This window comes from Butyrivibrio sp. MB2005, assembly GCF_000424285.1.
In the GTDB taxonomy this organism is placed as follows: domain Bacteria; phylum Bacillota; class Clostridia; order Lachnospirales; family Lachnospiraceae; genus Butyrivibrio.
In genome coordinates this window covers 115344-173014 of sequence record NZ_AUJP01000003.1, presented here as the reverse complement: position 1 = coordinate 173014, position 57671 = coordinate 115344, and the positions used below count along the sequence as shown (strand labels likewise).

Here is a 57671-nt window from a genome sequence, read left to right as displayed (position 1 = left end):
ACCATTGTTCCTGTCGTAAACAGTACTGGCCCCTGCACTTCCGTTCTTCAAACACTTAACAACCTCTTCCGAGATAATTATCTTACCGTCACTGATTCCGTAAGTATCCTTACGAATCTGAAGATTATTATCAATGACCATAACACGACCATCGTAGAGATTGGCAATAAGATCAAGCTCTGCGTTGATAACGTCCGAAGTCGTATCGGAAAAATAATTGTAATTGATAAGGTGATTTGCCAGAATCATAAGCTGCGTAGAAACCTCAGACTCTCTGACGCTCACAGCTCTGTTCTCATAGCTTTCGATTATTGCAAAATGAATCACGAGGCATGAAACCAGCCCCGTGAAAAAGACCATTAAAAATATTCTGAACCTAAGACTTTTAAAAGGATTAAATATCATACGTCGTCACAGCTATCCTGATTATGCCTGGAAGAAGTAACCTGATCCCCACTTGGTACGAACGTATCTGGGTTCACTGGGGCTCTTCTCAAGCTTCTCTCTCAGTCTTCTTACATGAACATCAACTGTTCTCTCGTCACCGGGGAAATCCTCACCCCAGATGGCATGTAAAAGCTCACTTCTGTTATAAACCTTGCCCGGAGTTGATACAAGGAATTCGAGAACATCGAACTCTCTGCTGGTAAGATTAATCTCCTTGTCACCAACATAGACTCTTCTGTACTCTTCATTTATTACAAGCTCTCCAAATGTAAGAACACTGGCCTGAGTATCTGCCTTAGTCGTTCTTCTCATTATGGCTTTGATTCTCGCCTTAACTTCAAGGATATTGAAAGGCTTTGTGATGTAATCGTCTGCGCCGTACTCAAGACCAAGGATCTTATCCATATCATCGCCCTTGGCTGTGATCATAACGATCGGAACTGAAGAAAATTCGCGAATCTGCTGACAAACTTCAAAACCGTCCATCTTGGGAAGCATTACATCAAGAAGTACCATGTCGTAAGCATTATTCTTGGCAAGCTCAAGTGCTTCCTCACCATCAAAAGCACTGTCAACCTTCATACCGTCCTGCTCAAGACTGTACTTTATTCCCTTTACAATTGTTTTCTCATCATCAACGACAAGAACCTTTTTAGCCATCTTTTCTTCACTCCATACGCTAAACTGTTATATAATCTTTTATCTTTGCAAAGAACTTATCTTTGATACCTGATACATTCTTGATATCTTCGATAGTTCCAAATTTCCCTTTTTCCTCGCGGTAAGCCAGGATATTCTTAGCTCTCCCGGGGCCTATTCCCGGTATGGTGCAAAGCTCTGTTTCTGATGCGGTATTTATATTCACCTTGCCATCAGAGGACTTTTCACCCTGATCTGATGCTTCGCCCCCGCCACTTATTCCTGCCGTCTGCGGGCCTGCACCATTATCTGATGCTGCATCCTGATTAAGAGCACTGCTCTCTTCAATAGTCGGAATTCTTAGCTTAACTCCGTCCTCAAGGACCTGGGCCTGATTAACAAAAGAACTGTCGGCGTCACCTGAAAACCCGCCTGCTGCCTTAACGGCATCAACAACTCTGCTGCCTGCTGGAAGTTCGTAGACTCCTTCGCATAAAACAGCACCGCAAACATGCACCATAACGCATTTTGCTTCTTCGGGCTCATCTTCATCCGCACTTTCTAAAGCAGATGAATCGTCTGCCTTGTCAGTCTCCTGTTTCTCTCCCTCACTTACTGCTTTTTCATTTGAATCCTCGCTGACCTGAGTCGGCTCAGCTAATATGATTTCCGTGTTTTTCTTACTGCATCCGCTGACTAAAAGAAGAGCGGATAAAATTATCAGTGTACTGATTTTCTTATATCTTTGCATGTTTCCTCCATAATTACGGAGGTCCCCACCACGCTAATTATCATAATAGCTGAAACAAAATCCACTTGCAAGATATATGTAATATTTTTGTAACAATTACAAATAAATGCCCTTTTTACGGGAAGTTTTTGTTAATTATGTCATTCCTCTTCCTGGCCGTCAGTTATGATAACTGTCGCATCCGGAAGCACTTCCTCATGAACCTCTTCTCCGGTTATCTGAAGCTTAATATTTTCGGAAAGTTCACGAAGTGTCTGGTTAACATCCGAGCCATCCCAGATATTGGCAAAAGCAATCTCAAGAAGAACCCAGAAATTGCTGGTCTCCATGAGTTTAGGCATAGGTACTGAATTGCCGTAAACAGATACATAGGATGCCAGTGATCCATTGGAATAATTAACCAGAGAATTAGCTGCAAGCTTGCCGCTCATGGTGTACATGGTCTCTGTATCCTCGCTGCAAAGGAACTTTGCCAAAGCATTGGCCTCTGACATATGCTCTGTAAATCCGTTTATTACAAGACAGTCTGTTACTGACATGGTTCTTGTTGCATACTGCTCGTTCAGCGCAGGCATAGGAGTTACGCCATATTCAAATGAGCATTTACCCTCAGCCTTAGCAGCCTCGATCTTGGCAACTGCGTCTGATGTAGCCACAGTAAATACGGTCTTGCCGTCTATGAAATCCTGCAAAACCTTATCGTATGAAACAGCACCCTCATCAATAGCAAAGAACTGATTAAGCTGTTGGTAGAAGCTCATGCAATTGATGGTATTTTCATTGTAAACATCAATCTGACTGGCATCATCACCTGCTGTGCCGCCAAGATTCAGATAATTACCCACGAAAAAGAAGTTGTAGAAAATATCCGTAACGTCCCACTGAAAGACGGATTCTACAGTGTCCGGGGCATTATATTCATTAGCAAAAACAAGAATATCCTCGATTGTCTTGGGAAGAATATTCTCAAGCTCAGCCTGTACCTGAGCATCATCAAGCTCTATTACCTCATTCTCTGCAGCTTCGGTATCGCCCTCTTCGATGTCACCCTCTGCGGCATCAATCTCAGCCTGGGCAGCCTCGCCCTCAGCAGCATCGATGGCAGCCTGGAGCCTGCTTTTTACTTCATTCTCAAGATAAGTCTTATTATAAAGAAGTGAGCTTGTCTCAAAATAATAGGGATAAGCGATATATTTATCCTTGTAGCTGACAGCATTAAGGGCAGCGGGACTGTATCCGTTAGCCTCATCTGTCAAGAATTCTGAACTCTCAACTTCTGATGCAAGTCCTGCAAGGTATGCTTTCTCAAGAGAATCATGGGTCATTATGAAAACATCGGGGTAATTCTCTTCCTCAATGGATGCCTTGCCAATCTCCTCAAGATATTCAAGTCCTGAAACACACTCCAGCTCAACTCTGGACTTCCTGCTGGAATTATTGAACTCAACGACCTTGTTTGTAAGGTAATCTGTCAGGGCTTCATCCGTGTACCAGAGCCTTAATGTGATCTTGTCGTTGGCACCAAAAATAGGTCTGTCCTCAGTGAGTTTCTGACCTGACTTCGCATAATAAAAAGCTGCAAGCAGCAGCGCTAAAATTAGAACTGCTCCAAGCAGCCTATATCTTATCTTCATATCTACCTCTGTTTTTATAGACAGGGCTCAAGAATCTCCATCATGTCATCAACATCCTTAGTAGTAATGACAAGCGGTGGTATGAATCTAATGATATTGGTTCCTGCATTTATCAAAATAAGCCCGTTATCAAGAGCTTTGTTAATGATCTCGCCTACAGGATGATCAAATTCAAGTCCCTGCAATAGTCCGCTTCCGCGTCTGTCTATGATATCTGAGTGACGTCCCTTTAATTCATCAAGACGCTTTTCGAGGTATACCGAAACCTCTCTCACGTTATCTATTATATTGTTCACCTCGAATAAATCAAGGACTTTGTCTATTGCAGCGCATGCCAGCGGATTACCGCCATAAGTGGTTCCGTGATCGCCGGCAACAAGTGAATTCTGACCAACCTTCTCAGTCATAAGAAAGGCTCCAACAGGTACGCCGCAGCCAAGGGCTTTCGCTGTAGTCATAATGTCAGGCTTTACACCAAACTTCTGCCATGCGTACATGTATCCTGTTCTGCCCATACCGCACTGTATCTCATCAAGAATAAGAAGTATATCCTTTTCATCACAGATAGCCCTTACTTCCTTAAGGAACTGCTCTGTTCCGGGATGAATTCCACCCTCGCCCTGAACTGTTTCCATAATAATAGCACAGGTCTTGTCCGTAATATTGGACATGACACTTTCTATACTGTTGTAGTCCGCAAATTTAATGTTACCGATCATAGGCTCAAATGCCTCGCGGTAATGCGGATTACCTGTTACAGAAAGTGCACCGAAGGTACGTCCGTGGAAGGAATGATTCATAGCGATTATCTCATGATCAGTATTTCCATCTCTTAAGAAGGCATATTTTCTTGCAGCCTTAAGAGCTCCTTCAACTGCTTCAGCTCCGCTGTTTGTGAAAAATACGCGGTCCATCCCGGATACCTTCTTGAGCTTTCTTGCAGCCTCAATTGCCGGCATATTGTAGTAATAGTTTGAAGTATGAATAACCTTATCTATCTGATTTTTAAGAGCATCATTGTATTCCTTATTGCCGTAGCCAAGAGCGAATACGCCTATTCCCGATACGAAATCCAGATAGCTTTTGCCATCCATATCATAGAGATGCACGCCCTCTCCCTTATCGAGGATTATCTGATAACGGTTATATGTATGCAGAAGGTCCTGCTCTGCATTTTCAATGTACTGCTTCATTTTTTCGCTCATGCTATGGTCTCCTCCCCGTCGGGCATAAACATTGTTCCGACACCCTTGTTGGTAAATATCTCAAGCAGTAAGCAGTGAGGAATCCTACCATCAAGAATATGCACTGTATGAACACCCTGTTTTACCGCATCAGTGCAGTTTGCAAGCTTCGGAAGCATTCCTCCTCCGATGTTGCCGCTGGCTATAAGCGCATCTGCCTCAGATGTAGTAAGCCTTGATATGAAGGTTGAAGGATCATTGATATCCCTGTAAACACCCTCTATATCTGTAAGGAATGCAAGCTTGTCTGCGTGTACAGCCTTTGCGATTGCGCAGGCTGCATCATCAGCGTTTATATTGAAGGTCTCAAAGTTTTCATTCATTCCTACAGGTGCCACGATAGGCAGGTAGTCATTATCAAGAAGATCGAAGAGAACCTTGGGATCAACCTCTGTGATCTCTCCAACATATCCGATATCCTTGCCATCGATGAGCTTTTTCTTTGCCTTTAAAAGTCCGGTATCTTTACCGCTTATTCCGATAGCCTTTACGCCTATCTCCTGGACCATTCTTACAAGGCATTTATTAACTCTGTTAAGGACCATCTCTGCTATTTCCATGGTCTCATCATCGGTGACGCGAAGGCCGTTAATGAACTGAGCTTCCTTACCCACTTTGCCGACCCACTTGCTGATAGCCTTGCCGCCGCCGTGAACGATGATGGGCTTAAAGCCTACCAGTTTAAGAAGTGTTACGTCCTTGATGACGTTCTTCTGGAACTCTTCGTTTTCCATGGCACTTCCGCCATACTTTACAACGATGATCTTCCTGTTGAATTTCTGAATATAAGGAAGAGCCTCGATCAGCACTTCCGCTTTTTTCATTACTTCCTGCATATCCTTGTCCACTTTTTTGTCCTCCTCATCTTGCTATTCTCTGCAAGCTTTACTGAACCAAATACCTCGCCGACGCTCTACTTAAAATATGACCGTAACATCAGCTTCTATAGTCTGCATTTATCTTTACATAATCGTAGGTAAGATCGCAGCCCCAGGCTGTAGCCTCTTCGCTTCCCATTTTCATATCAACCTGAGCGATGACCTCTTTTTCCGAAAGGATTCCTGTTGCGTATTCTTCTTCAAAATCAATGGGCTTTCCATCCTTGAAAAGAAGGACGCTTCCCTTGCTGCTCTCAATACTGAGTTCAATTTTTTCGGGATCAAATGCGACACCTGAATAACCAAGTGCGCACAGGATTCTTCCAAAGTTTGCATCATGACCGTAGATCATGGCTTTTGTAAGAGATGAGCAGATTACCGACTTCGCCAGAGTTCTTGCGTTATCCTTAGTGTCTGCATTTTTTACATGTGCTGTGAAAAGTGCGGTGGCGCCTTCGCCGTCACCTGCAAGCATTCTTGCCATCTCATAGCAGATCTTATAAAGCGCTTCTTCAAAGCTGTCGTAGGCTTCACCCTTTTCTGTGATCTCTTCGTTACCTGCTTCGCCGTTAGCAAGTACCATAAGCGAATCATTGGTGGACATATCGCCGTCCACAGAGATCATATTGAAGGTATCAACTACTACCTTTTTCAGAGCCTGCTTCAAAAGCTCATGGGATATAGCCACATCTGTTGTTACAAAAGAAAGCATTGTACACATGTTGGGATGGATCATTCCTGAACCCTTGGCAAGAGCACCGATGGTACAGGTCTTACCGCCAACCTCAAACTCTACAGCCATCTGCTTGTTATGTGTATCTGTGGTCATTATGGCCTTTGCGGCACCGGTTCCTGCTTCTAATGAATCAGAAAGCTTTGGCACCATCTGCTCGATACCCTTTTCAAGCTTACTAATATCCATCTGCATTCCGATGACACCGGTTGATGCCACAAGTACTGAATCCTTGGGGATATCAAGAAGATTAGCTGCGCAGATCGCTGTGTCCTCGCAGATCTTTTTTCCTTCTTCTCCTGTGCAGGCATTTGCTATTCCGGAATTAGCCACGATGGCGTGAACCGGATGAATGTCGTCGCATATCTTTTTATCCCACACAACAGGAGCTGCCTTAACAACATTGCTTGTGAAAACGCCTGCCGCCGTACAGGGTGATTCACTGTAAATAAGCAGCATATCCTCACGTCCGCTGTATTTGATATTTGCCTCGGTGCTGGCTGCCTTAAATCCCTTAGCTGCTGTAACTCCGCCTTCTATAATCTTCATAATCGCCTCCATATTGTATGAAGTAACTATCTGACAAAAGCCAGGTGATTACTTATGTATAAACTCAGTAATATTGTTTTCATTAAGCGCAAAATCGTAGTAGTTCATATCATCTCTAAGTGTCCATCCCATGCGCTGCCAGAATGCATTCCCCACCTTGTTGGTAACAAAGGCATTCAGGGCCACTTTGCAGATTTCCTCTTCCTTAAGCTTTTCGATGCAAAACTCCACCATTTTCTTGCCGATGTGATGTCGTCTGTAATCCTCTCTCACACACACGTGATAGAAGCAGGCTCTTCTGCCGTCATGTCCGCATAGGATAGCTCCTACAATCTGCCCTTCTTCCACATCCACCACACATGTATCGGGATTCCTTTTAAGGAACTTGCTTATTCCTTTGAAGGAATCATCTATAGTGCGGATTCCAAATCCTTCTATTGAATTCCAAAGCTCGAAAACCTGCTCATAGTCTTCGATTTTCATTGTGCGAACCATTTCATAACTCTCCTCAAAAACTAAATACCTCTTGTGAAAAAGCCCCTTCAATTACGGGAAAGCAGGAACCATATCAAGACCCATCTTTTCATCGAGGCCAAACAAAATGTTCATGTTCTGAACTGCCTGACCTGCCGCGCCTTTCACCAGGTTATCGATAGCACCCATCATTATGATTCTGCCTGTGCGCTCATCGATCTTAAAGCCTATATCAACGTAGTTACTGGTCTCTACCCATCTGGTCTCGGGATAAACTCCTTTGGGAAGTACTCTTATGAAAAACTCATCCTTATAGTATTTCTCGTATGCACTTCTTATCTCTTCTTCTGTGGGAAGGCTTCCGTCCGCCTTCTTTATAAGAGATGCATATTCTGTTGCAAGGATTCCTCTGTTCATGGGTGCAAGGTGAGGTGTGAAGTTGATCACTATCTCTTCACCTGCCGCATAACCGAGCTGTTCCTCAATCTCAGGTGTATGTCTGTGGTTTGCTACGCCGTATGGCTTTGCACTTTCATTTACTTCGCAGTAAAGGTTAGCTGTCTTGGCACCTCTTCCTGCTCCTGATACTCCGCTTAATGCATCAACTATCAGTGTGTTAGGGTCAATTAGCTTTTCCTTAACAAGAGGATAAGCTGTAAGAATGGAACAGGTGGTGTAGCATCCGGGATTTGCAACTATTCTTGCATCCTTAATAGTCTCTCTGTTTATCTCACACAATCCGTAAACAGCTTCCTTTATATAAGTAACACCTTTGTGCTCGATGCCGTACCACTTTTCATAAACGGATACGTCCTTAAGTCTGAAATCAGCAGACAGGTCGATGATCTTAACCTTCTTAAGGATCTCTTCATTAACAAGTCCTGCACAAAGTCCCTGGGGTGTTGCTGTGAAAATCACATCTACCTTATCAGCAAGCTCCTCCATGTTGTCATCGAGACATGCATCATCTACTATTTCAAAAAAGTTTCCATATATAGAACTGAATCTTTCATCTATATAACTTCTTGATCCATACCATACAACCTCCGCCATAGGGTGGTTGTACAGAATTCTTGCAATCTCTGCTCCTGCGTAGCCTGTAGCTCCGATTATTCCTACTTTAATCATGATAGTTTCCTCTGCTTCCTTTATAACAGTATGCAAAAAATATTATAAACTTTATGCAGTAGTATAATCAATATTTCGTATTTATGCAAGTAATTTTTATATTTATGCAACCAAAATGCATTTTTGTTTATTTTTATGCATAAAATTATTGCATTATCGATTTTTATGTTGTATATTGTTCTTGTTCATTGATTTTGGATTTGAGAGGAGAAAAGGAAAAATGGCAAAAGAAAAAGTAATACTTGCATATTCCGGCGGACTTGATACAACAGCTATCATTCCGTGGCTGAAAGAGAATTTTGATTACGAAGTTGTTTGTGTTTGCATCGACTGCGGTCAGGAAGAAGAGCTTGACGGTCTTAATGATAGAGCTATTAGCTGCGGTGCCAGCAAGCTGTACATTCTTGATGTTATCGATGAGTTCTGCGATGAGTACGTTGTTCCCTGTGTTCAGGCTCATGCCGTTTATGAGAACAAGTATCTGCTTGGTACATCCATGGCCCGTCCTCTCATTGCTAAAAAGCTCGTTGAGATTGCCCGCAAGGAAGGCGCAGTAGCTATCTGCCACGGTGCAACAGGTAAGGGTAACGACCAGATCCGTTTCGAGCTTGGAATCAAGGCACTTGCACCTGACATCAAGATCATAGCAGCATGGAGAAATGACAAGTGGACAATGGATTCCCGTGAATCAGAGATTGAATACTGTAAACAGCATGGAATCAATCTTCCATTCTCAGCTGACAGCAGCTACAGCCGTGACCGTAACCTCTGGCACATCTCTCATGAGGGTCTTGAGCTTGAGGATCCCGGACAGGCTCCCAACTACAAGCACCTTCTGGTTCTTGGCGTAACACCTGAGGACGCACCTGATACACCTACTCACGTAACCATGACATTCGAAGGCGGCGTTCCTAAGTCAGTTAATGGAAAAGAGATGAAGGTTTCTGATATTATCCGCACACTTAATAAGCTTGGCGGCGAGAACGGAATCGGAATCGTAGATATCGTAGAGAACCGCGTAGTTGGTATGAAGTCCCGTGGTGTTTATGAGACTCCCGGCGGAACTATCCTCTATGAGGCACACCAGCAGCTTGAAGAGCTCATTCTTGATCGTGACACATACACCATGAAGAAGGATATGGGCAACAAGTTTGCTGACCTTGTATATGAAGGAAAATGGTTCACACCTCTTCGCGAAGCAGAGCAGGCATTCATCGAGTCCACTCAGAAGTATGTGACAGGTGAAGTAAAGTTCGCTCTTTACAAGGGTAACATCATCAAGGAAGGCACAACATCACCCTACTCACTCTACAATGAGTCCATCGCATCCTTTAAGACCGGTGACCTTTATGACCACCACGACGCAGAGGGCTTCATCAATCTCTTTGGTCTCTCATGCAAGGTTCGCGCTATGAAGATGCAGGAAGTAGAAGGCAAGAAGTAATTTACAAGACAGTTTTCCATAAAAACATTCAAAACATCAAAAACCCGCGGCCAAAAGCCGCGGGTAAATTTTTGTCTTTAGTATAATTAACAGGTTACAACGATACCACCATCTCCTGCGTAGGTTGTTGCAACACCTGCACCATCCACAATGATCGCTCTCTTGAAATTAACCTTTGAAAGGATGAGATCCTTTACCACCTCTGCCCTCTCATAGCAGTTAATGTGAGTTATCATAAGAGTTTTTTTCTCAGGATCAACGATTCTCCGAGCAGCAAGCTCAGCCATCTTAATAAGAGCCTTACGCATGCCTATCCCCTGTCCCCACTGAGCGATTGTTCCCTCAATGGCGTAGCATACAGGCTTTATGTTGAGAGTAGTTGCGACGATAGCCTTCATTCCGGTAAGGCGGCCGTTTTTGCGAAGGGTATCCAGGGAATCAAGGACAAAATAGGTATCCATATGATCTCTGTACTCTTCAACCTTCTCAACGACTTCTTCGAAAGGAAGTCCTGCATCAGCGCATTCCATGATCTTAAGCATTACATTGGTCTGACCACAGCAGGCTGAAAGAGAATCGAATACATGAATATTCTTCTCGCCCACATCCTCAAGATATATACTTCTGCCAAGAATAGCACTGTTGTAACTACCGCTAAGCTTGGATGAAAGTGTAACAACATAAACATCATCAGCATCGCACTCATAAGCTCTTTTATATCTGTCGGGCGAGGGACATGCTGACTTAGCACATGTATCGCTTTCTGCAACTCTTTTTATATAATCAAGCTGATCAAAATTCTCATCATCAAGAACTGTATAATCACCAATTTGAAGAATCAGAGGTATTACCTCGATTCTGGGATCCTTTTTTAATTCTTCAGTCAAATCTGTGCAACTGTCTACTACTAACTTATAACTCATGCCTAATCCATTCCTCTTGTAATAAAAAGTGCTTCTAAATGCAGCGTTCATACATAGTTTTGCGTACTACATATTCTAGCATGAAAAACAGCGTGCGTAAACAAAATTAAGCATTATCCGGCGCGTAGAACTTTGCCTTATCACCACTGACTATCCTGAACATTTCTCCAAGGCAGGTTACTCCATCTGCCTGGCCCAAATTCTGTATTTCATTAAAGTCTTCATCAATAAGTTTTGCTTCGCCGTCAGTTATGATCAGGGCCTGTCCATTGGAAAACTCGGTTGCATCGTCATATTCATTTACCATTTTTCCATCATGGTCTATATATCCCCATTTATCGCCATCACCGATCAGCCAATATTTTTCTGCAGATAATTGGATGCAATCGTATGTGCATACTGCAGAAGAAGGGTCATAGCATCCAGGATTTGTAAAATCAACCAGGTAATCTTTTCCGCCCAGCATCACTACCGCTTTCTGGCCATAATTGATCAGATTATTTCCATCATAGTAATATTCACGAAACCAAGTTCCCTCTGCGCCGCGTCCACCATATCCTTCAACCTCAAAATCAGTAATCTTGCTAAGACCGGTATCATAAACACACATGTCATCTGTTGATGGCGGATACATTACTACAAAATATCCATCGACTATAGATGTCAGTGGACAACCTGAAAATCTTGGCGAAGATCCGCTATGTGCAATTGCTTTCCATTCTCCCTGCGAATCACCGGTATCATATTCTCCACTATCAACAATACTTGGTCCCTCGTAGATATTTCCAATCCAGCTGACATTTCCTTCTGAATCAAGGTATCCTACCCTATCATACATATAATCATCATTGGCCTCGTTTTGAAATACAGTTATCTTCCCATCCGGGGCTGCACCATAAATAAAGCTGCAGGTCTCATTAGTTCTGATTGTAGACAAAACCTCATTACCACTGTAATCAAAATACTTCACATTGGTAGTATAATAATAATCGTCATCACTTACGTTTATTGGTTCTACAATCCCGTACAATGATCCTGAAGCAACTGCACTTTCACATTCTCCGGAATACAATGAATTGCCCTGAGAATCAAATATGTCAAATACAGGCGTACCATTATAGTTAGTTACATAACCGTTCTCGTCATAAATTAAATTATTAAATATGACTGTGCCGACAAGATTTGGCGCTGCATACAGGCTCCCAAACTGACAGGGAACAAGCTGATCACCCTCGTAATTTATTGCTCCCCACATTCCGTCCTTCCTGACAGGGATCACTCCACCATTTGCAATGCCGTATGACTCGTACCCGGAAAGATCCACGATTTCCTTAAGTGTATAAGAATTTTCAGCATTTCCCTGCCCTGTTTCTTCACTACTGTCTTCTGATAATTCTTTATTTGCAGTAGCTTCACCAGCTATATCAGCCCCAGCTTCATTTGTTTGTAATTCTGCTCCATCATTTGATTCTTCCTTATCACTATCCATAGCCAAATCGGAGCCATTGTCTATGTTTTCCTCTAGAACAGTCTCCTGCCCGCTTGAAACATCCTTTGCAGAACTGTTTCCAAATATAATCGACGCTCCTATAACTCCGGAGACTCCCACTGCTGCTGTGCCAATTATAAGCGGCAGCTTACCTATCGCTTTTTTTCCTGCTACTGCTCCACCTTGTTTAATGGCATCTGTTACGCCATCTGCGCTGTTATCAAAGCTCTTACCACCTGCATTTCTGCATAAATTCTTAAGCGCTTCTGACATCGGAGCAACCTGGCAGGCCTTTGCATCTCTTGTAAAAAGCAGCAGCATGAACGGAGCAAGAGCGTATAGTCTTGTTCCCTTCTTATCCATATCCATTACCGCTTTCTTAATATTCGCTTTAGCTCTGCTAAGATGCGATTTTACCGTATTAAGAGGCATACCGAATTCAGCTGCAATATCCTCCTGCTTCATCTCATTAAAATAAAACGAAACCACGCAAAGTCTCTGGGCATCATTCAGATCGTCTATTATTTCCCTGATAAGACGCACACTTTCCTCGTCATCCAAAAGATTCTCAGGAATAAAAGCATCATCATCCTTAATGTTCTCAAAAAAGTCCGTGATATTGCCTTCATCATCTGTGGTTTCATCTACCAGAACATCTCTCTTCTTTTTTAGAGCCGCAAAGCATTTTCTGTTAACTATTGTAGCTGCCCAACTAAGAAAGCTCTCCGGCTCCTTAATTGAGGGAAGTCCCTTATAAATCTCTATAAAAGCATCCTGGACAACATCCTGGGCATCATCTTCGTCCTTAAGAATATGAATGGCACAGGTAAACAAATATCCATATGTCTTCTCATAGATTTTTTCAAAAAGCACACTGTCTCTCTTTTCGATAAAATCAGATATAATTTCCGTTAATTCAGTCGGTGTTTTCAATTGTCTCTCCTGCGAATTTACAAAAACTATTATTTTACTTTGACCGTTTTTACATTGGACCATTTGCCATGTACGGTCTTCCCGTTTATTTTAGCTGTCTGTCTTACACGGAACTGATACTTTATGTTTTTAGCAAGCTTCTTTACCTTTAATGAGGATGCTTTTTTCGCAGTAACTTTATCCCATTTTCCGGCACCCTTTACTCGATATTGGATTTCGAATTTTGCCCCGCTCACATAGCTGTTCTTTCTAAGCTTTAATTTTACTGATTTTTTTGAAGTCTTTGCTGACTGTATATAAGGCTTTGATGCAAGTACTTTCTTTGTGAGCGCATCATCCAGGGACTCAGCGTGGATTGTGCAGGTAAAATGAGTCTTGGGTATATATTCTTCAAGATCTGCAGCTGTTTGCGCATAAAAAGTATCCTGTTTTACTGCAATATAATATGTTCCTGGATTAACATCCACATATTCCTTAAATGTATAAAGGCCATTAGCTGCATTATATTCATATGAGGTATAGCTGCCTTTGCTTTCTGTCGTAAAATCATGAAAAGTAGAAAACATATACTGACCATGATCATCTATGCATGAATTGCCATTTGCATCATATACACCAAAGTTCATCGCAAAAGCCGCTTCACCAGTCCCAATAAAATGCGCCTTATCCTGAGACTGCTTGGTTATGGTCAGTGTACTTCTATATGGAAAACTTACCTTAAATATCTGAAACCAGTATTCTTCTGTCTCATTGCCATATTTGCTTGTCCTTGGTCCTGTTCCGTAAGTCCAGTTATGAGCATCAGCTAATAAGGACGAAAGATCTGCATCCAGAGATACCTGCTGAATATGGTTCATCCAGCCGTCAAATGCCTTTGCTTCCATAGGAAGTGCCACAGATATAGCCGAAATCATAATAGCTATAGCAAGTAAAAGTGCGATTTTTTTGTTTGTTTTCATAAGTTTATCTCCTTTTCTTCACATTGAAGTTTTTATTTACATTTATATAGTGCGAGGCAGTTTGCAAAAGGTTGCAGAAAAATAAAAAAAATTTTAAATTATTTTTTTATTCGCCCAGCGCAGTTGTAATAAGCCATTTTATCAGCTACAATTAGACCCATGAACTCATTAGAACTTATCATATCTTATCTGTTATTTTTAAATATCGTTGCATTTCTAACCATGGGAAATGATAAAAGAAAATCCAAGAAGCACGGCTTCAGAACTCCGGAGTCTGTCTTCTTTATTTTGTCTGTCATTGGCGGGAGTATCGGAAGCATAGCCGGTATGTTCATATTCCGTCACAAGACAAAGCACTGGTACTTTTTGGTTTTCCTGCCTCTTATTCTACTTATTCAAATCGGGCTATGTGCATTTATCTACATGTCCGGAATGGAAATAGTATTTAGATAGAACCGATTAAATTAAGCCTCCCGCCAAGAAACATAATTGACAGGAGGTATTATTTTTACCTGTTTTATTCTTTCTTATTTTCTTTTTTCTTTCTCTTTACGCTGTACATCTTTTCATCAGCGAGATGTACGATTGCATCATAGTCGAGTTTCCCGGTCAGGTTGACTTCACAATAGCCGCAGCTAACTGACAACTTATAGGAATTCTCTGAAGTCATATTGACGTTATCTATAATCTTTTCTGCCTTTTCAACTATCAACTTAGCATCACACTTACCGGGAATGATTATCAGCATCTCATCTCCGCCAAACCTCATACAGAGTGCATCATCAGGGCTTGCCTCTTTAAGAGCCGATGCAACAGCGGCAATAGCTTTATCTCCGGTCTCATGTCCGTAGCTGTCGTTTATTATCTTAAGGTCATCAATATCTGCCATGATTACTGTCATGCAACCTTTTTCGCGAAATACATCACCCTTCTCACCTTCAAATGCGCGCATGAACCCGGTTCGATTATACAGTCCGGTGAGTAAATCATATTTAAACATCTCATCGACCTTCTCTGACAGATAGCGCTGATAATGCATATTTATGAAATTGCAGACACCGGTTGTGATGGAATTGGTTATAAGCGCTGTTTTGGAGTAGTCGATTATATTAAAACTGTCAAAACAATAGCATACATAACCCAGGGGCTTATCCAATGTATCAAGAGCATTAAAAATAAGCGGCTGCCCTGTAGCTACCAGCTTCTCTAGTCCCGGCAAAAGCTCACCCTCTTCCAAATCTCTGGTATATGCCTCCTTGCTGGTATGATCACAGATCACTACCCTCTTATCATAATCAGGCACTAGCCCCTCTTCATCGAAGATATTATGACTTCTGTCCAGACAGTACTTATACAAAACCACGCTGAAATCATGCATATCAAAGGTATCATTTAAAACATATTTATGAAGCATGCCCGACAGCTCATTTACATGCTTGCAAAGCTGCATCCTGGCTGTGATACCATATAAAACCCTGACATCATCGAAGTATCTGTAGAATCTGTCATTTAATGATGCAACATTTGACAGGTCCTGATTTTTTACATGAATACAACCGCAGGATTCCTTCAGTTCAAGCTCAGGGATAACGGCGATATTCCAGGTTCTGTATTCAGGCTCTTTATCTATATGCTCAATAACGTAATTTGCTACAGTTTTTGCAAAAACAGCGTTACTGCAATTAACGGTGGAAATTCTGGGCACAGAATAATTGGTCTCTTCAACTCCATCAAAACCTGTAACAATGACCTGCTCCGGCACTGATATTCCGGCGTCCATCAGAACATCACAGACATTTATGGCCATAATATCATTGGCACAGATGATGGCATCAGGCAGCTCGTCGCTGCATTTTATGAGCTTTCTTGTGGCAACTCTTGTGGGTACTGCCCAGAAATCGCCATAACTCACCATTGAATCACTGTACCTTATACCATATTCCTCGATAACCTTTCGAAAAACAGCAATTCTGTCATCAGAAAACTTATTGTTCCTATGCCCCGCCATCATATGCGGTCTTCGAACCCCATGGGTCTCCATTACATGTCTTACTATTTTCTCAAAGCCTGCAGGGTAATCAAAGCCTACACTTATGGTATCTTCATACTGACCATCCAAAACAAGAACAGGAATGTTGCGTTCTTTTGCCTTGGCGATTATGCTCTCGCCGATTCTGCGACACTTTACACGCTCATCCATGTATAGCAGACAATCGATCAGATCATATGGAATAATCTTAAATACAGATGCCTCGGAATGGTATACATCTTCTTCCCAATACAGATCCGTATTAAGCGTAAAAATCAAAAGTCCAATGTTATGTGACTGGAGCCGTCTGCTCAGCAGCTTCACAAAACTGTGGACCGTTGAATCACTTATTCTGGTTGTACATAATGCGACTACTTTTTTACCAGCTATCATATCTATCTTCCAATCAGCGCTTCTCGTCTTCTTCAATGCGCTTTTTTACAGTTTTAATATTCACCTTGTAAAGAGGTGACACATTTACCTTGGCGCCGTTATCCATAACAACGCCGGTAAAGCTTTCTTTGACCACGTGCTTGACGTTGATCATTGAAGTCTGAGAAACAGGACAAATATATCTGAAAATCTCACACTGCTCATAGAGGTTATAAATATCCGATATCAGCGAGATGCTGCGTCCTTCTGTAAGAAAAACATCCACCTTAAAGGGGCCGTTGGCCTTGGCGTAGATGATGTCCATCTCCTCTGCATATATGGTATCAGTCTCGCCGCGAAGCTCAAGCTTGGGAACAGGATTGCCGATTCTGACTTCGCACTCGGAAAGCACCGCTTCCAGGTCACTTGGTCTGATATCCTTTTTCAGGTAGAGCATCTTATCATACATGCCCTCTTCCTTTGCCATGACCTCGTAGTCATATTTTGACGAACACATAACGATATTTTTTATTCCGCCTGCTTCAAAAAGAATCCTTGCGACATCCAGGCCGTTCCTGAAATGTGTATCCTCTGTCTCCAGCGTAGTCTTATCGATAAAAATAATGTCATACATCTGAGGAAATCTAAGAAGCGCCTCAATATTTCCATAAGAGTCAATATAAAAATGCTCCTTGCCTTCCTTCTGATATCTGTCAGACTGTCTGCCAAGTAGCCGTTCCAAATGTTTTCTGTCTGCTATGTTGTCGTCAAAAACCGCTATATGCATTCGTTTTTCCTCACTTTATTACTGACACTATTTTACCACAATGATAAAATATAGAGTATATTCTATCGAGACAAGGATTAACAATGATTGCAATCAAAATAAAAAGCACTAAAAATTTCATGGCAAAGTTGTTGGCATCAGAGGTATTTGATGCATTTCTGTTAGACAGCGCAGAGATAGCTGTAGCAAACACATACACAATTGACGGGCACATCAACAAAGAGTTTTACGGCGAAGATGAGGAAGGTGCTCCCACCGGAACCCTTACTCCATGGTCTGAAGTAAGGCAGAGATGCTTTGATCTCATAAAGGGAAAACGCACTCCCTTGTCCTTTAAATTCCTGCTGTGTCTTAATAGCGACAAAAAAGACGAGCTCCTGTCTTCTGAAGAATACTCAGAAGTACGATCACTCGTCTCATCTCTTGTTATGATCATTAAATTCAAGGATGGTGCTATAACCATCACTACGGGAGCTGCCCTGTCAGGCTTCTCCATGGATAAATCCTACGAAAAGCTCTGGGACAGTTATATCACAGCCTTCCTTGATTCTTCAAATATAGAATTTGAAGAGCTTTAAGCATACTTTTTTAAAATTCCTATGAGTTCATCATAGGATTTTTTAATTCTTTCAAAAAGTTCCTCTGAGCCATCAAGGGACTCAGTTCTGAGAATCTCAGTAAGAGTAAGTACGTCCGGCAGGAAGCCCTGAAGCCCAAGATTACCGCCAACGCCCTTCAGGGAATGGCAGCCTTCGAACGCTTCCTTAACGTCCTTCTCCTCTAAGCCCTTTTGAAGCTGGGCAAAACTGGCATCATTAAGAAATTTCAGCATAAACTTCTCAATCAGTTCATCCTTCCCCATGAAACGTTCACTGACTTCTTTCCAGTCAACGCCCCATTCAATGAGTTCCTGCTTCATCTGCTCATTCATACAGTCGGCTCCTATATGTTCAAAACGTTTTACTGTGCAAGACCTGCAAGCTTCTCAGCCTGACTGGCTGTAGTAAGAGCATCTATAAGCTCGTCCAAGTCTCCTTCCATTATAGCATCTATCTTGTACAAGGTTAAACCTATTCTGTGGTCTGTAACCCTGCCCTGATGGAAGTTATAGGTTCTGATTTTCTCTGAACGGTCACCGGTTCCAACCTGACTCTTTCTAAGAGCGGCCTCTGAATCATGCTGCTTCTGTCTCTCAAGGTCAAAGAGCTTTGCTCTGAGAACCTTAAGAGCCTTTGCCTTATTTTTAATCTGACTCTTCTCATCCTGACAGGAAATAACGATTCCTGTAGGAAGATGCGTAAGTCTTACAGCTGAATCCGTAGTATTTACGCACTGTCCGCCATTTCCGGAAGCTCTGAAAACATCGAATTTGCAGTCATTCATATCGATGTCAACTTCTACATCCTCAACTTCGGGCATAATAGCAACAGTGATAGTGGATGTATGAATTCTTCCGCCTGACTCTGTGGCAGGTATTCTCTGAACTCTGTGAACTCCACTCTCGAATTTCAGTCTTGAGTATGCACCCGTACCTGACAGCATGAAGTTAACAGACTTCATTCCGCCGATTCCGGTATCCTCCACACTCATAGTCTCTATTCTCCATCCCATGCGATCTGCATAGCGGGTATAGACTCTGTACATATCTGCCGCAAAAAGAGCAGCTTCATCTCCGCCTGCACCTGCGCGGATCTCGACGATAACGTTTTTATCATCATTAGGGTCCTTGGGGAGCATTAAAATCTTAAGCTTCTCCTCGATTCCGGGAAGTTCATCCTTAGCTGCGGAAAGCTCTTCCCTTAGCATCTCCTTCATATCATCATCTGATTCCGCTGAAAGAAGCTCCTCACTGTCAGCTATTGTCTGCTTACAGCTCTTATATCTCTGGAACTCTTCAAGTATTGGTAAAATATCGCTCTGTTCCTTCATGAGCGCTTTAAATCTGTTCTGGTCTGCAGCAACACCGGGTTCACCCAGTTCCATGGTGATATCCTCATATCTGCGAACCATTGCTTCTAATCTATCAAACATAATTGCCTCCTAAAAATCGGTACTAAATAACACAGTTACAAAAATGAATTAAGCACCGCTAATAGAAGCAACCACTGACTACTCTGTCGTTGCCGCCAAGATCCTTTATAACCTGAACATCCTTGTATCCGTTTTCTTCCATAAGGCTCTTTACCGCTTCGCCCTGATCATATCCGATCTCAAGAAACAGATATCCGCTCTTATACAGATATTCCTTAGCCCCCGGCACAATCCTTCTGTAAAAAACAAGACCGTCTTCACTTCCATCAAGAGCCATGTAAGGCTCAAAGGTCTTAACCTCAGGCTCTAAGGTCTCAATCACTGCCGTAGGAATATATGGCGGATTTGATACGATGATATCGTATTTAACGTCAGTAGCTTCCGGGAAAATATCCGCCTTTACCGCACTGAATCTATCCTCAAAACCAAGCTTTTTCGCATTATGGGCAGCAACCTCCAGGGCCTTGTCGGACATATCCGTGCCTGTAGCCTTGGTATCATTGCTGTATCTAAGAAGGCTCAGCGCAATGCAGCCAGACCCTGTGCAAAGATCAAGTATATTCATCCCATCGTGAAGATATCTGAGGGCCTCCTCTGCAAGAGTCTCCGTATCCTGATTGGGAATAAGAACATCTCCTGTCACATCAAATTCAATGCCCATAAACTCAGCATTCCCAAGAATGTAGGCAACAGGTATCCTCTCTTCACGCTTAGCTATAAGCTCAAGATAAGCGCTCTCATTCTCGGCGCTGACCTCCATATCTCCGTGGGATAAAAGGGTATTGTGGTCTGTCCCGCAAACGCTCTCAAGAAGAAGTCTCGCATCCAGGGAGGCATCCGCAATACCGGCATTATTCAGTTTTTCCTCTCCTTTTTTATAAAGTGATGCGTAATCCATCTTCTGTAAATCCTCTAAATTTTCTAGTTAAACTTTTAATTCGTAGTATAGTTTTTGTTCGCGATAAAAAGTCATTCTGCGATTTTCTCTTCATCCTCGAACTTGTATCCAAAGGAATCCTCAAGGAATTCCTTCCAGTCAAATACAGCCTCAACTGACTTCATTCCAACCTCGATCATCTCATCATCGGGCTCTTTTGTAGTGAGCATCTGCATAAGCATTCCTGGCGCAGATAAAATACGAATAATGATATTGTTGCTCCTGCCTGCGATTCTGATGAGCTCATAAGCGATACCTGCGATAACGGGTATAAGCGCTATTCTGATGACAATCCTTAAAGGCACGGAAGGTGTTCTTATAAAGAAGAACAATATAATACTTATCACCATTACAAACAGAATAAAGCTGCTGCCGCATCTCTTGTGAAGCCTGGAGCTCTCTCTTACATTCTCAAGTGTAAGGGGCTTACCTGCTTCAAGGCAGTTGATGCACTTGTGCTCAGCTCCGTGATAACGGAATAATCTTCTGATATCCTTCATAAGCGAAATCAAAAGAATATAGATCACAAAAATCGCTATTCTGAGAACTCCTTCAAGAAGCGCTGTCACTGAACTGTTCCTGATATATGACTCCATAAGTGAACTCAGATAATATGGAAGTATCATGAATAGTGCAATTGCAAAAACAAAAGCTATCACTGTGGTGAAGCCCATTATAGCCTTCTCTTTACCCTCTTCTGCTATAGGATCCTTGCTTGAAGCAATATCCTCTTCTCCAAATAAAGAAGCAGAGTAATTGAGAGCCTTCATTCCCAGTACCAGCGAATCCCAGAATACGAATACACCTCTAAGAAATGGGATATGTGTAAGTCCCATAGCTTCGCCTGCTCCCTTATAATGATCTGTCTCAACTGCGATCTCACCATTCTCCTTGCGAACAGCAACAGCATATACGTCCTTGTTGCGCATCATAACGCCTTCAAGAACTGCCTGTCCGCCTATTCCGGAATAATGATTTATCTTCTGCTTCGCCATAATAGCTCCTTTTTCTTAGAAAAAAGAGACCAAAGCATCTGCTTTGGCCTCTTCGTAATCACAAGTAAAATTAGTTGTTAGAAGTCATGCCATACTTGCGGTTGAACTTATCAATACGTCCGCGAGCAGCTGTTGCCTTCTGTGTACCTGTATAGAAAGGATGGCACTTAGAACAAATTTCTACGTGAATCTCCTTCTTAGTAGATCCTACTGTGAATGTGTTACCGCAGTTGCAAGTAACAGTTGCCTGATAGTACTCGGGCTGAATTTCCTGTCTCATATTCTCACCTCTTTTATATCAATGATTCTTAATATTTTTTTAAATATTATACTATAGTTACAATTGCTGTCATATCACAACAGCTTGTTAATTGTAGCATAATATGATTGCCTTCGCAAGAAGAAATTTATAAACCGCTGTTTCTCTGACAGAAATCAGGCTCATTATCATTTATCCGAATTTTTATTTATATATTTACGTATCTTATTTTTTAATCTGAAAAGAGCATTATCTGTGGACTTTTCATCTTTTCCCAAAACCCTGGCAATCTCTACGTAGCTCATGCCCGTCATATGTAGTTCTAACACTGACTGCTCGAATTCGCTAAGTCCATTCTCAATGAACTCTTCGATGTCTCTGGTGTTTTCCTTATCTATCATCATGGACTCGGGATCTGTGTCCTTCATATCCTCAAGAATCTGGTCCAGAGAAAACTCCTTGTCCTCATCGTAATCTCCCTTCTTGGAATAAAGGGAAATATAACTGTTAAGAGGCGCATGCTTTTTCCTGTTGGATGCCTGGATAGCAGTGTACATCTGCCTTGATACGCAAAGGTCGGCAAAGGTACGAAAGCTTGCATCTCTTCCGGCATCATAGTCCCTGACCGCCTTGAAAAGGCCAATCATACCCTCCTGGATAAGATCGTCCTTGTCGGCCCCCAGAATATACATAGAAGCAGCCTTGGATCTGACCATATCCTTGTACTTATTCATTATGTAATCTGTAACATCGGACTCTCCGTCCCTGAGCCTTGTTATAAGCTCTTCGTCGGATTCATCCATTGATATTTTTGTCATCTGCACTCCTCTTAAAGTGAAGCTTAGTTACAGTAACATGTCATAGATAGTGTTAGCAGTTTTGTCTGATGATTACTTACTAAATCCTCGCTGTCTCACAATCTCATAAGCAAGAACGCCTGCTGCCACTGATGCATTAAGGGAATTTATCTGTCCCTTCATGGGAATTGATGCAACCATATCGCATTTTTCTCTGACAAGCTTGCTGACACCTGAACCCTCATTTCCTATTACAAGGCCGATGGAGCCCTTAAGATCAAGGTCATACATAAGGCTTCCGTCCATATCAGCACATACAAACCACATGCCTCGGTCCTTAAGCTCATCAATTGTTCTGGCGATATTTGTAACCTTTACAACAGGTGTGTAATTAAGAGCACCGGCACTGGTCTTGGCAACTGTGGCGGTAAGTCCCACTGCTCTGTTCTTGGGAATGATAACCCCATGAGCTCCTGCAATATTGGCAGTTCTTACGATAGCGCCAAGATTATGGGGATCCTCAATGTTATCAAGAATCAGCACAAAGGGAGGCTCTCCTCTCTCCTCCGCAAGGTTAAAGATATCCTCCATATCGGAATAGTCATAAGCTGCCGCATAGGCAATAACACCCTGATGAGCACCTGTCTCAGATATCTGATCAAGTCTGTCTCTTGAAACAAACTTAAGCATTATCCCTGCTTTTTTGGCTTCCTTTCTGATGGTAGCCACAGGTCCGTCCTGGCATCCATCAAGTACAAGAATCTTATCAATGGATTTACCGCTGCGGATTGCTTCTATAACTGCATTTCTGCCTTCAATGGTAAGGCTGCCTACAGCTTCATCTGCAAAAAAGTCATCTCTGTTTGAACTCTCTCTTTTGCTGCCGCCCTTTTTGAAATTATCCTTATTGTGGTTATCCTTCTTAAAACCGTTCTTACGTTTTTCTTCTCTCATTTAAATCTCCTGAAAAATACATGCAGTGGTCTCTTACCATCTACGCCTTCACAAAGCACTTATCGTTCTATGACCTCTATTCCCTTTTTCAAAAGGGATATCAGTCTGTCCATTTCGCCATTTAGATAAAGATATCCGCACAGCGCTTCCAAGCCCGTGGCCTTCCTGTAGTCGTTTACGCTCTGGTTCTTGGCGCTGGTGGCTGACTTTGCGTTTCGGCCTCTCTTATACACATCGCTCTCTTCATCTGTAAACAAAGGCTCTATGTATTCTATTATTTTTGCCTGAGCTGCGGCATTTACATATTTCACCTTAATCTTGTTTAGCTGCCCCGCAGGCCTGTTTGCTTCCTGAACAACGATGCTTCTTATAATGATCTCATACACGCTGTCCCCCATGAAAGCCAGTGCCAGAGGGCTGTATCTGTTCATAGGTTCACCGGAAACCTCGAATTCGTTTCTAACGACAGCTGCCAGATCAAGATTCATATTATTGATGTCTTCCATCCGATCCTATTCCTCATTCATTACTATCAGCGCCACCGCAGCAGCATCCACCCTTAGGAGCTTCTCCTGTCTGGAATGTGACATTTTTGGTGTAATACTCAATGGGACTTGCAAGAAGACAAACCGCCTGAGCTGCGATACCCTCGCCTGCCCCTGTAAAACCAAGGCCTTCTTCAGTAGTTGCTTTTACGCTTACCTGTTCAATATTGATTCCAAGGGCGTCTGCAATATTCTGACGCATGGTATCAATATAAGGTCTAAGCTTTGGAGCCTGACATAAAATAGTAGAATCAATATTCTCTATAAGATATCCATTCTCCTCAAGCATTTTGCCAACCTCTGACAAAAGCTTTATTGAATCTGCTCCCTTGTATTTGGGATCAGAATCCGGGAAATGTTTTCCAATATCTCCAAGTGCTGCTGCCCCAAGAAGAGCATCACTTATGGCATGCAAAAGTACGTCCGCATCTGAATGTCCAAGGAGCCCCTTTTCATAAGGGATATCAACTCCCCCAAGAATAAGCCTCCTGTCGGGGACCAGTCGGTGTACATCATAACCTGTTCCAATATGCATATTTAAACCTCCATGAAAAATGACAGGGGCATGTTTTCAAAATAAAAACCCAGGAGCCCTATTGTCAAATAAACCACTCAACCGCAAATACTACAATACAGCTAACTGCCGCTACAGTGAGAAGACTCTTTTTCCTATAAGCCAGTACCAAGGCAACCGCAAAGCCTGCAATTGATCCTCTGATGTCATCGGAAGCATGAAGTATAGCAGGAAAAGTCATTGCTGCCAAAGTAGCGTAGGGCACGTAATACAAAAATGATTTCACGAAATTACTTTTTATCTCGCGCCTTATCAGTGTAAGCGGCAACATTCTGACAAGATATGTTACTACTGCCATTACCAAAATGTAAATATATGTATTATGCATCTGTTACCTCCTCATTGTTTACAGGAGATAACACTGCCGCAGCGGCCGCCACAACTATTGTGACAATAATAATGCGAAATCCTGATGAAATCTCTCTGAGCACAGGTGCATATGTGAAAACTGTGCTGAACACCATTGCGCAAACAACTACCATCAAAACTGCCAAAGACTCTCTGGCATCGGGAATTATAATCGCAATGAACATTCCGTAAATCGCAAGTCCAAGAGCACTTATAATCCTTTGTGGCATGATCTGTCCGGCAAAGGCTCCAAGGAAGGTACCCAGCACCCATCCAAAAACTGAACAGATTATAAGACCGTAGGAATATGCCGGATGGAGCTTCCCTTTTCTTGTAACGCTAAGGCCGAATATCTCATCTGTTACGCCGTAAGCAATAAGACATCTTGAAACAGTCCCCACTTTTGATGAAAGCTTTTGCGAAAGCGCCGTACTCATCAGCATATATCTCATGTTAACCACAAGCTGTAAAAGTGCAATCTCTGCATATGTTCCGTTATTGCAAATAAGGTCAAGAGCAGAAAACTGTCCTGCACTTGTTACATTTGCAAGAGACATTATCGATGCCTGAAAAACTGTAAGTCCTGCTTCTGAAGCCTGTATGCCAAATGCAAAGGACACTGCCAGATAACCAAGGCATATCGGAATCGCATCTCTTAGCCCCATTCTAAATTCATGCCGTTTTTCCATAATCACTCCTCCATAGCGTTTACAGCAATCTACAAGGCAGCATGCTGCAAGTGTAGATTATATCGTCGCTGCCACGCTAAGAATATCCTCCTTGGAAGCACCGCTTATACTTCCCTGAACCATTGCAGGGGCTCCGCCTCCCCGAACCTGGAATTTCTCCTTAAGGATATTTAGAACATCATTACTGTTAAGACCGTTTCCACATCCTATTATGAAACGGTAGCCATCAGTATCATCTCCGAAAAAGATACCAAGATAGCCCTCTCTGCCAGCAACAAGCTTTGTCACAACTCGTCTTATTACATTGGCATCAGAGTTTTTATCTGCAAACATGAAAACACATTTGCTATCTGCAGGTAGCTCCGCCGCCTCACTAAGCAGAATTTTTTCTCCTGCCTCCGATAATGATCTTTTAAGTGCGGCTATCTCTTCCTGCTGTTTATGGATCAGATCCGGAATGCTATCCACAGATGTAGTCAGTGAATTTGCAAGTTCCGTTATCATATCATGCATTCCTGCCAAATACAAAAGAGCTCTTTGTCCGCAAAGTATGCTGACTCTTGTTCCGCCCTTGTAATTCTGGGAGCTTACAATTTTCAAAATTCCAATCTCTCCGGTCCTTGCCACATGCGGTGCGCAGCAGGCGCAGATATCATATCCCTCGACCGTAACAATCCTCACATCTCCTGTAAGCTTTTTTTTACTTCTGTAATCAAGCTTTGCAAGTTCATCCGCTGAAGGATATCTGCAGGTAATAGGAACATTTTCATAGATCGCCCTGTTAACACGCAGCTCTACGTCAGCCAGCTCCTCCTTTGAAAGCTGCCCGCTGTAATCCATGGTCACCACGGAATCGCTAAGATGAAAGCCCACGTTGTCATAGCCATATAGGCTGTTCACAATTCCTGAAAAAATATGCTCTCCTGAGTGCTGCTGCATATTGCTGAATCTGTGTGCAAAATCAATGGTTCCCTTTATCACAGTCCCGGGCTCAATTGACTTATCCGTAAAGTGGCTTATCACATCATCCTTTATCTGAACATCAAGGACATTCACCACATCTCCATCAGCTGTCCCTTCGCCGGCTTCCGATTTTACCTGAATTGTTCCTTTATCCGGTGTCTGTCCACCCTCCTCCGGGAAGAAAAGAGTCTTGTCCAGAATTATCTCAAAGCCGTCAAAATCACCGTTTGCAGGCCTGCAATCCATGACCCTTGCTTCGAATTCTTTATTGTATGCATTTTCGTCATATAGTTTTATTGTTTTTTCGCTCATAATTCTCAATTATACCACAAACAAGCATTTAGAAATTTTATAAAAAATTGATAACTTTAATTCTAATTTTACATTATAAAAAAATATATGTTGTACAATATAGATAATAGTAAATTACGATTTCATAAGTCCTTATGTGTGTTTGTTCAAAAGGGGGTTCTATGGAAGCAAAGATCCGAAAAGGTAAACTCATTCAAAAGCTTATCTTAGTTGCTATCGCTGCAATTATCGCAATTTCAGCAATTCTTACTATTATAAGTATCGTTGAACTCAAAAAAACTTATGACACTATGGTAGAAGAAGAACTGAAGGTAGCAGCAGAACATCTTCAGAGTGAGATGGATTCTGTTTGGGATGGTGACTGGTCCTATGATGGTACTTCTCTTTTCAAAGGAGAACAAAACGTCATGGAAGAATACGAGGAACTGATGGATGCTCTGAATGAAAAGACCGGAATACAGTACGCTCTTTTCTATATGGACGAGCGTGTCATTACTACTCTTCAGGAAAACGGCCAGAGACTTGTCGGATTTAAGAGTGATGCATCCACAAGCGAACAGGTAATACAGAATAAGCATGAATACTACACCCCTGATGGTTCTGTGCCCGGTACTTCTAAAAAGTATTATTCCTACTATGCACCGGTCCTTCAGGATGATGGTACCATCGCAGGTATGGTTTTTGCAGGAAGAGTTGGCGATGATGTTCAGGCAGCCATTCAAAAAGTTATTCTCACAATGGTTCTCATTGCAGTAGTTCTCGTAGCTGCTCTTTCAATAACCGGATTCATAATTGCCAACGCTGTTTCCGTTAAGATGCGAGCCATTGCTGATGAGCTGGGACTCCTTGCTCAGGGTAACCTTAACCTCACAATCGACGAAGCCTCAATTGAACGTAATGATGAAATAGGTCTCCTGGCAGATGGAGCAAAGGTACTTAGTGATAAGCTCAGTGAAGTAATCAGAACGACAGTAGACATGTCTAATGAGCTGAAAAACTCCGGTATTGAATTAAGCGACTCAGCATCAAAAGCATCCGATGCTTCCAACCAGGTAAGCGAAGCCGTTGATGAAATCTCAAAAGGTGCTGTATCACAGGCTGAGAGCGTTGAAACCGCAGCAGGAAACACTCAGGAAATCGGCAACAATATTGAAATTGTTACTGATAACGTAAATCAGTTGCAGAGCTATGCTACAGAAATGAAGCAGTCCTGCGAAGCTGCAATGGCAGCACTCAACAAGCTGATCACTCAGAGTGAAGAGGTTCAGGCATCTGTTCGTGAAATCGGTCAGACCATAGATTCCACCAATGAATCCGCAAAAGAGATTTCCAAGTTCTCTGAAGCCATCACCTCAATCGCTTCCCAGACTAACCTCCTGTCCCTCAATGCTTCCATCGAAGCTGCCAGAGCAGGCGAAGCAGGAAAAGGCTTTGCGGTTGTTGCTACAGAGATCGGACAGCTGGCTGAGCAGAGTTCTGACAGTGCAGATGAGATCAAGAAGATCGTTGATAAGCTTGTAGCAGATTCTGAAGCATCCGTTGCAGTAATGCAAAAGCTCAACAGCAACTTCGAACAGCAGGAAGCACAGCTTACAGATACCAAGGGTAACATGCAGAGCATGGCTGAGAACGTAGATAATGTATCAGAGAGTACAGATAACATCTCCGGCAGAATCGAAGAACTGAATCATGCCAAGGACGAGCTGCTTAATATCATCTCTGATCTGTCAGCTGTTTCAGAAGAGAATGCCGCATCCTCTCAGGAGACCAACGCCTCCATGCAGGAGCTCAATGCTACCTTCTCTATCATTACAGAAGCTGCAGGTAAACTGGAAGAGCTTGCAGAAAACATGACTGAAGCTATCAGTTACTTTAAACCGTAAATAGATAAAACTAAGGCTCCCGATTCTATGCGAATCGGGAGCCTTTTATATTTAAATGTTATATAAAATTATCGGTTAATCGTTTAAGCTTTCATGCAAGAGTAAGCTGTGATAACTCATTTGTAACGCGCTCCTTGATTGCATCAAGCTTAGACTCCATGGAATAAGCCATCTCAGAATACAGGAGCTTCTCAGCAATACTAAGATACTTCTCATCCATAGAAGCGAACTTCTTGCCTTCAGCAGCCCTTTTAGCCTTGATGCCTCTAAGTGACTTAACAAGGCACATCATCTCAGGAGCCTTGTTGCGCTTAATAACGTCAACAATAACGGCCTCTGCCTTCTTACCTGCAGGGATGTCATAAACCTCGAGCTCATCGATCTCATTAATAAGCTCCTCAGCCTCATCTGCATCAATAGCTTCACGCATTTTATCTTCAGCCCCCTCAACGGGAACAAAAATTACTCCTTTAGTGTCTATGCTTGAGACCATGCTGTAATACAGTGTCTCATTGCCTCTCTCTAAAAATGCCGGAACAAGGATATCTTTTACCTCGCACAGTCCATGGTTACCAAAAACTACACAATCTCCTTTACTTAGCATATTTTTTCCTCCATTTTCAAACTACCAAAATCCAGAGCGACACTAAAATAATTCTAGCAATTTTTTACGATTAATGTAATATATTGGCTCTATTCTTAAGAAAAAATTAATATTCAAATCGTACCTGAACATTTGGTGTTTCCTGAGGTTTTACCACTATATTTTGTGGCAAAAAGAAGACCCGACGGAGGTATACTCACGTCGAGCCGTCTTCGTTCATAATAAAATACAAAAAGAAAAAGGAGGAATAAAAATACTAGCTATATTGCTTCACCAAGCTTTGTGTAGATAAAGCCGGTATCCTGACAAAACTTTTGAAGATCTTCACCAAACATCTTCATATAGGCGTCTTCCTTGTACTGCACTTCACTTCCAAGAAACAGCAGTACCTGTCCGCTCTTAAGATCCCACTCTATATCTGTGGTAGGCTCCAGCGCATCTATATCCTTAAAGGATATGCCAAACTTCTCCAGACAATAAGCGTCGCGGTTGTCTACGCCGGATGTGGCATCGATTATGTCATTTTTCTTCTTTCTCATATCATCGAGCCAGTGGAGTACTATAAATTCTGCAACATTGAGAGATGTGATCTCATATCCGCCAAGTCTCATGTCGCCAATTACTCTTTCAAAATCTATTTTAGCTGCTGCAAATGGATCAATTTTCTGTTCGCCAACACAAAAAACTGCATTATACAAACTCTGATTCATGTTAAAGCCTCCTATATTACAAATATAGAAACACCCCGGTTGTATAGTAATTATTATACCACCGGGGTTCATTTATAAAAATTATTAATCCATAAAATATCGCTAAAAATCTAATGTTAAAACGCTACTAAATCAGCCGTGATAAAGCTTCTTGGTCTGATACTTAGCTTCACATGTAAGGTTAACACCAAGCTTGTGGAAGGTGTTCTCATCAACAGGTGAAAGGATAACTGTTGAATGAACCTCAAGTCCTCTGAGTTTGCCAAGCTGATCAATAGCTGCCTTAGCCTGCGGATCTGTAGCTGCGCAGATTGTAAGCGCGATAAGTATCTCTCCTACATGAAGGTGAGGGTTGTGTCCGCCAAGGTGCTGTACCTTCAGATCCTGGATAGGCTCGATGATTGAAGGAGCAATGAGCTGAACTTCATCAGGAATTCCTGCCAGAGTCTTAAGGGCATTTAATACCATGGCACTGGTAGCACCCATAAGAGCGCTTGTCTTACCTGTGATAACCTGTCCGTCAGGAAGCTCTATTGCAGCTGCGGGAGCACCTGTAAGTTCAGCCTTGAGATTAGAAGCTGAAACTACTGGTCTGTCCTGAACAGTGCAGCCTGCCTTCTGCATGATAAGCTCAAGCTGGTCGATACGCTCCTGAGAGCTGTCTCCCTTTCTCTTTTCACAGAGCTCCTTATAATATCTTCTGAGGATCTCCTGCTTACCTGCTGCCTGAGCTGCCTCATCATCAATGATGCAGTTACCTGCCATATTTACACCCATATCTGTGGGTGACTTGTAAGGTGAATCACCGTAAATCTGCTTGAACATTGTATTAAGCACAGGGAAAACAGCAACGTCACGGTTGTAGTTAACTGTTGAAACTCCGTATGCCTCAAGATGATAAGGATCGATCATGTTCATATCAGCAAGATCCACTGTAGCTGCCTCGTAAGCGAGGTTTACAGGATGCTGAAGCGGGATATTCCAGATAGGGAAGGTCTCAAACTTCGCATAACCTGCCTTAACACCATGGATGTTTTCATGATAAAGCTGTGAAAGACATACAGCCATTTTTCCGCTTCCGGGGCCGGGAGCTGTAACAACAACCAGTGAATGCTTTGTCTCGATGTATTCGTTTTTGCCGTATCCCTCATCGCTGATGATAAGCGGAATGTTTGAAGGATATCCGGGAATTGTATAGTGCTTGTAAACCTTGATACCAAGGCTCTCAAGCTTTTTCTGATATGCGATTACGGTATCTGTTCCGTCATATCTTGTAAGAACAACGGAACCCACATAGAGACCATAATCATGAAAAGCATCAATAAGTCTCAGTACATCCATATCATAAGTGATACCAAGATCGCCTCTTACCTTGTTCTTCTCGATATCGCCTGCGTTGATGGCAATTACTACCTCAACGTCTTCCTTGATCTGAGTAAGCATGCGGATCTTTGAATCCGGCTGAAATCCGGGAAGTACTCTTGATGCATGATAATCATCAAACAGCTTACCTCCAAATTCCATATAGAGCTTTCCGCCGAACTGTCCGATTCTCTCGCGAATCTTCTCAGACTGCATGGAAATGTACTTGTCATTATCAAATGCCTTTTTCATCGTTATTCCTTTCTCATATCTTAGTTCTTATGAAAATATGCACATGCTATAGCACCGGGGCCGGCGTATGTGCCTATTGTGGCACCAACATGCTCTATCGGAATATCATCCACGTAATCTAAATATAGATGTTTACTGTCTTCTTTATATTTTAAAAGAAACTCATCCGATAATCCGGAGTATGCTAAGCACATCGGTTTATCATAATCTATTCCGCCGTGTTTATCAATATACTGAATCAACATATTATTACCATTTTTTGACCCTCTTGCTTTTCCCACAACGGCAACGACACCGTTTTCAATGGTAACAACAGGCTTTATGGATAATATGCCACCTGCCATGGCTGCAGCAGAAGAAATTCTCCCGCCCATTTTAAGGTATTCCAATGTGTCAAAAACAGAAATGACTCTGGCGAACTTCTTCTCTCCTTCTATGATCTGTGTTATCTCATCTGCACTTTTGCCTTCGTCTCTAAGCTGAACCGCTCTCTGAACAATGATGTACTCAGATATGCAAAACTGCATGGTATCTATAACTCTTACTTTTCCATCAAACTCTTCAGCTGCTATACAGGCACTCTGATAGCATCCTGAAACTCCGGAAGACAATGTCATACATATAACATCATCCCCTGCTTCCACTGCCTTTCTAAACTCCTCTTCGAATTCGAAGGGCGGAATCTGACTGGTCTTTGGAAGCTCATCCGACTCAACCAGTCTTGAGTAAAACATATCACTTGTAAGGGTCACTCCATCCAAAAACTCCTCTTCACCAAAGCGGACTTTGAGAGGTATAACTGTGATTCCCCACTCCTTTGCTTTATCCTGTGGTATGTCACTTGCTGAATCGGTAATAATTCTGATTGCCATAATAATCTCCTTAAGTAAACTGTTTACATTGTCATCTTGCCAAAATCCACAATACAGTTTACTTTAGGAAAACTCTTTAATCAAATCAGTTCCCTGTCTCAGGAATTTTCTTCTATATGTCTTCTTCTGAGCTGTCCGCATGCGCCATCAATATCACGTCCCATCTCTCTACGAACAGTGGCATTTATACGGCGCTTTTCAAGACGCTTTTGGAAATCAAGAACGCGCTTCCTTGTACTCTCTACGAAATCTCTTTCCTTAATAGGATTAACAGGAATCAGATTGACCACGCAGTTTAAATCAGAAAGTAATGCTGCCAGTTCGTCCGCATCATCATCGGTATCGTTAACTCCGCCTACAAGTGAATACTCGAAGGTAAGCTGTCTTCCTGTTTTTTCAAAATAATTCCTGCAGGCATCCATAAGCTCATCAATTGAATACTTGTTAGCTATGGGCATAAGCTCCTGCCGCTTTGCCTGATTGGAAGCATGAAGAGAGATTGCCAGATTGATCTGGAGCTCTTCATCTGCCAGCTTATACATGTTAGGAACTATTCCGCAGGTAGAAACAGTAATATTTCTCTGTCCCATATTAAGGCCGTTCTCATCAGATAAAAGCTGAATAAATCTAAGAATATTATCGTAGTTATCAAGAGGCTCTCCGCTTCCCATGACAACAACGCGGGATATCTTTTCTCCCGTATCCTTCATAATGGAATATATCTGATCAAGAATCTCAGATGCTGTAAGATTACGCTCAACGCCGTCCAGCGTGGATGCACAGAATCTGCATCCCATTCTGCAGCCCACCTGAGAGGATACGCATACGCTGTTTCCAAATTTGTACTTCATGAAAACACTCTCGATAAGGTTCCCGTCTGAAAGAGCAAAGAGATATTTCCTTGTGCCATCTATGGCAGATTCCTGAACTCTTTCGATACGAAGGGATACAAAATCGCACTCTGTGGCAAGCTTATCCCTAAGAGCTTTAGAGAGGTTTGTCATCTCATCAAAGCTTCTTGCCTGCTTTTTATGCATCCAATCATAGATTTGTCCGGCCCTAAAGCCGGACTCACCCATTTCCTTAATTTTATTTGTCAGTTCCTCTTTTGTAAGAGATTTAATATCTATCTTTTCCAAAATCTATTCCTATAAAAATATGTCCTGCCAAGAAGCATTGCTGCTGTTGGCATACGCTAAATCATTTACTGCAATTTATCATTCCTTGCGTCTGAACTTTGCAATGAAGAATCCGTCTGTTTCAAATTCTCCCGGTAAAATCTGAATGTATCCATCCTTCGCAGTATCGATACTCTTCATCTTTTCAGGAAGCTTATCTGTAAGATCAACAGGCTCAAAGGGAAGATTCTCAAGGATCCACTTTACGTTGTCCTCGTTCTCTTCCTTAGCAACTGTACAGGTGCTGTACATCATGATTCCGCCGGGCTTTACATAATTCCATACAGCATTCAGGATATTCCTTTGTTTCTCCTGGAGACTACGAATGGATTCCTCGTCGGTATTCATCTTAATGTCAGGCTTTCTGCCAATAACACCAAGCCCTGAACAGGGAAGGTCACAGAGAAGTACGTCTGCTGCAGACTCCATTTTTTCATCATGCTTCTCGGCATCATACTGCTCTACCGTCACATTGGCTGCTCGCATTCTATTAACGTTTTCACGTATAATCATGCACTTATTTGCAGACAGGTCTCTTGCTATTACCTGACCGGTTCCTTTAAGCTTATCTGCTGCATGAAGACTCTTTCCTCCGGGAGCTGAGCACACATCCACAACTGTGTTGTCAGTTTTTATGCCGGCAAGCTCGCATACAAGCATTGAGCTGATATCCTGAACAAGGAATGCTCCCTCGTCGTAACCGGGCAGATATCTGATATTATCCGTATGATAAAGGTCCATGGCATAAGGCAAAATCTCATTCATCTTAAGAACTATATTGCCGTTATTTGCCTTTTTCATTTCAGCTATAAGAGACTTTAATTCCTCTGTCTCAAGTCTTCTGCTAAATCTAATGGAAACAGGTCTTGTCTTTAAAAAGAACCTGAAAATCTTCTCTGTCTGCTCTATACCGTAATCACCTATCCATCTGCCTGCAAGCCACTCAGGCTGTGAATATTTAATTGACAGATAGTAGGCTTTACTCTCTCTTGTTATCCCCGGCTCAGGCCAGTCGATCTTATCCTTTTTCCTTGAGATATTTCTGAGGACTCCGTTTACAAATCCCTTAAGTCCCACAAAATGGCGCTTTGCTGTAAGCTTTACAGCTTCATTTACCGCTGCAGAATCGGGAACAGAATCCATAAAAAGAATCTGGTACACACTCATCCTGAGGATCAGCAATATTGGCAGTGCCATCTTTTCAGTGGGCGTCTTGGAAAACTGATTTATGACATAGTCAAGAGTAAGCTTCCTCTCAACAGTTCCCCCTGCCAGATACTTAATAAAAGCTTTGCTTTTGGTATCAAGATAATCGTAGCGGTCAAGAACTCTTTTGATAGTAGAAAACTCATGATTGGAGGAATCCTCCATCTCTAAGAGAATGTCTAATGCAATTTTTCTCTCATTTACCTTTTCTGCCATAAATTAGTCACGCCTTCTTCCGGTTCCTGTGATCATAATAAGTCTAAGAAGCTGTAAAACTGATGAAGCTGCTGCCGCAACATAGGTAAGTGCCGCTGCGCCTAAAACCTTTTTGGTATGAACCAGTTCATCATCTCCGAGAATTCCATACTCGCCAAGCATAACAAGCGCTCTGTGAGATGCATCGAACTCTACAGGAAGAGTAACAATCTGGAAAAGAACAGCAAGGGCAAATACCCATACACCTATTTTTGCAAGAGGTGAAATTCCAATAATCAGGCCGAGCATAATGATCGGGATTCCAAGCTTTGAGCCGATATTCGCAGCAGGCACAAGAGCTGAGCGAATGCTTATGGGTAAGTATCCTGTATGGTGCTGCAGTACGTGTCCGCACTCATGGGCCGCAACGCCTATTGCAGCCACACTGTTTGAACCATAGGTTGCATCTGAAAGATTCACTGTTTTGGTTCTGGGATCATAGTGATCAGTAAGATTACCGGACACATGCTGAATCTGCACATCCATTATTCCGTTTCTTCTAAGAATCTCATGTGCTGCCTGTGCTCCGGTCATTCCGCTCATACTGCGGACTCTGGCATATTTACTGTAGGTAGTCTTTACCCTTGCGCTGGCAATGATACACAAAAGCGCACCGATAAGAACTAAAATATAGGTACTGTCAAAGTACATTCCCCTGGTCACATATCCATAGTTAGCATACATGTCTGCTTCCTCCTTTAAAACATTTTAAACAGGCGTGTTCATAATCTGGTCACGCTATCTTTTCTTAAATATAAGATATTTTCATGTTCAAAATGTGTCTTAACCAAGCTTATCCCCGGCAATTATACTGTATCCAAGAAGGAAATCCTTAACACTCATGCGCTTTTTACCTTCGAGCTGAAGCTCTGTTATCTCAAGAAGTCCATCTCCTGTGTTCACGATGATAGAATCCTTTTTCACTTCATAAACGGTTCCCGGAGTTCCATCAGCAGCGCCTTCTATAGGCTTAACCTTCCAGATTTTCAGCATCTTTCCATTAAGTTTGGTATATGCACTTGGCCAGGGGCTCATGCCTCTTACCAGGTTAAATATCTCACGAGCTGACTTGTTAAAGTCAATCTGTCCCATCTCTTTACTGATCTTACCGCACTTTGTGCTAAGAGAATCATCCTGAGGAACCGGAGTCAGTTCGCCTGCTTCGATTTTAGGCAGCGCCTCTACTATCAGGTCTGCACCAAGATACATGAGCTTATCAAATAAAGTTCCTGCTGTATCCTCATCCTCAATGGGAAGAGTCTTGGTAACAAGGATATCACCGGTATCCATTCCTGCATTCATCTGCATTATGGTAACTCCGGTCTCTTTATCACCATTTAAGATCGCCATCTGAATTGGCGCAGCACCTCTGTACTTAGGAAGAAGAGATGCATGTATATTCACACAACCGTACTTAGGTATATCCAAAACCTCCTGGGACAAAATCTGTCCAAAGGCAGCAACTACAAAGATGTCAGCATCAAGAGCCTTAAGCTCGGCAACTACAGATGCCTCTCTGACCTTCTCAGGCTGCATAATTCTAAGGTCATGCTTAAGGGCACATTCCTTTACAGGAGATATGGCAAGCTCCTTACCTCTCCCCTTTGGTCTGTCGGGCTGTGTGACAACTGCCACTACTTCATGCCCTGCTTCTATTATTTTTTCAAGCGCCGCAACTGCAAAGTCCGGCGTTCCCATGTATACTACTTTCATTTATTCTCCTTAATCGTCCCTTATTGAGCAGAATCCTGCTCCACCGGTACAGTTTCTGCGGACGCATCTCCTTCAGGAGTCGACTGAGCAGGCGCAGCCTCTGCAGCAGGTGTCTCTGCTGCGGGTGTCTCTGCCGGTGTTTCCGGTACAGGGTCCGGTATAACTGTAAGTCCCTGTTCTGCAGCTACACTTGCAGGTACACGTTTGGTAGTAACTTCTCCTGTAGCTGAATCAACGATCTGTGCAGTGACAACTGCTTCGGGCTCAGTTTTGCCGCCGTATACAAATACAGCTTCGCCCTTTTCTACAATCTCAAATATCTCAGCCGCCTTATCTGTCGGAAGATTGATACATCCGTGGGATCCGTCTGTGATATATATCCATCCACCGAATTCCGATCTCCAGCTTGCATCGTGCATGCCCACGTTGCCGTTAAAGGGCATCCAGTATTTAACAGCTGATGAATAGTTCTCACCTACAAGAGTGGCATCCCTTTCTTTATAAGTGATACCATAGGTGCCTCTTGGAGTAGTTCTTCCCTTATTAACACAGCCGGATACAAAGTCAGAATCAATGACTTCCTGTCCGTCCTTATAAACCCACAAGTGCTGACTTGTGAGATCAATTTCTACATAAGAATTGCCATAATCAGTAGCGCCGTATGTAAGGGCAGTTCCAAAATATACAGGGGTTCTTGTGCCTCTGTAACCGGTTTTTATGGCTTCTAAAAGTTCGTTGGCTTCAGTTGTTCTATCCATCCACCATCCGTAATCGCCGCCCTGAACTGTGACCTCTTCGCCGCTATGGGATATGATGGTTCTGTCCCTGCCAAAGGTGTCATACTGTCTTGAAAGGCTCTTTACGAATTCCTTAACCTGCTCTTCATCAAAGCTTACGCTCTGACCTTCAATGTTGCACCAGTCCTTAATAACTGTGCCGTCAACCACCACAGTTTCATCGCCGAATTCGTATGTTATTGAAGCTTTGCAATATACATTCAGATTGTTGCAAAGATCATTAAGCTCCTGATTGTCTGATGTGATGGCAGGCTTCTCGTAGCATTCATCGCTAAGTGTAACCTGTGCTTCAAGTACGTCCAAAGCCGCACAGATCTCAGAAATTACGGTATCCTTTACCGGGCTCTGTCCCAGCTCCTCAGGAATAATGTAAAAACCCTCTTCACCGGTATCCTCTGACAAATGTGCATCCACAGGTGCGATGACATTCTCAGCATCAAAGATACTAAGGCTGCTTATTTTTTCAGCTGCAACCTCTCTTGAATATACGACTATATCATCGGTGGTAAGATGGGTTTCCTTAAAAAGATATGCAGGCCACAGGAAGGGCTTCTGCTCTTTTAAAGCCTTATCAAATTGTCCATCCACCTGAAGTGATAAGCTAATATCGTCAGAGGTCAGTGTCTGCGTGATACCACCCCTGGCGTCTATAGTTAGCACATATTTTCTTAGTCCGCTTGCAATCTCCTCTTCAATATCCTTCGCCGTCATATTGTATGCCGGGGTATCATTAACGAAGGTATTAAAAAGATAATGCTTCGTAAAATATATAGAAATCCCCACATAAGTAACAGCAAGAATACCAAGCATGATTCCAAGGACTTTTCCGGCCTTACCGCTTTTAGTCTTTTGTTTTTTCATACTTTTCTCACTCTGCATAATTGAGCCAAACTCTGCTCTTTCGGAATTTATTCCGCATCAGGCTGCTGAAGTTCCTCGTTATCAACAAGATCTCCCTCAACCTTCTCAACATACATGTGTCCGTCAAGGTGATCGCACTCATGACAGATAGCTCTTGCAAGAAGCTCTGTTCCCTCAAGCTCAAAGGGTTTCATATCAATATCAAAGGCCTTAACCTTCACATAGTTAGGTCTTGTAACAACGCCTGACTTACCGGGAAGTGAAAGACATCCCTCGTAGCCTGTCTGCTCTCCGCTTGTCTCTAAGATTACAGGATTGATGAGAAGATGAGGATCCTCTCCCTCAGGAGAACAGTCGATAACAACGATTCTCTTTAAAACACCTACCTGAGGTGCTGCAAGACCAACGCCGTTAGCGTCGTACATTGTCTCAAACATATCATTTATAAGTTCACGGATTCTGGGAGTAACCTCTTTTACCTCTTTGCAGGGGCGTGCAAGAACGTCATCTCCATATTCTCTGATTTCTCTAAGTGCCATATTTACTACCTTTCCTTAAAACAATTCATTTACTTTATCCAAATGCGTCGTAGCATAGAGTTTCTATATAAAGTCATGCCTTTTGACGCTTTCTATAGTATATCACAGGCAATCAAGTTATGTAGCCTGCATGGGATCAAAGTCGTATTGTACCTGTATTCCGCGAAGTTCTCCCCTCTTTTCAAAATAATCAAGAAGGGATGCCGCAGCGTCCTTCATCTCCACGAGACTATCCATGCTCTCATGCTTAACATAGATCACCATTCTGTAAATATCATTTATCTTGCTGATAGCTGCTGCCGCAGGACCGATTATAATAGCGTCCCTTATGCCAAGGCGCTCTATCTCTGCCCTTAATCTTGCCGCCAGCTTTTTGCCGTATTCTTCATTGGAAGCAAAAATCTGAATCGCCATCATGTGAGCTGCAGGCGGATATCTAAGGAGCTTCCTGTAGGAAATCTCTTCCTCATAAAAAGCCTTATAATCCTGATCCTTTGCATGGACAATGGCATAATTATCAGGCTGATAGGACTGAATAACCACGCTTCCGGGGAAGGTTCCTCTGCCGGCTCTTCCTGCTGCCTGGGTGATCAGCTGAAAGGTTCTCTCACCGGCTCTGTAATCCCCTGCGTTAAGGGACATGTCTGCTGCCAGTATTCCAACCACAGTTACATTAGGAAAATCGTGTCCCTTTACAATCATCTGGGTTCCCACCAGCACGTCCGCTTCTTCTGCCGCAAAGGATGAAAGTATCTTCTCATAACTACCCTTGGTCCTTGTGGTATCAGCGTCCATTCTAAGAACCCTTGCTTTAGGAAAAATCTTATTTACTTCTTTTTCTATCTGCTGAGTTCCTGCCCTGAAGGCTGTGACATATTTGGAGCCGCATTCGGGACAAATCCTTGCAACAGGCTGAGTGTGTCCGCAGTAATGGCATACCAGCATGCCGCCTCTGTGCTCTGACATTGATACATCACAGTGAGGGCACTTAAAAACATAACCGCAGGACCTGCAGGAAATAAAGCCCGCAAGACCTCGTCTGTTTATAAAAAGCATCGCCTGATGCCCGTTTTCCAGAGCATCATTTAATTTTTCCTGAAGATCTCTGCTGAAAATCGATCTGTTTCCGCTTCGAAGTTCTTCTCTAAGATCTGCAATTATAGCATCGGGAAGTGTTCCGCCAGTAAGTCTTCTGTTTAGTTCAAAAAGCTTGTATTCTCCTGTCTCAGCCCTGTAGTAGGATTCAAGAGACGGAGTTGCAGAGCCCAGTACCACGCTGGCTCCCCCAGGCACAAGCTTCGCTAGTTCGATGGCTGTCTCCCTTGCATGATACTTGGGCATGGTCTCACTTTTATATGAACTCTCATGCTCCTCATCAATTATGATAAGTCCCACTGAGGGAAACGGCGTAAACAAAGCGGATCTTGGGCCTATGATTATATCTATATCGCCTTCTTTTGCCCTTTTTGCCTGGTCGTACTTTTCACCCGGTGACAACGTGGAATTCATTACAGACACTCTGTCTCCAAAGTGTCTGTAGAATCTCATAAGTGTCTGGTATGTAAGCGCTATCTCAGGAATAAGGACTATTGCCTGCTTACCCCTTTCAAGCATCTTATCGATCATGTCTATGTAGACTTCTGTCTTACCACTTCCTGTAATACCATGGATAAGATAGGTTTTCCGCTCTCCACGGTCAAAATCAGCTATTACTTCATCAGATATAGCCTGCTGCTCGTCACTTAGTGTGACCTTTTTGGCAGCGGGGCTGACTTCTCCCACAGGATTTCGATAATAGTCCTCAGTTTCTATTTTGATGATGCCCTTTTCAGAAAGAGATCTCAAAACGGCTGTGGAAACATTGAGCTTGGAAACCACCAGCTCCTGAGGAATTCTCTCGGAAGGGTTCTCCAAAAGTGCCTCAAGAAGACGGGCTCTTGCCACCTGATGCTTTTTGACACAGTTCATGTAAAAATCTCTTGCTTCCCGCTCAGGCTGAAGGAGTTTTACATACTTATGCTGAAGTGTGCCTACTTTTTTCCTGACAGGCAAAACCGTTCTAAGAGCATTTATCATGGTTGAGCCGTAGTATCTGTGCATCCATGCAGCCAGCTTAACCATGATGTCATCTACTGAAACCTCATCTCCGGAAAGGCCTGATATCTCTTTTATTTTCTCGGGAGCGCACTGAGGCTCATTCATAAGCTCCACAACATACCCTGCTCTTTCGGTATTACCTTTTCCAAAGGGTATCTTTACACAGCTTCCGATATCGATCCGCCCCCTTAGGGCTTCAGGAATTCTGTACTGAAAAGGTCTGTCCACCTTCTCGTGTGAAATATCCACTATTAAATTTGCATAGAGGAAGTCATTATTCTGCATTTATTTCTCTTCAAGTATTTCTTTAATAAGGTCGCGCTCATCCATGGGATATTTAACGCCTTTTATCTCCTGGTAATCCTCATGGCCCTTGCCGGCAAGGACGATGATATCACCATTTTCGCCATGCTCGATGGCATATTTGATGGCTTCTTTTCTGTCTTCAATCATGATGTACTCGCCATCTGTCTTTTTCATGCCTGTCTCGATATCCTTCATGATATCCATAGGCTCTTCAAATCTCGGATTATCTGAAGTGATGATTGTGAAGTCAGCATATTTACCACTTACTTCACCCATCTCAAATCTGCGGAGCTTTGACCTGTTTCCGCCGCATCCAAATACGCTTATAAGTCTGTTTGGATGATAATCTCTCAGGGTGCTGAGAAGGCTCTTAAGTGCCATAGCATTATGGGCATAATCTATCATAAGGGTAAAGTCATCAGATACCTTTACCATCTCGATTCTGCCTTTAACGCGGGCTTTCTTAAGGGCTGCAGCAATTTCATCCACACCTGTGCCCAGAATTCTTGCTACATCAATAGCGCAAAGTGCATTGTATACGCTGAATCTGCCGGGTGTAGGAACAGAAGCATGCATCTCAAGTACGCCTGTTGTATCGAACATTACACCAAGTTCGCCGGGCTTATGAAGATATGCAAGGTTTATTGCACGAAGATCAGCATCTGCTGCAAAGCCGTAGGTTGTAAGCTCGCAGGTATGACCTTCAAGGACATCTGTCATTCTGGGATCGTCAGCATTAGCGATGCCTACCTTACACTGTTTAAAGAGCATACCCTTGCAGTGCATGTAATCATCAAAATCCTTGTGCTCGTTAGGTCCGATGTGATCGGGCTCGATATTTGTAAATACGCCGATGTCATATATGAAGCCCTGGCTTCTGTGGAGCATAAGTCCCTGTGATGAAACCTCCATTACCACGCAGTCGCAGCCTACATCCACCATTCTTCTCATATATTCCTGAAGCTCGTAGGATTCAGGTGTTGTGTTCTCTGCATGAATATGCTCATCACCTATGATAACCTCGATAGTACCGATAAGTCCGCACTTATGTCCTGCATTCTCCAGCATGCTCTTAATAAGGTAAGTAGTTGTGGTCTTACCCTTTGTGCCTGTAATTCCAATTGTCTTAAGATGCTCAGCGGGATGTCCAAACCATGCTGCTGAAATAAATGCCATTGCATATCTTGTATTCTCAACTCTTACAACGATTGCCTTGCAATCATCAGGAAGCTCAACATCCTTCTGAACAACAATAGCAGCTGCGCCTTTTTCACAGACATCCTTAGCTGCGCTATGGCCATCAAAATTAGCACCTTCTATACACAGGAAAAGGCATCCCTCGGTAGCCTTCCTGTTATCATTTATCACTGCTGATATCTCTATATCGAGATTTGCAGCCTCTTTTCCTGTATTTCCCTCATAAGCTTTGTAGTCCAGATTTTTCAATAAATCCGCTAATTTCATACTCTCACGCTCCTTTTCTACAAAATTTCTTAAGAATCTTTCGTTTTCCTTAAGGTTTTCAACATATTCTATTCACATTTATACTGTATATTATGTATCAAGATAGTTGATGAACTAACTATCTCCCCCTCATAAGAAACCGCTGACACACGCTTTATGCGTGTGTTTTGTGGTTTTATGAAGACTTTTTTTCTGAACATTTCATGTAATCCCTAAGTACTATTTGCAAAGACTCCATTCCCCTGTATTCATTAATTTGTGGTCTGTATGCTACATTTATATACATTTTATCATTTAATGAGCCATTATAAAGCTTTTTAACATTATCTTCTCCGAATGTTTCATTCAGGAATTCATCCCACTTATCAAGGCCATTGAAGACCATCATATCGTAGCATCTACCTGTGGTATCCTTTATCTGGAATTTTCCTACATTTGCATTCTTACCGATTACTCTGCCGCTTAAAAGCTCTATGCTTCTTGCAGCAAAAAGAGGCTCTTCGTTACCTGTTCCGTAAGGGCCTATTTCCTCGAATTCTCTAAGAAGCGGAATACTAAGATATTCCGGCGGAAGCTCCATATCTATATGAAGAACCTCCTGAAAATCATCCTCTGTTAAATTGCAGTTATCATTAAGAGCCTTATTAAAGGCTTCAAGATTGTCTTTCTCTAAAGAAAAGCCAGCTGCCATCTTATGGCCGCCAAACTTAAGAAGGAGATCTCTGCATTCACTTAAAGCATCATGCATATGATATGCCTCTATTGATCTGCCTGATCCCTTAAGTATGCCATCCTTTGTATCAGTTAGAATATAAGTAGGCCTATGGGTTGCCTCTCTGACGCGTCCCGCTATTATTCCTGCAAGAGATTCATGAAGTCCAGGCAGGTATATTACAAGCACCTTAGGGAGCTGTCCCTTATATTCATCAAGCTTCACCATAGCCGCATCCTGACCTTCTTTTGTAAGATCCTTGCGGCTGTCGTTTAATTCCTTTAATTCCTTAGCTATGCCTGCTGCTGCATCCGGATCCTGCTCAAGTAAAAGCTCAAGACCTCTCATGGCTGAATCCAGTCTTCCTGTAGCGTTAAGACAGGGGCCCAAAACAAAGCCGTAGATGTAGCAGGTAATTCTGTCAGCCTCCACACCACACTCCCTTATAAGTGCGTTGAGTCCCACATTATGTGATAAAGGTATATTCTTAAAGGAATCCTTTACAATAATTCTATTTTCGTCCTTTAAAGGCATAACATCACAAACTGTCGCCCATCCTGCAAATATTCTAAGGTCCCTGAAAAATCCATCGTTCTGATTTTCAGAAATACCCATAAGCTCTGTGAGTACACAAATAAACTTATATGCCACCATTGCACCGCATATCTCACGGAACTTACTTAAGTCATCTTTTCTCTTAGGATCTACTACCGCATCTGCCTCCGGGAGAATCATTCTGTCCTTGTCCTCACTGTCACACAGTACCTCGTGGTGGTCTGTGACAATCACAGTCATTCCAAGCTCTTTCGCATGTGCAACCTGCGTGGTAGCAGCTATTCCATTGTCACAGGTTATGATGGTATTAATACCTTCTTCCTGCGCTTTATCTATAAGGGCATCGCTAAGACCATAGCCATCCTCCACTCTGTGAGGAAGTCTTACATCCACATGTCCTCCGCATTTTCTGATACCTTCATAGAGGATATATGAAGAACAGATGCCATCCACATCATAGTCACCAATAACGCGAATGTTATCTCCACGTTCAATGCATTCCTTCATTATTGCTGCCGCTTTATCCATATCCTGAAGCTCATGAGGATCATGAAGGGATCTTATATCTGAGTGTAGAAACGCTTCTACATCTTCAAACTCAAATACATCTCTGTTTCTAAGAAGTCTTGCAGTTATGGGCGAAATGCCATGCTCCTGTGCGATTTTATTAAAGTCAGCCCCTTTTCGGGTTACGAACCACTTTGCCATAGTTACCTCGGGTTGTTTAATATTTTTATTATAAAAATGGCAAAAGTCAGGAAAATCCACGATTTCCCTGACCTATGCTCATTCATTATAGCAGTTTTTAAGCGCTATATTATTTCTTATTTTCACCCTTAAAGCGAGTCTTCAGATCCATCCATACAGGTGATGCGATGAAGATTGAAGAATATGTACCAGCTACTACGCCGACCATAAGAGGAAGTGCGAAGAAACGGATATCCGGTACACCAAAGATGGCAAGTGCCAATACCATGATGAAGGTTGTGATTGATGTAAACAAGCTTCGTGTTATTGTCTGGCTTACACTCTTGTTAACAAGTGAAGCATAGTCATCTTTGTGGCTCATGTTGAACTGGTTCTCACGGATACGGTCAAAGGTAACGATTGTATCGTTGATTGAGTAACCTATAATTGTAAGGATGGCAGCAATGAAGGTACCACCAACCTGAATTCTTGTAAGTGCATAGCATGTGATAACGATAAGTGCATCATGTGCAAGAGCGATGATAGCTGCAGCACCAAACTTTATATCTCTGAATCTGATCCAGATATATGCAAGCATAAGTACAAGAGCAATGATCATAGCAGATGTTGCATCTGCACGCATCTCGTTACTGATTGTAGAACTGATACTCTCAGCAGCTATGTTCTCCTGAGGAACATTGTAATCTGTCTCAAACATGTTTGAGATTGCTTCACGCTGTGCTACTTCAAGAGTAACTGTCTTGAAGATAACCTGATTTGATCCTGATACTGTCTGAACCTGTACAGAATCAACACCTGTAAGCTCCTTGATCTTCGGAACTACTTCGCTGTCAAGCTTCTCTGTAGTCCAGTTCTCATTGAATGTAACGCTTGTGGATGTACCACCTACGAAATCAAGGCTGTAGTTGAATGCGCCAACTCCGCGTCCGCCGTTTACACCCATGGTTACAAAACCAATAAGGATGAGCGCAAGAGAGATGCCATAAAACATCTTTCTCTTTGATGTGAAGTCGATGATCTTAAGATCCTTAGCCTTGCCATACCACTTCTTATCCTGAATACCAAGATTAAAGAAGATGTTTGACATAATTCTTGTGATAACAAGAGCAGTGAACATGGATACGATAATACCAAGAGCAAGTGTTGAAGCGAAGCCCTTAACTGTACCTGTTCCTCTAAGTCCAAGGATAGCTGCTGCTATAAGTGTTGTGATGTTACCATCAAGGATAGCTGAAAGCGCCTTGCTGTAACCTGTCTTGATAGCAGCCTTTACATCCTTACCGCCTGCAATCTCCTCTCTGATACGTGCAAATACAAGAACGTTTGCATCTACCGCCATACCTACTGAAAGGATGATACCTGCGATACCGGGAAGTGTAAGTGTAATCTCGAATGCTGAAAGAAGAAGTATCTCAAGTCCTACATAGAAGCTAAGAGCAATACTTGCAGCAAAGCCGAGCACTCTGTAAACAACTAACATGAAAAGAATGATTGCTATGAAACCTACGATAGCAGCGATCAAACTTGTATGAATAGCATCGGAACCAAGCTGAGCACCAACTACGTTGGAACGGAGCTCTGTAAGCTGAAGCTTAAGTCCACCGATACGGATCATAGAAGCAAGGTTAGATGCTGATTCGAATGTAGGCTCACCTGTGATGATGGCACGTCCGTCTGTGATCTCAGCCTGTACGTTGGGAACTGAAATGAACTCACCGTCATAATAGATAGCAATTGATTCGCCATTTGCGAAGGCCTTCTTTGTAGCCTCTGCAAACTTTGTCTTACCTTCGTCTGTGAACTCAAGCTGAACTACTACTTCCTGAGTGTTAGCAGTACCGGAATTCTGGTAACCTGCCTGAGCATCAGCTACGTCCTCACCCTTAAGTACGATAGAACCTTCTGCTTCAAGTTCTTCAATAGTCTTGTTTAATACATAACCGATCTGAGCATTCTCATCCATTACGAGGTTGCCTTCTTCATCGGTTGTGTAACCCATGTTGTACTCGTAGTTCTTGTTACCTTCACTGTCTGTCTCGGCGATGAAGTACAGATTACCGGGCTGTCCCAGCTCCTCAAGGATCTTGTTCGCATCTGTAACACCGGGAATCTCGATGTTGATACGGTTTGATCCTTCCTGATAAACCTGTGACTCTGTGCTGTACTGATCTACACGCTGCTGAAGCTTGTAAATAGTATCTGACATATCCTCGGCGTTAGGTGTCTCATCTCCACCTACCTCATAAGTGATGCTGACACCACCTGCAAGGTCAAGTCCGAGGTTGATGCTCTTAAGTGATCCGGACTTGTCGCTTCCAAGACCATACACTGAAGAATAAGCGAGGCCGCCCAGTAGTAATAACATTACTAACAGAGCTAAAAATGGTTTTACCTTTTTCATTGTTCCTAATCCTCCATCTAAATCATTCGGCAAGGGCTGCCTTGATCATAATAGCGCATTCGATACGCTTCCTCTGCAGCTCGCATCCCGTTTGATAGGTTGTATTTATATCGCCGTTGAAATTATAGGCGTTTGCAGCGCAACCACCACTGCAATAATATCTTGCAAAGCACTTCTGACACTCAGGTCTGGAGTACACATTGCTCTCTTTGAACATCTTCCTGATATCAGGTCTTGTGATACCATCGAAGACATTACCCATAATGAAATCTTCATTACCAACAAACTGATGACATGGATAAAGGTCACCCCAGGGAGTAACACCGAGATACTCACATCCCGATCCACATCCTGAAAGTCTCTTGGCAACGCAGGGACCACCTTCAAGGTCAATATTGAAGTGGAAGAAATTGAATCCTTTCCCTTCCTTGTGTCTCTGAAGGTAGAACTTGGCAAGCTCGTCATACTGCTCGCAAAGATACGGGATATCCTCGTCCTTTATAGCGTACCAGTCTTCAGGCTTAGCCACTACAGGCTCTACTGAGATCTGTTTGAAACCAAGGTCTGCAAGATGCTTAACATCCTCACAGAAATCCAGATTGTTGTGAGTGAAGGTACCTCTTACGAAGTATCTGAGCTGATGTCTGGACTCAGCAACCTTCTGGAACTTGGGAACTATCTGATCGTAAGTACCCTGTCCGCCGCGCATGGGGCGCATCTTATCATTAACTTCCTTACGTCCGTCAATGGATAATACGATGTTGCCCATCTCTTTATTGGCAAATTCAAGGATCTCATCATTTAACAAGGTGCCGTTCGTAGTAAGAGTGAAGCGGAAATTCTTATCGTGCTCCTTCTCTATGCTGCGACCATACTCTACTATCTTCTTAACGACATCCCAGTTCAAAAGGGGCTCGCCGCCAAAGAAGTCGACTTCGAGGTTCCTCCTGCCGCCTGAATTCTTAATAAGGAAATCCAGGGCTGCCTTACCAACCTCTTCAGTCATAAGTGCTCGTCTTCCGTGATACTCACCCTCGTCTGCAAAACAATATTTGCATCTGAGGTTACAATCATGTGCGATATTGAGGCAGAGAGCCTTAACAACTGTATCTCTCTCCTTGAACTCTTCCACATAATTCTCATATACATCATCTGTATAGAGGACTTCGCTTCTGCGAAGCTCGAGAATGTCTGAAATAGCATCCTTCAGATCGTCACTACCATATTTACTTACTAATTCCGGATTCTTACCGGAGAGTTCTGATACGAGCTCTGTGCATAATACAGAATCATCATATCCTTCGGCATCGGGAGCAGTAATATCTCCTGAACCGAATCTGGCTGTCAGAGCTTCCTCGACAGGACCTGTCAGGTCAAAAACAATGTCGTCCACCACGTGAACGGATCCACTGTTTACATCCAGAACAATGTTATAACCGTTGTTCCTGTATGCATGAATCATAAAAAATTATCACTACCTTACTATTTTAAATTTATAAAAAGATCACCGATCAAGTGATACTTAATATACACAACCTGATCTTTACACTTTACATAAGATAGGCAGCGGCTAGGCCGCTGCCTGACATTAAATAATTATTCAGTTAAGAACCAAATTACTTTGTAGCCTGCTCGCAGCTCTGGTTACCTACTGTGCAGGATGTCTTGCAAGCTGACTGGCAAGATGTCTGGCACTCACCGCAGCCGCCCTTTTTCATTGACTCTTTAAGATTTCTTGTTGCAAGTGTTTTTACATGCTTCATAATATTTCTCCTTTTCCGCTTGGGAATATTACCGAAAACAATAGTTTTCCACATTTCAGTAGTATAGCATACTTTAAGACAAGCGAAAAGCACTTTTTCTTATATGTAAAAAGAAATCGCAGCAGGTGCGATTTCTTTTATACATAGCCTTTTTAAGCTGTTTTGACACTTTAAGCCGTCTCTACATTTCTGGTAGCGATAACATCAACGCCTGTTCCTGCAACATCTTTTACAAGAACATCTCCGATGTGAGCGGGAGCAGATACAACAGCCGCATCGATATCCTTCATAACTTCAAATATCTTGTCCTTGGGAATATCGCTTGCTGTTTTTACTGATACTCTCTCCTTGTCACCACCTGTGATTCTGATGGTGCTTGTCACAATTCGGGTAGGGTTAACTACTTCTTTTCTTGCGTAGATATCACCCTTCTGACATGTATTACCTGTAACCTCTGTTACTTCATCGTTCTCCATGGTAACTGTAAGCTGGCATCCCATGGGGCATCCGATGCATGTGAGTTCTCTCTTTTCCATTTTGGTCACTCCTTCTCAATCTTTACAGTTATCTTCTTCAGACCCTTGTGCTCCTGAAGCTGAGTCTTTCTGAGAATGATCTGCTCCATTTCGCCGGGAGCCATGATTCTCTTCTGGTTGTGCATGATTCTCTCATCATCAAAGTATACACTTACGAAAGAATTCTTATATACATCACCGACTCTGAATCTTACTGTAAGAAGATCGCTCATGCGCTCGGTATCAATTGTGCTGGGCACTGTGTATCTTGCGCCTTCTGTAGCAACGATCTCGATGACGTCTGAGCTGTCAGCTGCCTTGCATCCGTCGTTAATATACTTAACTGCGTTCTCTCCGGCTCTCTTAGCCTCTTCAGATACATAGTCAACAAGGTCATGTACGTGAAGAACGTTACCACAGGCAAATACACCGGGGATGTTGGTCTCTAAGGATTCATTAACAACAGGTCCTGATGTAACAGGGCTCATCTTTACACCTGCTGATCTTGAAAGCTCGTTCTCGGGGATAAGTCCGCAGGACAAAAGCAGTGTATCGCAGGTATATCTGATCTCTGTTCCGGGGATAGGCTTTCTGTCAGGGCCAACCTCAGCAATTGTAACTGCTGTTACATGATCTTTTCCTTCGATATCAACGACAGTGTGTGAGAGCTTAAGCGGAATGCCATAGTCATCAAGACACTGCACGATATTTCTCTTAAGTCCACCTGAGTAAGGCATAAGTTCAGCTACAACCTTAACCTTAGCGCCTTCGAGAGTCATTCTGCGGGCCATGATAAGTCCGATATCACCTGAACCAAGGATTACAACCTCGCGTCCGGGCATGTAGCCTTCGATGTTAACAAGTCTCTGAGCAGTACCTGCTGAAAAGATACCCGCAGGTCTGTATCCGGGAATGTTGAGGGCTCCTCTGGGCCTCTCTCTGCATCCCATTGCAAGGATTACAGCTTTTGCAGGAATCTGGAACATTCCGTCTTCTCTGTTCATGGCTGTAACCGTCTTGTCTGCTGCAATATCCATTACCATGGTATTGAGCTTGTACTCTATGCCAAGATCAAGAACCTGCTTGATGAATCTGTATGCATATTCAGGACCTGTAAGCTCTTCCTTAAATGTGTGAAGGCCAAATCCGTTGTGGATACACTGATTAAGAATACCACCAAGTTCATGGTCTCTCTCAAGGATGAGAATGCTGTCGTTTCCGGCTTCTTTTGCAGCAACTGCAGCTGCAAGGCCTGCCGGACCGCCTCCTACAATTACAATATCATATGTCTTCATGAGTGGCTTTCCTCCCCTTTTGTTCTTTCAAGAATGATGTTGGATTTTCCGCCGCTCTTAGTGATCTTTTCATAAGAAAGGCCTAACTCTCTGTTGATGATTTCCATCGTTCTGGGGCTGCAGAAACCTGCCTGACATCTACCCATTCCGGCTCTTGTTCTGCGCTTTACGCCATCAAGTGAACGCGCGCCGAGAGGTCTGTGTATAGCATCAAGTATCTCACCTTCTGTAATTGATTCACATCTGCATACGATTGTTCCGTAAGCAGGATTTTCTTTGATAAGAGCATTCATTTCGTCAATTGAAAGACCTTCTGTGCTCTTTATTCCTTTACGTGTAGCAATCCAGTCTGACTTCTCTGTAAGTCCCATCATATCCTTAAGCATATCGCCAACCATCTTACCGATAGCGGGAGATGCTGTAAGTCCGGGAGACTCGATACCTGCTACATCGATGAAGCCCTTTGCATCCTTTACTTCTTCGATAACAAACTCGTGTCTCTCAAGATGTGCACGAAGTCCCGCAAATGAAGTAATTACATTTCTAAGAGGAAGGTTCTTTACATTCTCGCTGGCCTTAGCGGTAACTTCGTTAAGACCTGCTGCTGTTGTGTTATTTCCTTCCTTATTCTCAAGGTCAATTGCTGTAGGACCTACAAGGAGGTTGCCGTGTACTGTAGGTGTTACAAGTACGCCCTTACCGTATTTTGTAGGCTGAGGGAAAATAGTATGTGATACATAATTGCCAACTTCCTTATCAAGAAGCAGGTAATCTCCCCTTCTCTCGATGATATGCATCTTGTCTTCGCTTACCATATTGTGAATCTTATCAGCATATACACCGGCTGCGTTAACAACTACTTTACTGATATACTCACCGTTGTTGGTGCGAACATGGAAAAGACCATCCTCGCCCTTTTTGATATCTTCAACTTCTGTATTGAATCTGAATTCAACGCCGTTCATGTTGGCATTTTCTGCCATAGCGATGTTGAGCTCGAAAGGACAAACAATGCCGCCTGTAGGAGCATAGAGAGCACCCACAACGTCGTCAGAGAGGTTGGGCTCCATCTCAAGAGCTTCTTCTCTTGTAAGAATCTTAAGTCCCTTAACTCCGTTCTTAACACCTCTGTCATATAGAGTCTTAAGTCCATCTATCTCTTCCTCGTGTACGCATACAACAAGGGATCCGTTTCTCTTGAAAGGAATATCAAGATCCTTTGAAAGCTGATCCATCATCTCATTGCCCTCAACATTGAGCTTAGCCATGAGTGATCCTTCTTCAGCATCAAAACCTGCGTGAACGATGGCTGAATTAGCCTTGGAGGTTCCTTCGCAAACATCCTCACATTTTTCAAGTACACATGCTGATACATTGTATCTGGAAACTTCTCTTGCTACAGCGCTTCCGGAAACACCTGCACCAATAATCAATACGTCATACATTATTATTCTCCTCTTATTTCATGATGAGGTTCTGCTCTCACTGTGGAAGTTACACTTCATTTCATTCAGTGTAACACGTTCGAACCAGGCTCATGAAAAACTTCGCCAGGTTCTCACAGCCGCCAGAACAAGCTTCAATCACGCAAATCATAGATTTGCTATTTCAGCTTTAACGTGCCCAGCCTCTTGTTGAAGCAACTGCCTGCTTCCAACCTGCGAGCTCTTTTTCTCTCTTTTCATTGTCCATTGTGCTTGTAAACTCTCTGTCTACAGCCCAGTTACTAATGACATCTTCCTTGTTTTTCCAATAGCCAACCGCAAGGCCTGCAAGATATGCAGCACCCATAGCTGTAGTTTCTACGCAGCTGGGTCTTACAACATTGGTATCAATGATGTCTGACTGGAACTGCAACAGGAAGTTATTCTTGGAAGCTCCGCCGTCTACTCTGAGACTTGTAAGCTTCTTACCTGTGTCGAGCTCCATGGCCTTAAGAACATCGGCTGTCTGGAAAGCCAGAGACTCAACTGTTGCTCTGATAATGTGATATTTGTTTACGCCTCGTGTAAGACCAACTATGGCTCCACGTGCGTAGGGATCCCAATAAGGAGCACCAAGACCTGTGAAAGCAGGCACAACGTAGCATCCGTTCGTATCCTTAACTCTTGTAGCAAAGTACTCTGAATCAGGTGCGGAATCGATGGTTCTAAGCTCATCTCTAAGCCACTGAATTGCAGCGCCTGCAACATATACAGAACCTTCTATTGCATAGGTCACCTTACCGTCAATTCCCCATGCGATTGTTGTAAGAAGATCATTTTTGGAATAAACAGGCTTATCACCTGTGTTCATCAGCATGAAGCATCCTGTTCCGTATGTATTCTTGGCATCACCCTCTTCAAAACAGGTCTGTCCGAAAAGCGCTGCCTGCTGGTCACCGGCTGCTCCGGCAATCTTGATCTCGCCGCCAAAGAACTCAGGATCTGTCTCTCCGTAAATGCAGCTTGAAGGCTTAACCTCAGGAAGCATGCTCATGGGAATATCAAGGATATCGCAAAGCTCCTTATCCCATTCGAGAGTGTTTATATTAAAGAGAAGTGTTCTGGATGCATTGGAATAATCCGTTACGTGAACCTTACCCTTTGTAAGCTTGTAAATAAGCCATGAATCAACGGTTCCAAAGCACAGCTCGCCGTTTTCTGCTCTCTGTCTTGCACCGTCAATATTATCAAGTATCCATCTGATCTTGGTTCCTGAGAAATAAGGATCAAATTTAAGTCCGGTCTTGCACTGGAATTTCTCAACAATTCCGGGAACTTCTTCCTTCATTTTCTCAGCAAAGTCCGCTGTTCTTCGACACTGCCATACGATCGCGTGCGATATGGGCTGTCCTGTTTTTCTGTCCCATACAATTACTGTCTCACGCTGGTTGGTAATACCAATCGCAGCAATATCTTCAAAGCTTGCATCTATCTTGCTCATTGCTTCACGAGCTACAGACAGCTGTGTCTGCCAGATTTCACTGGCATCGTGTTCTACCCAACCCGGCTGCGGGAAAAACTGGGTAAATTCTTTCTGGGCGCAGGAGCAGATCTCACCTTTTTGATTAAAAAGGATGCATCTGTTGCTGGTAGTTCCTGAATCCAGCGCCATTACATATTTTGCCATTTCTTAAAATCCCCTTTGTGTTTTTGCTATAAATTTATCTGACTCATTTAAGTGATATCAGTTTTTATCCTGTTTATGTTTTATGCGGTAAGAAACGCTTCATTCAAAAATACCGCAAGGCCCTCTGTATGTTCTCTGTTTACACGAAGATCAGTTTTTACAAAGAAATCATCCGAAACCAGCGGATCGTATTCCTTGTAAGCCTTTATAAAGCGTTCCATGTAGCCGGGAATCTCAAACATATATCCGATAAGCACTACGTTCTTGGAATCCAGAATGCTTATACTGTTTTTGAGATTGAAGGCCAACATATCTATCTTATTGTCAATAATCTTCTCTATGTTTTCATCTCTTTCGAGCTTGTCTGCATTTTCATCGGTTCTGTCAAGCTCAGCCTGCACGTCGTCGGCTATCGCCTTGGTTGAAACATAAGCTTCAAGGCAGCCCTTACGTCCACAGTTGCAGCTGCGTCCGTCCTTTACTGCAGTCATGTGACCGATCTCACCGGCCATCTTGTTTGAACCCTGATAGATTTTGCCGTCGATGATAATGGATGCACCAACACCGGGGCCCCATTTTAATATGAAAAGATTACTAACAGTACGTCCAAGGCCAAAATAAACTTCCGTCTGTGCATACGCTTTCAGGTTGTTCTCAACAACTACCTGAAGTCCAAGATCCTTCTTAATAAGATCAGCGACCGGTATGCTTTCAGTCCAGATGCTATATGTATTGAGGCTTATTCCTCTTTTTCTGTCCACACTGCCGGGAATAGTTACAGCAGCTCCAAGGAGCTTCTCCCTGACAATGTTGTTTTTCCAGAAAAGCCTCTGACATTCATCCGTAACATTCCTGAAGAACTGTTCCGGCTTAGTATGCTTGTCTGTGGGAAGGCTACAATTGCAAAGCATGTTACCCTTCATATCAGTAACTGCAATGTAGGTTGTATCTGATTCTACAGCGATGCACAGTACATTCCTGTATTCCGGATTGATGTCCACCAGAATCTTTTTCCTGCCCGCTCTTTTTTCTTCAGCAGCCTCGCCAAGTTCTACGATTATGCCCTCCTCCATCAACTCAGAGCATATTAAAGTAACAGAGGCGGCTGTTAGGCCAACCGTCTCTGCTATATCTTTTCTTGACATTGCTCCATTATTGTTTAGCAAAAGAAGAATGGAAGAACGGTTACTAAGTTTTACGTTTTCTAAATTTATCCCCTGATATTTCATAATTAAATTATATCCAACTCTTTTAGTAACGTACAACCTCTAAATCGAGCATATTACCAAGTTTTTCGAGCTCCTCTGCTATATTTTTGTAGATAACTACATAGTGGGGTTCCCAACCATTCTTAATGGTTTCTTTAACAATCTTCTCTGCTGACTCCTTAGTCTGAACAACGATAGAAGCGCCATTGAACTGCTTGGGCTTATCCATAACATTTCCTTCCGCAATGAAGAATCTGAACTTACCTTCTGCTGTACGACCTACTCTGAAGATTGTAGCTTCCTCTGAAGCCTTGCATCCAAAGTCCATAACAGGTCCGATCTTTCTGTTGGGATGAACACCTACCTGAGCACCGGTGTCGCAACGTGCAAGGTTACATGCTGCCATTCCACAGTGCCAGAAAGTGATTGAACTTTCTTTTTCATCCATTGATACAGGATCACCGAAGAAGGTGGACTGACCTGTGAATGCAGTTCCGATATACATTGAAAGTGCGCCGTATACGTCTGCTTCACAGCTTGCAGGAATGTTAACCGCATTAAGAAGTGATAATACCATGCATACAGGTGTACCGAATTCTGTGAAGAAATCAGGCCAGCAGCGTGAAGAAATAGCACCGATACGGTTTTCATCAACATAAGCCTTGTATGCTTTGTAAAGTCTTGCAAAATCCTTGATGTTGTTCTCAGGCATTTTCTCAAGACCAACCACCTTTTCTTTTGCCTCAGCCAAATCAGAAGCACACTCATCATCTGTATATGCCTTAGCCTTGTTGATAAGCTCTCTTGCTTCGATGGCCTCAAGTGTTACACCGAATTTGCTAAGAAGCTCAGCATCCAATGCTCTTCCAAAGCCAAAGCCCTGGGGTGTGTGACCTATTGCAGACATTTTAAGGCCTGTAAGATCCTTCTTTACTCTTGCTGCAAAAATAGTTGCTTCAATTTCTCTCTTAACATTTTCCTCTGAAGGAGCGCCAATTACGTGCTCGAACTTACCCTGTCCTCTGAATGCACATATTGCATTGGCTGCCGAGTATGCTCCTGTAAGGGAATTGCTGCGAAGTCTTGTTCCGTCAATAACAGGCTCTCTAAGTGTCCAAAGCAGAATAGGACAATTAAATCTTCTAAGAACCTCACTTGCATAAGCTGCATTAGCAAATGTAATATTCTGTAAAATTACAAGATCTGGATTCTTATCGCTTAAAAAATCAGCTACAGCATCTACTGTAAGCAGGATGTCTTCAGGAACAACTATGTCCTTGTCAATTTTCTTTAAAAGCTCTGCTGAGTTATCAAACTGCTCATGTGCAGTTACCATCTCGTAAGTTCCTACTCCGATAGGAACATATACCACCTGAAAATTCATATCAAAACCTCTTTTTTCTTAAAAGTATGATAGCTGTCGCAGGATCTTCAATAATGTCTGCTGTAGTTAATACTTAAGTTCCTTGTTCTCACCGATGAGCCCCGGGAACGCACCCTGTTTCATGAGTGGTTCTCTCTCAGGATGAGAAATTACCCATTTATTTCTCTGGAGCAGAAGCCTCTCTTCTCCTGTTTCCTTTGAAGACTTTCTGTCAAGAGGTGTGTTTGTTCCTCTTGGAAGAATTACTATTCCCTTAAAGCCTTCATCACATACCCTTATCGGTGAAAGATGCAGTGTCGTCTGGAACATCTCAATTGCTGTTCCCTTAGGTACGAAGAATACTCTCGCATCCTCTACCTTGTAGGTGTTATCATCTGCAATCTCCCATGTATGTCCAAGGACCAACATAAAATCTGTTACTGCAACATTTATCTCGCTTCCCTTGTGATACTCGAAGCCGTTGTAAGTAGTATTTCTACCATTGCAGTAGCCGACCTGGATCGGCATATCCCCATAAAAGAACCCCTGAACATCTGCTACAACACCAAGCTTTTCCATCTCGGGAACGGAAGCTACATATACATTTCCGTTCTCCGGTATATCAGTGTTGTCCTCCATGTACTTGATCATCTCGGAAAAATCATAATCCTTAACGATGTTTCCATAGGTTTTAAACTCTTCATCAAAAACGGAAGTAATCTTTATATCATTTACTTCATTAAGTCTGTCTAACATTGCTGTCTCCCGTTTTATCTGTCTCTTACAACTTTGATTGTTGCTCTGAAATCTTCTTTTGCCATGCCTCTGTCAAGAGCTGTCTGATATACATTAAGTGCATTCTCTTCACCGGGCATCTTTACACCGCACTCTTTTGCAAGGTTCACGCAGATATTTACGTCCTTAGCCATGTTCTCGATTGAGAATGCTGTGGTATAATCCTCTGCTTCGAGCTTCTTAGCCTGACCATCAAGGTACCAGTTAGCAGCTCCGCCGTATGAAACAGCTGTTGTGAAATCAGGAATTGAAATTCCGTTTGCCTTTGCAAGTGTGATTGTCTCGTTAACACCGTTCTGAATCTGTGAAACAAGTGCATTGTGGCAGAT

Annotated in this window: 54 protein-coding genes (2 of these 54 cut by a window edge); 4 read left to right on the top strand and 50 right to left on the bottom strand. The window is 42.8% G+C overall.

The genetic code is table 11. From position 1 onward, the window contains the following. The 9 genes from G610_RS0100825 to argC form a co-directional block, all read right to left on the bottom strand. Window positions 1-360: the start of a sensor histidine kinase gene (locus G610_RS0100825; protein ID WP_242829592.1), read on the bottom strand. The gene continues 1068 nt to the left of window position 1, outside the view; 360 of the gene's 1428 nt are visible here — the first part of the coding sequence; the start codon lies at window positions 358-360; the stop codon falls past the left edge of the window. Between the two features lie 66 nt (window positions 361-426). Next, window positions 427-1107, bottom strand: coding sequence for a response regulator transcription factor (locus G610_RS0100820; protein WP_026523255.1), 681 nt, complete (start codon window positions 1105-1107; stop codon window positions 427-429). A gap of 19 nt (window positions 1108-1126) precedes the next feature. Further along, window positions 1127-1837: a helix-hairpin-helix domain-containing protein gene (locus tag G610_RS0100815; RefSeq protein WP_026523254.1), complete on the bottom strand. Its 711-nt coding sequence runs from the start codon at window positions 1835-1837 to the stop codon at window positions 1127-1129. Between the two features lie 140 nt (window positions 1838-1977). After that, entirely contained in the window at window positions 1978-3471 is a 1494-nt protein-coding gene (locus G610_RS19155; protein ID WP_051197413.1) for a sugar ABC transporter substrate-binding protein, read from the bottom strand. A 14-nt stretch (window positions 3472-3485) separates the two neighbouring features. Further along, the gene (locus G610_RS0100805; RefSeq protein WP_026523253.1) at window positions 3486-4676 is read right to left on the bottom strand and encodes an aspartate aminotransferase family protein; all 1191 of its coding nucleotides are present in this window, start codon (window positions 4674-4676) and stop codon (window positions 3486-3488) included. Beyond that, complete coding sequence (gene argB, locus G610_RS0100800; RefSeq protein WP_035791984.1) at window positions 4673-5551, bottom strand: acetylglutamate kinase; 879 nt, start codon at window positions 5549-5551, stop codon at window positions 4673-4675. The genes G610_RS0100805 and argB overlap by 4 nt, the downstream gene beginning before the upstream one ends. A 100-nt stretch (window positions 5552-5651) precedes the next feature. Beyond that, window positions 5652-6875 carry a bifunctional ornithine acetyltransferase/N-acetylglutamate synthase gene (gene argJ / locus G610_RS0100795; protein ID WP_155830928.1) on the bottom strand — a complete coding sequence of 408 codons (1224 nt, stop codon included), beginning with the start codon at window positions 6873-6875 and terminating at the stop codon, window positions 5652-5654. A 48-nt stretch (window positions 6876-6923) separates the two neighbouring features. Then, the gene (locus G610_RS0100790; RefSeq protein WP_026523250.1) at window positions 6924-7370 is read right to left on the bottom strand and encodes a GNAT family N-acetyltransferase; all 447 of its coding nucleotides are present in this window, start codon (window positions 7368-7370) and stop codon (window positions 6924-6926) included. A gap of 51 nt (window positions 7371-7421) precedes the next feature. Next, window positions 7422-8477 (bottom strand): N-acetyl-gamma-glutamyl-phosphate reductase, encoded by a 1056-nt coding sequence (argC, locus tag G610_RS0100785; RefSeq protein WP_026523249.1) that lies wholly within the window; start codon window positions 8475-8477, stop codon window positions 7422-7424. A 220-nt stretch (window positions 8478-8697) separates the two neighbouring features. On the opposite strand from argC, the gene G610_RS0100780 reads away from it, so the two are divergent. Beyond that, window positions 8698-9921 (top strand): argininosuccinate synthase, encoded by a 1224-nt coding sequence (locus tag G610_RS0100780; RefSeq protein ID WP_026523248.1) that lies wholly within the window; start codon window positions 8698-8700, stop codon window positions 9919-9921. A gap of 86 nt (window positions 9922-10007) precedes the next feature. Here G610_RS0100780 and G610_RS0100775 read toward each other — a convergent pair whose 3' ends face one another. The 3 genes from G610_RS0100775 to G610_RS0100765 all read right to left on the bottom strand — a co-directional run bounded on the left by G610_RS0100775 (window position 10008) and on the right by G610_RS0100765 (window position 14225). Further along, entirely contained in the window at window positions 10008-10844 is an 837-nt protein-coding gene (locus G610_RS0100775; protein ID WP_026523247.1) for a DegV family protein, read from the bottom strand. A 106-nt stretch (window positions 10845-10950) separates the two neighbouring features. Continuing rightward, window positions 10951-13266 carry a sigma-70 family RNA polymerase sigma factor gene (locus G610_RS0100770; protein ID WP_026523246.1) on the bottom strand — a complete coding sequence of 772 codons (2316 nt, stop codon included), beginning with the start codon at window positions 13264-13266 and terminating at the stop codon, window positions 10951-10953. Window positions 13267-13295: 29 nt separating this feature from the next. Then, window positions 13296-14225: a fibronectin type III domain-containing protein gene (locus G610_RS0100765; protein WP_026523245.1), complete on the bottom strand. Its 930-nt coding sequence runs from the start codon at window positions 14223-14225 to the stop codon at window positions 13296-13298. A 159-nt stretch (window positions 14226-14384) separates the two neighbouring features. On the opposite strand from G610_RS0100765, the gene G610_RS23870 reads away from it, so the two are divergent. Continuing rightward, on the top strand, window positions 14385-14678 hold the full coding sequence (locus G610_RS23870) for a DUF1294 domain-containing protein (protein WP_081667104.1): 294 nt from the start codon (window positions 14385-14387) through the stop codon (window positions 14676-14678). Between the two features lie 64 nt (window positions 14679-14742). Here the strand turns inward: G610_RS23870 and G610_RS0100760 are convergent, their stop codons facing one another. Beyond that, on the bottom strand, window positions 14743-16647 hold the full coding sequence (locus G610_RS0100760) for a GGDEF domain-containing protein (protein WP_026523244.1): 1905 nt from the start codon (window positions 16645-16647) through the stop codon (window positions 14743-14745). Between the two features lie 13 nt (window positions 16648-16660). Beyond that, window positions 16661-17413 (bottom strand): response regulator, encoded by a 753-nt coding sequence (locus tag G610_RS0100755; protein ID WP_026495251.1) that lies wholly within the window; start codon window positions 17411-17413, stop codon window positions 16661-16663. A gap of 83 nt (window positions 17414-17496) precedes the next feature. On the opposite strand from G610_RS0100755, the gene G610_RS0100750 reads away from it, so the two are divergent. Beyond that, window positions 17497-17991 (top strand): DUF5721 family protein, encoded by a 495-nt coding sequence (locus G610_RS0100750; RefSeq protein ID WP_026523243.1) that lies wholly within the window; start codon window positions 17497-17499, stop codon window positions 17989-17991. On the opposite strand, the gene G610_RS19150 is transcribed toward G610_RS0100750, so the two are convergent. The 12 genes from G610_RS19150 to G610_RS0100690 all read right to left on the bottom strand — a co-directional run bounded on the left by G610_RS19150 (window position 17988) and on the right by G610_RS0100690 (window position 26817). Beyond that, entirely contained in the window at window positions 17988-18344 is a 357-nt protein-coding gene (locus G610_RS19150; protein WP_051197409.1) for an Hpt domain-containing protein, read from the bottom strand. The two genes, G610_RS0100750 and G610_RS19150, sit on opposite strands and share 4 nt — an antisense overlap. A 29-nt stretch (window positions 18345-18373) precedes the next feature. Beyond that, window positions 18374-19444: a peptide chain release factor 1 gene (gene prfA / locus G610_RS0100740; protein WP_026523242.1), complete on the bottom strand. Its 1071-nt coding sequence runs from the start codon at window positions 19442-19444 to the stop codon at window positions 18374-18376. A gap of 58 nt (window positions 19445-19502) precedes the next feature. After that, complete coding sequence (gene prmC, locus G610_RS0100735; RefSeq protein WP_026523241.1) at window positions 19503-20342, bottom strand: peptide chain release factor N(5)-glutamine methyltransferase; 840 nt, start codon at window positions 20340-20342, stop codon at window positions 19503-19505. A gap of 71 nt (window positions 20343-20413) precedes the next feature. After that, entirely contained in the window at window positions 20414-21376 is a 963-nt protein-coding gene (locus G610_RS0100730) for a DUF1385 domain-containing protein (RefSeq protein ID WP_026495256.1), read from the bottom strand. 70 nt (window positions 21377-21446) lie between these two features. Continuing rightward, complete coding sequence (rpmE, locus tag G610_RS0100725) at window positions 21447-21656, bottom strand: 50S ribosomal protein L31 (protein WP_026495257.1); 210 nt, start codon at window positions 21654-21656, stop codon at window positions 21447-21449. Between the two features lie 167 nt (window positions 21657-21823). Further along, complete coding sequence (gene sigH, locus G610_RS0100720) at window positions 21824-22453, bottom strand: RNA polymerase sporulation sigma factor SigH (protein ID WP_026523240.1); 630 nt, start codon at window positions 22451-22453, stop codon at window positions 21824-21826. Between the two features lie 72 nt (window positions 22454-22525). Then, entirely contained in the window at window positions 22526-23386 is an 861-nt protein-coding gene (gene rlmB / locus G610_RS0100715) for a 23S rRNA (guanosine(2251)-2'-O)-methyltransferase RlmB (RefSeq protein ID WP_081667102.1), read from the bottom strand. Window positions 23387-23445: 59 nt separating this feature from the next. Then, entirely contained in the window at window positions 23446-23892 is a 447-nt protein-coding gene (locus G610_RS0100710; protein ID WP_051197407.1) for a Mini-ribonuclease 3, read from the bottom strand. A 13-nt stretch (window positions 23893-23905) separates the two neighbouring features. After that, complete coding sequence (ispF, locus tag G610_RS19145) at window positions 23906-24466, bottom strand: 2-C-methyl-D-erythritol 2,4-cyclodiphosphate synthase (protein ID WP_035796526.1); 561 nt, start codon at window positions 24464-24466, stop codon at window positions 23906-23908. A gap of 64 nt (window positions 24467-24530) precedes the next feature. Next, window positions 24531-24833, bottom strand: a complete 303-nt coding sequence (locus G610_RS0100700) for an AzlD domain-containing protein (protein WP_026523238.1) — start codon at window positions 24831-24833, stop codon at window positions 24531-24533. After that, window positions 24826-25542: an AzlC family ABC transporter permease gene (locus G610_RS0100695; RefSeq protein WP_026495263.1), complete on the bottom strand. Its 717-nt coding sequence runs from the start codon at window positions 25540-25542 to the stop codon at window positions 24826-24828. Before G610_RS0100695 ends, G610_RS0100700 begins: the two co-directional genes overlap by 8 nt. 57 nt (window positions 25543-25599) lie before the next feature. Further along, window positions 25600-26817, bottom strand: a complete 1218-nt coding sequence (locus tag G610_RS0100690) for an alanyl-tRNA editing protein (RefSeq protein WP_035796523.1) — start codon at window positions 26815-26817, stop codon at window positions 25600-25602. A 161-nt stretch (window positions 26818-26978) separates the two neighbouring features. Here G610_RS0100690 and G610_RS0100685 point away from each other — a divergent pair, with 161 nt between their 5' ends. Next, on the top strand, window positions 26979-28700 hold the full coding sequence (locus G610_RS0100685) for a methyl-accepting chemotaxis protein (RefSeq protein WP_051197406.1): 1722 nt from the start codon (window positions 26979-26981) through the stop codon (window positions 28698-28700). Window positions 28701-28791: 91 nt separating this feature from the next. Here the strand turns inward: G610_RS0100685 and G610_RS0100680 are convergent, their stop codons facing one another. The 24 genes from G610_RS0100680 to G610_RS0100565 all read right to left on the bottom strand — a co-directional run. Further along, window positions 28792-29304 (bottom strand): CarD family transcriptional regulator, encoded by a 513-nt coding sequence (locus G610_RS0100680; protein WP_026495266.1) that lies wholly within the window; start codon window positions 29302-29304, stop codon window positions 28792-28794. Between the two features lie 260 nt (window positions 29305-29564). Continuing rightward, complete coding sequence (locus G610_RS0100675) at window positions 29565-30014, bottom strand: hypothetical protein (protein ID WP_026495267.1); 450 nt, start codon at window positions 30012-30014, stop codon at window positions 29565-29567. 132 nt (window positions 30015-30146) lie between these two features. Continuing rightward, on the bottom strand, window positions 30147-31628 hold the full coding sequence (locus G610_RS0100670; RefSeq protein WP_026523235.1) for a DUF1846 domain-containing protein: 1482 nt from the start codon (window positions 31626-31628) through the stop codon (window positions 30147-30149). 20 nt (window positions 31629-31648) lie between these two features. Continuing rightward, a complete protein-coding gene (locus tag G610_RS0100665) occupies window positions 31649-32500 on the bottom strand; it encodes a DegV family protein (protein ID WP_026523234.1) in 852 nt (283 codons plus the stop codon). A gap of 98 nt (window positions 32501-32598) precedes the next feature. After that, window positions 32599-33639: a 23S rRNA (adenine(2503)-C(2))-methyltransferase RlmN gene (gene rlmN, locus G610_RS0100660; protein ID WP_026523233.1), complete on the bottom strand. Its 1041-nt coding sequence runs from the start codon at window positions 33637-33639 to the stop codon at window positions 32599-32601. Window positions 33640-33717: 78 nt separating this feature from the next. Then, a complete protein-coding gene (gene rsmB, locus G610_RS0100655) occupies window positions 33718-35100 on the bottom strand; it encodes a 16S rRNA (cytosine(967)-C(5))-methyltransferase RsmB (protein WP_026523232.1) in 1383 nt (460 codons plus the stop codon). A 3-nt stretch (window positions 35101-35103) separates the two neighbouring features. Then, entirely contained in the window at window positions 35104-35823 is a 720-nt protein-coding gene (locus tag G610_RS0100650; RefSeq protein WP_051197403.1) for a zinc metallopeptidase, read from the bottom strand. Window positions 35824-35922: 99 nt separating this feature from the next. After that, window positions 35923-36852, bottom strand: coding sequence for a methionyl-tRNA formyltransferase (gene fmt / locus G610_RS0100645; RefSeq protein ID WP_026523230.1), 930 nt, complete (start codon window positions 36850-36852; stop codon window positions 35923-35925). 20 nt (window positions 36853-36872) lie between these two features. After that, complete coding sequence (locus tag G610_RS19140; RefSeq protein WP_196809787.1) at window positions 36873-38510, bottom strand: L,D-transpeptidase family protein; 1638 nt, start codon at window positions 38508-38510, stop codon at window positions 36873-36875. Window positions 38511-38557: 47 nt separating this feature from the next. Next, on the bottom strand, window positions 38558-39049 hold the full coding sequence (gene def / locus G610_RS0100635; protein WP_026523229.1) for a peptide deformylase: 492 nt from the start codon (window positions 39047-39049) through the stop codon (window positions 38558-38560). A 117-nt stretch (window positions 39050-39166) separates the two neighbouring features. Continuing rightward, entirely contained in the window at window positions 39167-41431 is a 2265-nt protein-coding gene (gene priA, locus G610_RS0100630; RefSeq protein ID WP_026523228.1) for a replication restart helicase PriA, read from the bottom strand. Continuing rightward, complete coding sequence (locus G610_RS0100625; protein ID WP_026523227.1) at window positions 41432-42916, bottom strand: UDP-N-acetylmuramoyl-L-alanyl-D-glutamate--2,6-diaminopimelate ligase; 1485 nt, start codon at window positions 42914-42916, stop codon at window positions 41432-41434. It abuts the gene before it with no gap. Window positions 42917-43091: 175 nt separating this feature from the next. Continuing rightward, window positions 43092-44891, bottom strand: a complete 1800-nt coding sequence (gene recJ / locus G610_RS0100620; protein ID WP_026523226.1) for a single-stranded-DNA-specific exonuclease RecJ — start codon at window positions 44889-44891, stop codon at window positions 43092-43094. A gap of 109 nt (window positions 44892-45000) precedes the next feature. Then, window positions 45001-47292 carry a protein translocase subunit SecD gene (gene secD, locus G610_RS0100615; protein ID WP_026523225.1) on the bottom strand — a complete coding sequence of 764 codons (2292 nt, stop codon included), beginning with the start codon at window positions 47290-47292 and terminating at the stop codon, window positions 45001-45003. A gap of 22 nt (window positions 47293-47314) precedes the next feature. Then, a complete protein-coding gene (gene scfB / locus G610_RS0100610; RefSeq protein WP_026523224.1) occupies window positions 47315-48754 on the bottom strand; it encodes a thioether cross-link-forming SCIFF peptide maturase in 1440 nt (479 codons plus the stop codon). Between the two features lie 154 nt (window positions 48755-48908). Beyond that, window positions 48909-49055: a six-cysteine ranthipeptide SCIFF gene (gene scfA / locus G610_RS19135; protein ID WP_035791893.1), complete on the bottom strand. Its 147-nt coding sequence runs from the start codon at window positions 49053-49055 to the stop codon at window positions 48909-48911. 170 nt (window positions 49056-49225) lie between these two features. Continuing rightward, window positions 49226-49591 (bottom strand): DUF1667 domain-containing protein, encoded by a 366-nt coding sequence (locus G610_RS0100600; RefSeq protein WP_026523223.1) that lies wholly within the window; start codon window positions 49589-49591, stop codon window positions 49226-49228. 5 nt (window positions 49592-49596) lie between these two features. Next, on the bottom strand, window positions 49597-50865 hold the full coding sequence (locus tag G610_RS0100595) for an NAD(P)/FAD-dependent oxidoreductase (RefSeq protein ID WP_026523222.1): 1269 nt from the start codon (window positions 50863-50865) through the stop codon (window positions 49597-49599). Next, window positions 50862-52310 carry an NAD(P)/FAD-dependent oxidoreductase gene (locus tag G610_RS0100590; RefSeq protein ID WP_026523221.1) on the bottom strand — a complete coding sequence of 483 codons (1449 nt, stop codon included), beginning with the start codon at window positions 52308-52310 and terminating at the stop codon, window positions 50862-50864. Before G610_RS0100590 ends, G610_RS0100595 begins: the two co-directional genes overlap by 4 nt. Before the next feature lie 169 nt (window positions 52311-52479). Continuing rightward, the gene (gene glpK / locus G610_RS0100585; RefSeq protein WP_026523220.1) at window positions 52480-53976 is read right to left on the bottom strand and encodes a glycerol kinase GlpK; all 1497 of its coding nucleotides are present in this window, start codon (window positions 53974-53976) and stop codon (window positions 52480-52482) included. 80 nt (window positions 53977-54056) lie between these two features. Further along, window positions 54057-55205: an ROK family transcriptional regulator gene (locus G610_RS0100580; RefSeq protein WP_026523219.1), complete on the bottom strand. Its 1149-nt coding sequence runs from the start codon at window positions 55203-55205 to the stop codon at window positions 54057-54059. A gap of 22 nt (window positions 55206-55227) precedes the next feature. Continuing rightward, window positions 55228-56568: a fucose isomerase gene (locus G610_RS0100575; protein ID WP_026523218.1), complete on the bottom strand. Its 1341-nt coding sequence runs from the start codon at window positions 56566-56568 to the stop codon at window positions 55228-55230. 66 nt (window positions 56569-56634) lie between these two features. After that, a complete protein-coding gene (locus G610_RS0100570) occupies window positions 56635-57303 on the bottom strand; it encodes a DUF4867 family protein (RefSeq protein ID WP_026523217.1) in 669 nt (222 codons plus the stop codon). 14 nt (window positions 57304-57317) lie between these two features. Continuing rightward, a protein-coding gene (locus tag G610_RS0100565; RefSeq protein WP_026495287.1) for an NAD(P)-dependent oxidoreductase crosses the window boundary here: on the bottom strand, window positions 57318-57671 show its 3' end. Its footprint extends 504 nt past the window's final position; 354 of the gene's 858 nt are visible here — the last part of the coding sequence; the start codon falls outside the window, past its right edge; it ends in the stop codon at window positions 57318-57320.

Excerpts from the sequence above, each read along its gene's own strand:
- G610_RS0100650 (WP_051197403.1), bottom strand. The coding sequence starts at position 35,823 with ATGTATGCTAACTATGGATATGTGACCAGGGGAATGTACTTTGACAGT.
- G610_RS0100665 (WP_026523234.1), bottom strand. The coding sequence starts at position 32,500 with ATGGCAATCAGAATTATTACCGATTCAGCAAGTGACATACCACAGGAT.
- G610_RS0100755 (WP_026495251.1), bottom strand. The coding sequence starts at position 17,413 with ATGCATATAGCGGTTTTTGACGACAACATAGCAGACAGAAAACATTTG.
- G610_RS0100775 (WP_026523247.1), bottom strand. The coding sequence starts at position 10,844 with ATGAGTTATAAGTTAGTAGTAGACAGTTGCACAGATTTGACTGAAGAA.
- G610_RS19150 (WP_051197409.1), bottom strand. The coding sequence starts at position 18,344 with ATGAATGAGCAGATGAAGCAGGAACTCATTGAATGGGGCGTTGACTGG.
- prmC (WP_026523241.1), bottom strand. The coding sequence starts at position 20,342 with ATGGATTACGCATCACTTTATAAAAAAGGAGAGGAAAAACTGAATAAT.
- G610_RS0100675 (WP_026495267.1), bottom strand. The coding sequence starts at position 30,014 with ATGAATCAGAGTTTGTATAATGCAGTTTTTTGTGTTGGCGAACAGAAA.
- sigH (WP_026523240.1), bottom strand. The coding sequence starts at position 22,453 with ATGACAAAAATATCAATGGATGAATCCGACGAAGAGCTTATAACAAGG.
- argB (WP_035791984.1), bottom strand. The coding sequence starts at position 5,551 with ATGCAGGAAGTAATGAAAAAAGCGGAAGTGCTGATCGAGGCTCTTCCT.
- scfA (WP_035791893.1), bottom strand. The coding sequence starts at position 49,055 with ATGAAGCATGTAAAAACACTTGCAACAAGAAATCTTAAAGAGTCAATG.
- G610_RS0100750 (WP_026523243.1), top strand. The coding sequence starts at position 17,497 with ATGATTGCAATCAAAATAAAAAGCACTAAAAATTTCATGGCAAAGTTG.
- G610_RS0100760 (WP_026523244.1), bottom strand. The coding sequence starts at position 16,647 with ATGATAGCTGGTAAAAAAGTAGTCGCATTATGTACAACCAGAATAAGT.
- G610_RS0100815 (WP_026523254.1), bottom strand. The coding sequence starts at position 1,837 with ATGCAAAGATATAAGAAAATCAGTACACTGATAATTTTATCCGCTCTT.
- rpmE (WP_026495257.1), bottom strand. The coding sequence starts at position 21,656 with ATGAGACAGGAAATTCAGCCCGAGTACTATCAGGCAACTGTTACTTGC.
- G610_RS0100805 (WP_026523253.1), bottom strand. The coding sequence starts at position 4,676 with ATGAGCGAAAAAATGAAGCAGTACATTGAAAATGCAGAGCAGGACCTT.
- G610_RS0100575 (WP_026523218.1), bottom strand. The coding sequence starts at position 56,568 with ATGAATTTTCAGGTGGTATATGTTCCTATCGGAGTAGGAACTTACGAG.
- G610_RS0100680 (WP_026495266.1), bottom strand. The coding sequence starts at position 29,304 with ATGCTAAGTAAAGGAGATTGTGTAGTTTTTGGTAACCATGGACTGTGC.
- argJ (WP_155830928.1), bottom strand. The coding sequence starts at position 6,875 with ATGAAGATTATAGAAGGCGGAGTTACAGCAGCTAAGGGATTTAAGGCA.
- rsmB (WP_026523232.1), bottom strand. The coding sequence starts at position 35,100 with ATGGCAGAAAAGGTAAATGAGAGAAAAATTGCATTAGACATTCTCTTA.
- G610_RS0100820 (WP_026523255.1), bottom strand. The coding sequence starts at position 1,107 with ATGGCTAAAAAGGTTCTTGTCGTTGATGATGAGAAAACAATTGTAAAG.
- G610_RS0100695 (WP_026495263.1), bottom strand. The coding sequence starts at position 25,542 with ATGGAAAAACGGCATGAATTTAGAATGGGGCTAAGAGATGCGATTCCG.
- glpK (WP_026523220.1), bottom strand. The coding sequence starts at position 53,976 with ATGGCAAAATATGTAATGGCGCTGGATTCAGGAACTACCAGCAACAGA.
- G610_RS0100685 (WP_051197406.1), top strand. The coding sequence starts at position 26,979 with ATGGAAGCAAAGATCCGAAAAGGTAAACTCATTCAAAAGCTTATCTTA.
- priA (WP_026523228.1), bottom strand. The coding sequence starts at position 41,431 with ATGCAGAATAATGACTTCCTCTATGCAAATTTAATAGTGGATATTTCA.
- G610_RS0100790 (WP_026523250.1), bottom strand. The coding sequence starts at position 7,370 with ATGGTTCGCACAATGAAAATCGAAGACTATGAGCAGGTTTTCGAGCTT.
- G610_RS19140 (WP_196809787.1), bottom strand. The coding sequence starts at position 38,510 with ATGAAAAAACAAAAGACTAAAAGCGGTAAGGCCGGAAAAGTCCTTGGA.
- G610_RS0100595 (WP_026523222.1), bottom strand. The coding sequence starts at position 50,865 with ATGAAGACATATGATATTGTAATTGTAGGAGGCGGTCCGGCAGGCCTT.
- G610_RS0100670 (WP_026523235.1), bottom strand. The coding sequence starts at position 31,628 with ATGAAAAAGGCATTTGATAATGACAAGTACATTTCCATGCAGTCTGAG.
- ispF (WP_035796526.1), bottom strand. The coding sequence starts at position 24,466 with ATGCATATTGGAACAGGTTATGATGTACACCGACTGGTCCCCGACAGG.
- G610_RS0100600 (WP_026523223.1), bottom strand. The coding sequence starts at position 49,591 with ATGGAAAAGAGAGAACTCACATGCATCGGATGCCCCATGGGATGCCAG.
- recJ (WP_026523226.1), bottom strand. The coding sequence starts at position 44,891 with ATGGCAAAGTGGTTCGTAACCCGAAAAGGGGCTGACTTTAATAAAATC.
- rlmB (WP_081667102.1), bottom strand. The coding sequence starts at position 23,386 with ATGAGAGAAGAAAAACGTAAGAACGGTTTTAAGAAGGATAACCACAAT.
- G610_RS0100570 (WP_026523217.1), bottom strand. The coding sequence starts at position 57,303 with ATGTTAGACAGACTTAATGAAGTAAATGATATAAAGATTACTTCCGTT.
- G610_RS0100710 (WP_051197407.1), bottom strand. The coding sequence starts at position 23,892 with ATGGAAGACATCAATAATATGAATCTTGATCTGGCAGCTGTCGTTAGA.
- G610_RS0100780 (WP_026523248.1), top strand. The coding sequence starts at position 8,698 with ATGGCAAAAGAAAAAGTAATACTTGCATATTCCGGCGGACTTGATACA.
- G610_RS0100700 (WP_026523238.1), bottom strand. The coding sequence starts at position 24,833 with ATGCATAATACATATATTTACATTTTGGTAATGGCAGTAGTAACATAT.
- scfB (WP_026523224.1), bottom strand. The coding sequence starts at position 48,754 with ATGATTCATGCATACAGGAACAACGGTTATAACATTGTTCTGGATGTA.
- def (WP_026523229.1), bottom strand. The coding sequence starts at position 39,049 with ATGGCACTTAGAGAAATCAGAGAATATGGAGATGACGTTCTTGCACGC.
- secD (WP_026523225.1), bottom strand. The coding sequence starts at position 47,292 with ATGAAAAAGGTAAAACCATTTTTAGCTCTGTTAGTAATGTTATTACTA.
- G610_RS0100625 (WP_026523227.1), bottom strand. The coding sequence starts at position 42,916 with ATGAAATTAGCGGATTTATTGAAAAATCTGGACTACAAAGCTTATGAG.
- G610_RS0100590 (WP_026523221.1), bottom strand. The coding sequence starts at position 52,310 with ATGTATGACGTATTGATTATTGGTGCAGGTGTTTCCGGAAGCGCTGTA.
- G610_RS23870 (WP_081667104.1), top strand. The coding sequence starts at position 14,385 with ATGAACTCATTAGAACTTATCATATCTTATCTGTTATTTTTAAATATC.
- fmt (WP_026523230.1), bottom strand. The coding sequence starts at position 36,852 with ATGAAAGTAGTATACATGGGAACGCCGGACTTTGCAGTTGCGGCGCTT.
- G610_RS0100730 (WP_026495256.1), bottom strand. The coding sequence starts at position 21,376 with ATGGCGAAGCAGAAGATAAATCATTATTCCGGAATAGGCGGACAGGCA.
- G610_RS0100765 (WP_026523245.1), bottom strand. The coding sequence starts at position 14,225 with ATGAAAACAAACAAAAAAATCGCACTTTTACTTGCTATAGCTATTATG.
- argC (WP_026523249.1), bottom strand. The coding sequence starts at position 8,477 with ATGATTAAAGTAGGAATAATCGGAGCTACAGGCTACGCAGGAGCAGAG.
- prfA (WP_026523242.1), bottom strand. The coding sequence starts at position 19,444 with ATGTTTGATAGATTAGAAGCAATGGTTCGCAGATATGAGGATATCACC.
- G610_RS0100580 (WP_026523219.1), bottom strand. The coding sequence starts at position 55,205 with ATGAAATATCAGGGGATAAATTTAGAAAACGTAAAACTTAGTAACCGT.
- G610_RS0100690 (WP_035796523.1), bottom strand. The coding sequence starts at position 26,817 with ATGAGCGAAAAAACAATAAAACTATATGACGAAAATGCATACAATAAA.
- G610_RS19155 (WP_051197413.1), bottom strand. The coding sequence starts at position 3,471 with ATGAAGATAAGATATAGGCTGCTTGGAGCAGTTCTAATTTTAGCGCTG.